Source organism: Nocardioides palaemonis (assembly GCF_018275325.1).
GTDB classification, from domain to species: domain Bacteria; phylum Actinomycetota; class Actinomycetes; order Propionibacteriales; family Nocardioidaceae; genus Nocardioides; species Nocardioides palaemonis.
This window is the reverse complement of the sequence record NZ_JAGVQR010000004.1, coordinates 1192867-1248221: the sequence shown is the minus strand read 5'-3', so window position 1 is coordinate 1248221 and position 55355 is coordinate 1192867. Positions and strand designations below refer to the sequence as shown.

Sequence of the window (55355 nt, the reverse complement as noted above, 5' to 3'; positions counted from 1 at the left end):
TGCACGACCGTGACGGCGACCTCCAGTTCCCCTGGCCGGAGGCGGCCGGCACCCAGCCGTGGGCCGTCGCCGCCGAGATGTCGAGCGAGGGCGGCAGCGGGGTGCCCGGCCAGGACTACGAGGTGCAGACCGTGTCGCCCTCCGACCGCGGCGAGACCTACGACCGGATCGCCGCCTCGGTCGAGGGCGGCAGCACCGTCCCGCTCTACGTCGGTGACACCACCCGGCCCGGGCACGTCGTGCTGGTCACCGGGAGCGACGGCGACTCGCTCACGATCTTCGACCCCGCCTCCGGACGTGAGCAGACGATCCCGCGCGACGACTTCACGAGCGGCGACCTGGGGGTCTCGGGATGGGACGAACCGTGGTTCGCGGTCACGCCCTCGTCGTGACGCTCCTGGCCGCCCCGGCGCTGGCGGGCTGCAGCAGCGGCCCGCAGGTCGTCTCCGACCGCAGCGACCTCGACGCGGCGGTGGCGGTGTGGACCGACCCGTGGGTCGCGCCGACGTCCGCGACGGTCGCCGGACCCGCGCTGGGCAGCGACGGGCAGGTGACACGGGTCGTGGGGCGCCGCTCGACGACGTACGCCTCCGGGGTGGAGGACGCCGCACGCGCCGAGCTCGACCTCGCGGCCGGGGCCGGGTGGCGACCGACGTCGAGCACGTGCGGCACCACCGTCCAGGTCGCGCTGGTCGGCCCGGACGACGCGCTCGCGCAGCTCGTCGTCGCCCCCGACGCCGGCAGCGCGACCGCCGCGCTGCAGGTCGTCGTGCCCCACCACCTCGACACCGGGTGGCGGGCGCCCGCCCCCGTCGCGGACACGTGCCTCGACGCACGCGGCACCGGCTTCGTCCCGCCGCCCCTCCAGTCGTCGCCGATCGGCGAGGACGAGGCCGACGACGTCGAGGACGCCGCGGCCGGGTGGCCCGACGGCGACACCGACGGGGGCGCCGTCGAGGCGGCCGCCGCCGACCCCGCGCTGGTCGGGCTCGGCCTGCGGGTGACCGCCCCGCGCCTCGAGGCGGGCGTCAACCGCCGCCGCGCCCCGGCGGCGCAGTCGAGCGTCACCGCGCGCTCCCTGCCCCGGCTCGCGCGACGGCTCCCCGGGTGGGACCTGACCTACGCCGCGTGCGGGGCCGGCGGGCCGGTGCGCGCGACGTTCGTCGGGGACGTCGACGGATCGCCCGCCGTGGTCTCGGCGTCGCTCGCGGACGGCGACGCGCTGGTGCGGGTGGTGCTGCCGGCGACCGGCGCCCCCGAGCCCGGCTGGCTCGACGACCTGGAGACGCTCGACCCCGCCACGACGTGCGCCGGACCCGACGACGGGCGCCTCGAGGAGCACGGCACGCCCGCGGTCCTGCCCGACGCCCTGACCCGGGTGGTCGACTAGACCTCCGCGCCGCGCTCGCGCACGTGGGCGGTCCAGGACGCGCCGTTCCACCAGCGCTCGCGGCGGCCGTCGGCGGTGACGTACCAGCCCTCGGCGAGCGAGCCGGGCGGCAGGCCCTCCGCGCCGGTCAGCACGTCGGGGGCGGTCGCACCCGACCGGACGTCCTGGTCGGGCCGGCCCGCGGGGGCGCCGACGGGCGCCGACGGCGTGATCGGGGCCAGGGTGATCGGTGCGAGGGTGATCGGAGCGGGGGTGATCGCGGCCGGCGTGATCGTGACGGGGGCGACCGGCGGGGCTGCCGGGACTGCCTCGGGCGGGACCGGCGGCGCGGCCGGCGCGGCCAGCGCGGCCGGAGCGGCCGGCGCCGTCGGCACCGGTGGAGCGGTCGGCGTGCTCGCAGCAGCCGGCGCCGACGGAGGGGCCGACGGGGTGGGAGCCGCGGGGTCCTGCGCCGCGCGGGCCTTGATGCCCATCGCCCGCGACAGGACGTTGCCGAGGGGCCCGCTCACCTCGACGTGGATCCCGGGCTCGACGTCCGGTGCGGCGCGGGCGATCTCCTCGCGCAGGTGCGGCGGCAGCTGGGCGTAGACCTCGGCGGCCTCGCGCATCACCTCGTCCATGCTGCGGCCGCCGGGGACGACCATCTCGGCGGCCAGCCGCTGGAACCGCTCGGCGACCTCGGGCGGCAGGTCGGGTGCCTCGCGCCGGCCGACGAACCCGGTGCCGGGCGCGGGCTGGCCGGCCGTGCGTCCCGCGGCCGTCGAGACGTTGCGCAGCCACGTGAACACCACGACGATCCCGATGACGACCGCCACGCTGCGGAACGCGCCGCCGGAGCCGACCGCGAGGATCGCGAGCACGACCAGGATGAACCACGGGAAGGTGGTGCTGTTCTTCCTGGTCGACATCCGTCCTCCTGCTGCTGTCGCTACCGGTGCCGGTCAAGGGTGCGGCACGACCGGCCGCGCTGTCCTGCGTACGGCACAATCCTCGCCGTGACCCGGATCTCGATCGCCGGCCTCGGCTACGTCGGCCTCTCCATGGCCGTCCTGCTCGCCCGCCACCACTCCGTCGTCGGCCTCGACCTCGACGCCGACCGCGTGGAGCGGCTGCGCCGCGGGGAGAGCCCGATCCACGACGACGACATCTCGCGGTTCCTCGCCGAGGAGGACCTCGACCTCGTCCTCACCACCGACCCCGAGGAGGCGCACGCCGGGGCGGACTTCGTGGTGATCGCGACGCCGACCAACTACGACCCGGTCACCAACTACTTCGACACCTCGTCGATCGAGGCCGTCGTGCGCGACGTCGCCCGGATCAACCCGTCCGCGACGATGGTCATCAAGTCGACGGTCCCCGTCGGCTACGTCGAGGAGGTCCGGGGCCGGCTCGGCACCGACCGGGTGATCTTCTCGCCGGAGTTCCTGCGCGAGGGCAAGGCGCTGCACGACAACCTCTTCCCCGCCCGCATCGTCGTCGGCGAGGACTCCGAGCGGGCCCGGGCGTTCGCCGCGCTGCTCGTCGAGGGCGCCGAGGCCGACGACGTGCCGGTGCTGTTCACCGAGCCGACCGAGGCCGAGGCGATCAAGCTCTTCGCCAACACCTACCTCGCGATGCGGGTGGCGTTCTTCAACGAGCTCGACTCCTTCGCGCTCTCACGCGGCCTCGACTCGCGCCAGATCATCGACGGCGTCGGGCTCGACCCGCGCATCGGCACCCACTACAACAACCCGTCCTTCGGCTACGGCGGCTACTGCCTGCCCAAGGACACCAAGCAGCTGCTGGCCAACTACACCGACGTCCCGCAGACGCTGATCTCCGCGATCGTCGACGCCAACACCACCCGCAAGGACTTCATCGCCTTCGACATCCTCGACCGCGCGCCGCGGGTCGTCGGCATCCACCGGCTGATCATGAAGTCGGGGTCGGACAACTTCCGCGAGTCGTCCGTGCAGGGGATCATGAAGCGGATCAAGGCCAAGGGCATCGAGGTCGTGGTCTACGAGCCGGAGCTCGGCGAGGACCACTGGTTCGGCTCCGAGGTGCTCGACGACCTGGCCGCGTTCAAGGAGCGCGCCGACCTGATCGTCGCCAACCGGATGGTCGACGAGCTCCGCGACGTCGCCGACAAGGTCTACACCCGCGACCTCTTCGGCGCCGACTGAGCCGGACGGCTCGCTCCGCTCGCGGTGGCCCCGGCCCCGTTGGTCGAGGAGGTCGCGCAGCGACCGTCACGAGACCCCGCACCACCACCCGCCCGTCCGACCGACCAGGTCTCGCGACAGGACTTCGTCCTTCCTCGACCAACGAAGGCAGTGGGCCTACCGTCGGCGGCCGAAGAGCCCGCGCTTCTCCGTGCCCGCCGACGCATCGGACGCGGACCCGGATGCCTGCTGGTCCGGCTCGGGGAGCGGGTGGACGGCGGCGCCCTCCTCGGCCTTCCGCAGGGCCTTGTGCAGCCGGTTCTCCGACTTGTCGGGGTCCATCGGCGGGCGGGCGCCGAGGGTGAATCGCTCGACCACGCGGTCGGCAACGGGCACCCAGCCGACGGACGTGGCGTCGTAGGTCTTCACCCCGAACGACTCGTCGAGCAGGGCCTCGCGGTCGTCACCGTCACCGGCGAGCCGGGCGACCCGCGCGAGGGCGGCGGTGCGCTCGAGGCGCGCGACGGCACCCGAGCCGTACGTCAGCAGGCGGGCGCCGTGGTGGGTGCGCTCGAGGTCGTCGAGCAGCGCCGCGAGCGTGGCCGGCAGCGGCGCCATCGAGACATCGGGGAGCGTCAGCAGGAACTCTGCGTCGGAGGTGGCAGGCGCCTGCTCGACCAGCCGCACCCGCGGCTCGTAGAGGTAGGACCGGTGCACCAGCCGGGTCTCCAGCACCGGGTCCTCGACCGGCTGGACGCGGTCCTCGTGCACGCTCGACCACGGCCCGACGACGGTGACCCGGAGGTCGGGCACGTCGCCGTCGAGCAACGAGTCGACGAGGTGGATCGTCTCGTCGGCGGGACCGGCCTCGAGCACGACCTCGAGGTAGGGCACCTGGTAGGCACGGCCGCGCTTGCTGCGCTTGGGCCGCATGGTCGGCACGAGGTCGGCGAGGTAGGGGTCGTTGTAGCGGTTGACCTGCTCGGCGCGACGCAGCACCTGCGAGCGCCCGAGGTGCCAGCTGCGCGCCTCGCGGTCGACGACGAAGACGCCGCCGGCCTGCGCGAGCGAGTGGCCGAGGTGCATGTCCTCGCCGAGGCGCAGCGTGCGGTCGAAGCCGTCGGAGTCGAGGTAGAGCGCCTTCGTCACCGAGCCGGTCATGCCGATGTGGTAGCGCTGGGCGCGCGGCCCGGCGGTGCGCAGGTCGTCGGTCTTGGCCCAGTAGTCCTCGACCCACTGGTGCGGCTCGTGCTCCTGGCCGGGGAACAGGTCGACGGCCTCGCCGGCGGCCACCCGGTCGCGCACGACGGCGGGGTCGACCTCGAGCAGCGTGGTCGGGTCGACGAAGCGCTTGTGGCCGCCCGGCACCGCGTAGTCGACGAGGTGGTGCCAGCGGGCGTGCGCCTCGACCTCCTCGCGGTAGGCCAGCATGTCGGCGTCGTACCAGTGCAGCACGTCGCCGTCGGCGGCCAGCGCCCCGAGGTGGCAGGCGTTGGCACGCCCCCAGCCCTCCTCGACGCGCAGGATCCGGGTGTTGTCGGGGCGCACCTCGGGCAGCTCCTGCGCGGGGCTGCTCTGGTCGTCGACGACGAGCACCTCGAGCAGGTGGGAGGGGTACGACTGCGCGGCGAGGCCGGCGAGGACGTAGGGCAGCGTGTGCTGGTAGTTGAAGGTCGGCACCACGACGGTGACGGCGAGCGTGGGCTCCCACGCGCCGAGCGTCGCGGGCGTCAGCGTGCCCCAGTCGTTGTGGCGCACCACCGGTTGCCGGGCCATCTCCGCTACTCCCCCTCGATCGTGGCGACCCCGTCCGGGCGGTCGACCGGGTCGACCTCCAGCGCACGGCTCGGTCGGAAACCCTTCCACTCCTCGGCCACGATGTCAGGTCGACGGAACTCCTCGTCGTCGCGCTGCCAGGTGTGTCCGGCCCCGGTGCGGCGCAGGACGTAGCCGAGCCCGTGGGTGCGGTAGATCCGGCCGCCGGCGGCCTCGACCCCGGCGAGGAGCTGGGCGTCGACGAACTTCCGGACCCGGCGGAAGTCGCCGAGCGAGCCGAGCGTGCCGCGGTCGAGCAGCAGCGTGCCCCCGGCGACGAAGCGGGCGAACAGCTCGGAGGGGTGGTTGCGCCGGACGGTGAGGTCCTCGCGCTCGGCGTTGGCGTGGAGGTAGACGTACTCCGACGGCATCCCGACCACGTCGGCGCCGGAGAACCGGCGGGCCATCGCGAGGTCGTGGACGGCGTCGGGCGAGTACCAGTCGTCGTCGTCGACCTTGAGCAGCACCTCGCTCGACGCGGCGTGGGCGGCCGCGGTCAGCACGTCGCCGAAGAACGTCGCGTCGTCGAAGGTCAGCACCTGGTGGGGCCGGTCGCCGAGGGCACGGCGCACGGCGTCGCGGTCGGGCTCGAAGCCGTGGGCGGCGAGCACCAGCTCGACCTCGGCGCCGCGCTGGCGCGCGACCTGGCGCAGCGCGAAGTCGAGCATCTGCGGGCGCTTGGTGGCGAGCAGCGCGCTGACCGGCGGCAGCCCGGTGTGGCGCACGCCGGCGCGGGCCGCCAGCGCCGAGCGCCAGGCCAGCGTCGAGTGGTGATCGAAGGCCGCGCGGCGCACGGCGAGGCTGTGCTCCTCGCGGGCCAGCGCGTCGTCGAGGTCGACCTCGGCGGTCAGCGCGTCGACGAGCGGGGCCGCGAGACCCAGCTCGACCGCCTGCGCGCGGTCGACGCCGACGAGCGGCACGCCGGCCGCGGCGAGGGCGAGCAGGTCGGGCGCGCGGGTGTCGGCCGAGGGGCGTACGCCCTGATGGGCGCGGGCGGCGTCGACCACCGCCTCGGTCACCGCACCGCGGCCGAGGGCGGACAGGTCGGCGACGGGCGCGTCCCAGTCCTTGCGGAAGCCGATCGGGTTGAAGACCCGCTCGTCGACCGGGTCGGGACCCGGGTCGGTGACGACGGTCGGGGCGCGGTCGATCACGTGGTGGGCGGCCACCGGGCCGCCCCGGCGGGCGACGACCACGTCCGGCGGCACGTCGCGCTCGGCGTCGCCGGCGCCGGCCACGTCGGGCAGCAGCACGCTGCGGGCGTCGAGGCCGGGCGCGGCGGGACGGCCGGCGTAGGCCACCACGAGGCCGCCGTGGGTGGTGTCGCCGGGGCCGGCGGCCTGCCGGGCCATCTCCATCACGACGAGCTGGGCGCGCGCGCCCGAGGCGAAGCGCAGGACGGTGAGCACGCCGCGCTCACCGGCCTCGCGGGCGGCGAGGTGGGTCAGCCGCGGCCACTCCGGTCGCGGCACGACGACCCAGGGGGTCGGGGTGTCGGTGAGCCAGCAGGCGACGACGCGGCACTGGCCGAGCAGCGGCACGGCGCTCGCCATCCGACGCAGCCGCGCGCGGTCGGCGGCCACCACGAGCACCGAGCCCCAGCCCTTGAGCGGGCCGTCGAGCTCGGCCAGGGTCACCACGCGCGCCTCGATCCCGGGGACGTCCTCGATGCCGTGCAGCGCGTCGAGCGCCAGGCCGTCGGCGTCGTCGACCAGCACGAGCGTCGGACCGGGCATCCGGACGTCGTGGAGCGGGTGCGGGGCGGTGGGTGCGGGGGTCACGGGCGTACGCGCTCCTTGAGCGAGGAGGGCAGCGAGTGCTGCACGAGCGGTCGGGGCTGGCGCCAGAGCCAGTCGCGGCTGACGTGGTCGATGACGTGGACGCCGGGCGGCGCGACGACCTTGACGAGGCCGCCGAGCTCCTCGGCCCGGCCGGTGCGGATCGCCTCGTCGACCTCGAACTCGCGCAGCTTGCGGTAGAGCCGGGTGTTGGTGAAGTCGACGCCCTCGGTGCGCCAGTGGGCGTACTCGTCGGCGTCGAGCCACTTCACCTCGAGCACGAGCCCCTGCTGGAGGACGATCCGCTCGACGCCGGGCGGGAACTCGCGCAGCTCCCAGTCGAAGGCCTTCACGAACGTGAAATCCGGGCCCATCGGGTAGACCCACGGCTCGAGGAAGCGCAGCGACAGGTCGAGCCAGCCGGTGGACTCGTCGACGACCGTGAGCGGGTGGCGCGGCATCGCGACGATCGCGCGGGTCGACTGGAGCTGCCAGGCGAGGTCGCGCAGGATCCCGGCGCCCTCGGGGGTCAGCACCATGTCGCCGTCCCACTTCATCGAGTACGTGGTGCGGACGTGGGAGAAGCACCAGTTGTAGAAGTGGGTGAGCGAGTGGACGCTCGTCGCCGGCGTGGCGAGGTGCTCGCCGCCGGCGCGCGACACGCGGTGCGGGTAGTCGAAGACGGTGATCCGGTCGGCGGCGCCGCACTCGGCAGCCACGCGGCGCGCGACGTCGGCGGTGCCGTCGTCGGAGCCGTTGTCGACGAGCAGGACGTGCTGGACCGCGGACAGGATCGGCGGCAGCACCCACGGCAGGTTGCGCGCCTCGTTGCGCACCCGGAACACGCAGGTCAGGCCGGGCTCGAGCGGCTCGCCGGCCGTCCAGGGCCAGGTGACGTCGTAGTCGGGCAGTCCTTCGAGCGAGGCGATGTCGGGCATCAGGAGGGTCGCTCCCGACCCATCGCCCGGCGCAGCTTCTGGCGTGCCGCCGGCGGCACCATCGCCCGGACGGCGTGCGGCACCCGGTCGGCGCCGGAGCGCGCCGGAGCAGCCTCGGCCGCGGCCTGGCGCCGGGCCTCGGCGGCGGCGGTGCGGCGCTGGGCGACGACGGTGGAGTGGGCGAACGCCTCGGCCTCGGCGTACTGCGCGGCATAGGCCGTGCGCAGCTCGTCGCAGCGGCGGCGGGCCTCGTCGGTGTCGTCGGCGGCGACGTCCTCGAGCGCCTGCCACGTGGCGTCGGCGAGCTCGCGCAGCCGGTCGGGGACGCCGATGTCGTCCCAGGTCGCGGTGACCCGGCGCAGGCTGGGATCGATGAAGCGGTGGACATCGGCGATGTCGACGGCCATCGCGGTCTTCACACCGGCGAGGTCGAACGCCTCCCCCAGCGCGAACACCGGCTGGGTCCAGTCGTCGAGCAGCGCGCCGTAGTGGACGAACGCGCGCTGCTGGTCGCGGGTGGCCCGCTCGGTGTGGAGCATCATGTTGACCCACGCGGCGGTGCGGGTGATGGCGCCCTGGTCGGACCCGGCACCCATCTGCCCGTAGTAGGCCTGCTTGGAGCCGACCACCTCGGTGACCGGGCGCAGCATCGTGACGTAGGACGACGTGGCACCGCAGCGGTCGGCCGCCGCGCGCCACAGGCCGAGGAACCACGCGGCGCGCGGGTCCTTGACGACCAGCTCGTCGCTGATCGCGAACTGCTCCTCCAGCCAGGCGGTCACCCGCTCGCGGGTGGCGTGGTCGCCGCTCGTGGTGCCGGTGTCGAGCCAGGCGCGCGGGCGGGCGTCGGAGACCTGCACGTTGCTGCGCTGGAGCAGCTCGGCGTGCAGGTCGACCACCCAGCGCGGCTCCCCGAACCCCTTGGGGTTGGTGGCGTCGGCGACGACCTCGGGCTGCGGGACGTGCAGGCCGAGCGTGCGCAGCGTGCCGGCCATGGTGCTCGTGCCACTGCGGCCCGAGCCGACGACGAACACGATGCGGCGGCTGCTCATGCCGGGGAGCCTATCGGCGCGGGGTCAGGTCGCCGGCAAGCCCCGCCTCGCGCGCGCCCGCCGGGCAGGTCGATGGTGGAGCGTCGGGCCCGACCTACCGGCCAGAGGCTCCACCTTCGCCACGCGTACGGCGTGAGCTCACAGGTGCTGGGGCTGCGCCTTGATCAGGTCGGCGTACCACTGGAACGACTTCTTCGGGGTCCGCACCAGGGTCTCGTAGTCGACGTGGACGAGGCCGAAGCGCTGGGTGTAGCCCTCGGCCCACTCGAAGTTGTCCATCAACGACCAGCAGTAGTAGCCGCGGACGTCGACGCCGCGGACGATCGCCTCGGAGACGGCGTTGACGTGGGCGCGGAGGTAGTCGATGCGGGCCTGGTCGTCGACGACGCCGTGCTCGTCGGGTCCGACGGCATAGCTGGCGCCCGACTCGGTGATGATGATCGGCGGCAGCGCGGCGCGGAAGCGGGCGCGGAACATGACCAGCCACTCGCGCAGCGCGTCGGGCACGATCGGCCAGCCGAAGTCGGTCGTCGGGTAGCCCACGACCTCCCGGAAGTCGAAGGGGATCTCGGAGTCCTCGTCAGCGGCGGCGATCCGCATCGGGTTGTAGTAGTTGACGCCATAGAAGTCGAGCGGCTGGCGGATCGTGGCGAGGTCGCCGTCCTGCATGAACTCCTCGAAGAGGGGCATCAGGTCGACGGGGTAGCGACCGAGCAGCATCGGCTCGAGGAAGGTGCCGTTCCACAGCGCGTCGAAGATCTTGCTCATCCCGACGTCGGCCGGGTCGTCGCTCGCCGGCCAGATCGGCGCGTGGTTGTTCGCGCAGCCGATCGACTGCGCGCCCGCCCGGCGCAGCTCGATGGCCGCGCGGCCGTGCGCCATCAGCAGGTGGTGGGCGGCCGGGAGGCAGTCGAAGAGCAGCGCCTTGCCGGGGGCGTGGGTGCCCATGCCGTAGCCGAGGATCGAGGCGACGTTGGGCTCGTTGACCGGCACCCAGTGCTCGACGCGGTCGGCGAGCTTGTCGCCCACGATCGCGGCGTAGTCGGCGAAGCGGTCGACGGTCGCGCGGTTCAGCCAGCCGCCGTCGTCCTCGAGGGCCTGCGGCAGGTCCCAGTGGTAGAGCGTGGCCATCGGCTGCTGGCCGTGGGCGAGCAGGGTGTCGACGAGGCGGTCGTAGAACGCGAGGCCCTCGGCGTTGACCTTCCCGCTCCCGGTCGGCTGGACGCGGGGCCACGCGATCGAGAAGCGGTAGCCGCCGGTGCCGAGCTGCTGCATGAGCGCCACGTCCTCGTCGACGCGGTGGTAGTGGTCGCAGGCCACGTCGCCGGTGCTGCCGTCGGCGACCCGGCCGGGCTCGGCGGTGAAGGTGTCCCAGATGCTCGGCCCCCGGCCGCCCTCGCGCGCGGCGCCCTCGATCTGGTAGCTGGCCGTGCTGGTCCCGAAGCGGAAGCCGGGCGGCAGCAGGGGGAAGTCTGCGGGGGAGGACACAACGGCGAAGATATCGGCCCGACGCGGGCCCTGTACGCGGGATCCGGGAGGTCGTGCGGGCTCACGGGAGGGCCGGGACGAGCACGCCGGTGCCGACCAGCCTCCCCGCGCCGGTCTCGGCCTGCAGGTCGACCCGCGCCGCTCCGAGCCGGACGGCCGGGAAGACGTGCAGGCCGTCGAAGCCACCCGCGGCGGTGCCGTCCGCGTCGTACGACCTCACCGGGGCGGCGTCGCCGAGGGTCACGGTCGGGGCCAGGGCGCCGGTCTCGCCCGGCACCGAGCCGTCGACCCGGACGACCGGCCACACCTGGCCGACGGGCGCCCAGCCTCCCGCGTCGGTCCACGGCAGCCAGGCCGCTCCGGCGAGGCAGTCAGCGTCGAGGCGCGCGGGTCGGCAGTCGAGCGACGACCTCGCGAACGCGAACCCCTCGTAGAGGCCGGCGGCCTCGGCCGGCACCTCGCGCCGCTCACCACCCGGGCTCACCGTCTGCACGACGCCGTCGAACGTCACCTCCAGCCCCAGCTCGGCGGCATCGGGGACCGCGACCAGCGCCGACCCCTCCAGGGGCAGGGGGTCCGTGGCGAGGACGGCGTCGACGTCACCGCCGGTGAGCACCACCTCGGCGTCGGCGTCCGTGCCGAGCGCGGCGCGGGCAGCGACCTCGGGCACGGCGAGAGCGGTCGGGTCGAGCTCCCACGCCACGACGACGACCTCGGTCCCGTCGGGCGCGTCCAGGCTCGCCGCCTGCTGGCGCGCGCCCTCGACCTCGTCGGCGGCACGCACGGCCACCCGCACCTCACCCGACGGCACCCGCGCCGTCAGCGCGGGCTCCGGGTCGACGTCCTCGACCGGCACCGGGGCCTCGAGCGCGACCAGCTCGCCCGCCTCGACGCGTGTCCCGCCAGGCTCCTCCTCGGTCGGCTCCCGGGCGCCCGAGCACGCCCCGGCCGCCAGCACCAGCGCGACCGTGGCCGCGATCCGTCCCCCGTGCACCCCCGTGCCCATGTCCCGACCCTTCCACACGACACCCACAATGGGGCGCATGACCGCCGACGTCCGCGCCTCCGCGACGCGGCCGGCGACGCGCGAGGACGGTCGAGTCACGCGGCACTCGTTCTCCTTCGGACCGCACTACGACCCCGGCAACCTCGGCTTCGGTCCCCTCGTCTGCCACAACGACGACCTGCTCGACCCCGGCGCCGGCTACCCCGACCACCCCCACACCGGGCTCGAGATCGTCACGTGGGTGCTCGAGGGCGCGCTCGTCCACACCGACTCCACGGGCGCGCCCCACGTCCTCGAGACCGGTCGGGCGCAGGTGCTGTCGGCCGGGTCGGGCATCCGGCACAGCGAGGTCGCCGACCCGGCGTCGGGACGCTGCCGCTTCGTGCAGGCCTGGCTCACGCCCACCACGCCCGGCGGCGACCCGTCGTACGTCCTGGGCGAGGCTCCGCCGCCCGGCGAGGGGCTGGTCGAGGTGGCCGGCGGCGACGGCCTGCCGATCGGCACCGCCGGCGCGCGGCTGCTCGTCGCCCGCCTCGCGGCCGGCTCCTCCGCCGTGCTGCCCGACGACCCCGCCCAGCACGTCTTCGCCGCCGCCGGCGGGGTCCGCCTCGACGACCTGTCGCTCGGCGCCGGTGACGCCGTACGGATCACCGACGAGCCCGGCCGTCGGGTGACCGCGACCGAGCCGACCGAGCTGCTGGTCTGGTCGTTCGCCTGACCCCCCTCCCCCGCGCCCCTGCCCCGGTATCTGGGGACGAAATGGTGGGCGTTCGGCCACGTTCACCCACCATTTCGTCCCCAGGTACCGCAGTGGGGGCGGGCGGGCGGGCCGGAGGCGTCAACCAGCGCGAGGCCGGTGCTCAGCCCACCAGCACCCCCGGGTTGAGGATCCCGGCCGGGTCGAGCTCGGCCTTGACCGCGCGCAGGACGCGGATGCCGACCTCGCCGACCTCCCGGGCGAACCACGGGAGGTGGTCGGTGCCGACCGCGTGGTGGTGGGTGATCGTGGCGCCGGCGGCGATGATCGCGTCGCTGGCGGCGGCCTTCGCGGCCGCCCACCTGCCCAGCGGGTCGTCGCCCTGGCGCGCCGCGACGGTGAAGTAGAGCGAGCACCCGGTCTCGTAGACGTGCGAGACGTGGCACAGCACCAGCGACCCCTCGCCGAGCGCACCGCGCAGCGCGGCCCGGACCTCGGCGTGCAGCCGCTCGCGGTTCGACCAGAAGGTGGCGGTCTCCATCGTCTCGACGAGGACGCCGTGGTCGAGCAGCGCGTCGCGGAGGTACGGCGCGTGGAACCGGCCGTGCGCCCACCGCTCCCCCGCCTCGGTGCCGAGCGGGGTGCCCCCGAGCGCGGTGAGCCGCTCGGTGACCGCGGCGCGGCGCGAGGCGACCTGGTCGGCAGTGCCCTCGTAGCCGGTGACCATCAGGCAGCCCGGGTCCTCCGCGCCTCCGATCGAGCCGGGGTCGGCGAGGTTGATCGCGGTCTCGTCCTCGTCGGAGAGCCGCAGCACGGTCGGCAGCAACCCCTCCTGGGCGAGGACGCGCATCGCGTCGGAGCCGGCGCCGAACGACGGCCAGCGCCACGCCTCGTACGCCGTCACCGCCGGCGCACGCCGCACCCGGACGGTCACCGAGGTGATCACGCCGAAGGCTCCCTCCGAGCCCAGCAGCAGCTGGCGCAGGTCGGGTCCGGCGGCGCTGGCCGGGGCCGAGCCGAGGTCGAGCGACCCGGTCGGAGTGGCGGCCGTGAGGCCGACGACCATGGCGTCGAAGCGGCCGTAGCCGGCGCTGGACTGGCCGCTGGAGCGGGTGGCGGCGAAGCCGCCGATCGAGGCGTGCTCCCACGACTGCGGGTAGTGCCCGAGGGTCAGGCCGTGGGCGGCGAGCAGCGCCTCGGCCTCGGGGCCCCGGAGGCCGGGCTGGAGGGTGGCGGTCATCGACACCTCGTCGACCGCGAGGAGCCCCTTCATCCGGAGCAGGTCGAGGCTCACCAGGCCGGCGAAGCCGTCGCGCCGGGCAGCGAGCCCGCCGGTCACGCACGTGCCGCCACCGAAGGGCACCACCGCGACGTGGTGCGCGGTGGCCCACGCCAGCACGGCGACCACGTCGTCGTGGCCGCCCGGCCGGACCACGGCGTCGGGGGCGTCGGACAGGTCGCCGGCCCGTGCGCGCAGCAGGTCGGGGGTCGACTTGCCGCGGGTGCGCAGGGTCCGGGTGGCGTCGTCGGTGAGCACGTGCTCCGCGCCCACCACCCGACGGAGGTCGTCGAGCAGGGCGTCGTCCAGGGCGACCGGCGGCGGCGTCGCGCCGTCGACCGCGGGGGTGTCCTGCCGACCGAAGGCGAGCTCCACCAGCCCGCGGGCGGAGTCGGGCAGGTCCGCGGCGGCGGCGGGGTCACCCCAGCGCTGCGGGTGCATCTCGACGGTCATCGTCTCGGGCGTCATGCGTTACAGTGTGACACATGTCGTCACTTCGTCACACCGCGACCGGCGCCCGCGACCCCCGCATCGACGGCTACCTCGACGCGGCACGCGACTGCATCCTCGACGTCGGCTGGCGTCGCACCACCCTCACCGAGGTGGCCCGGCGCGCGGGCGTCTCGCGGATGACGATGTACCGCGCCTGGCCCGACATGGGCTCGCTGCTGGGCGACCTGATGACCCGCGAGTGGGTCGGCATCGCCGCCGCGACCCGGGTGGCGGCGAAGGACACCACGACTCCCGGCGGGATCGCCGCGGCTGCCCTGAGCACGGTCCGCGCGCTGCGCGACAACGAGCTGTTCGTGCGGATCGTCGAGCTCGACCCCGACCTGATGCTCCCCTACCTGCTGGCCCGGCGCGGTCGCTCGCAGGAGGCGCTGATCGAGATCCTCGCCGCCGAGATCGCCAGCGGGCAGGCCACCGGCGCGATCCACGGGGGTGACCCGGTCCTCATGGCCCGGGCGCTGATGCTCGCCGGCCAGGGCTTCGTCTTCTCGGCGCTGACCATGACCGACGCCGACATCGACGTCGAGCAGCTCGACGGCCAGTTCCTGCACCTCGTCGCCTCGTCGCTGGCACCGCGGTCATGACGGCCGGGCGCCGGATCACGCCCGGCCTCGCCGGCGTGCCGGCCGCCGTCGACGTCGTGGTCGTCGGCCTCGGCATCACCGGTGCCGGTGTCGCGCTCGACGCCGTCACCCGCGGGCTCACGGTGCTGGCCGTGGACGCCCACGACCTCGCCTTCGGCACGTCGCGGTGGTCCTCCAAGCTGGTCCACGGCGGCCTGCGCTACCTCGCCCAGGGCCAGCTCGCCATCGCCCACGAGAGCGCCGTCGAGCGCGGCATCCTGATGGGCGTCACCGCCCCGCACCTCGTCCACGCGCTGCCGATGCTCACCCCCCTCACCGACGCCGTCCCGCCGGCGAAGGCGGCCCTGACCTGGGGCGGCCTGCACGCCGGCGACCTGCTGCGCCGCACCGCCCACACCACGGCTCGTACGCTGCCGCGCCCGCGACGGCTCAATGCCACCGAGACCCTCAACCTCGCGCCCGCCCTGCGCCCCGACGGCCTGCGCGGCGGGCTGCTGGCCTGGGACGGCCAGCTCGAGGACGACGCGCGGCTGGTCACCACCGTGGCCCGGACCGCGTCAGCCCACGGCGCGCACGTCCGCACCCGGGCGCGGGTCACGTCGGCCACCGGCACGGGCGTACGCCTCCGCGACGGGCTCACCGGCCTGTCCCACGACGTCCGCTCCCGGGCCGTCGTCAACGCCACTGGGGTCTGGGCCGGCGACCTCGACGACCAGGTCCGGCTGCGGCCGAGCCGCGGGACCCACCTGGTGCTGCGCGCCTCCGCGCTGCCGCACACGCGGGTGGCCGTCATGGTGCCGATCCCCGGCACCGCCGCGCGTTTCGCGATGGTGCTGCCGCAGCCGGACGGCACGGTCTACGTCGGCCTGACCGACGAGCCGGTGACCGGCCCCGTGCCCGACGTCCCGGTGCCGAGCGAGGCCGAGGTCGCGTTCCTCCTCGACGTGGTGGGCGCCGCGTTCGCCGTCCCGCCGACCCGCGACGACGTGGTCGGGGCCTTCGCCGGCCTGCGCCCCCTGCTCGAGGTCGCCGGGACGGACGCGACCGCCGACCTGTCGCGGCGCCACGCGATCCTCGAGTCCCCGACCGGCGTCACGACCGTCGTCGGCGGCAAGCTCACGACCTACCGCCGGATGGCCGAGGACGTGCTCGACGCGCTCGTGGCACGCGGGGTGGTCGACGCCGGGCCGTGCGTGACCGCGACCCTGCCGCTCGCCGGCGCGGCACCGGCCGCCGACCTGCGCGCGCTCGGCGCACCGCCGCGGCTGGTGCGCCGGTTCGGCACGGACGCCGGGCTCGCCCTGTCGACAGCACGGTCCGTCACCGGGCTGACCGACGACGAGCTGCTCGCCCCGGTGTCCGACGACGTCCCGGTGACCCTCGCCGAGCTGGTCTTCGCGGTCACCCACGAGGGCGCCCACGACGTCGACGACCTGCTCGACCGGCGTACGCGCGTGGGCCTCGTGGCGGCCGACCGCGCCGCCGCGGAGCCACTGGCCCGACGCGCGCTGGCCCTCGCCGGCGACGCTTTCCGCACCCTGTGAGCGGCACGACAGCAAATTCGCTCGGTCTTTCGGCCGAACCCCGGACAGGACGCGGGACAGGATGGGAAGGTTCTCGCGGCGCGTCCCTTGCCGACCCCATGCGGCAAGGGGCGCCCAGTCCATTTCGGGGACCGGCTCACTCCACGGTGACGGACTTGGCCAGGTTGCGCGGCTTGTCGATGTCGTGACCGAGGTGCCGCGCGGCGTGGTAGGCCAGCAGCTGCATCGGGATGGTCAGCAGGATCGGGTCGAGCTCCGGCTCGTTGCGCGGGACGACGATCCGTCGGGCGCCGACCTCGCCGAGGTCGACCTCCTCGTGCGTGACCACGACGAGCGGGCCCTGGCGCGCCGCGATCTCGTGGAGCGCCCCGACGTTGCGCTCGGTGAGCTCGTCGTGCGGCACCACGGCGACGGTCGGGACGTCCGGCTCGATGAGCGCGAGCGGACCGTGCTTGAGCTCGGAGGTCTGGTAGGCCTCGGCGTGGCAGTAGCTGATCTCCTTGAACTTCTGCGCGCCCTCGCGCGCGACCGGGAAGCCGCGCACCCGGCCGATGAAGAACAGGCTGCGCGCCTCGGCCAGCGACCGGGCGACCTCGACGAGGTCGTCCTCCCCCGCGAGCACCTCCTCGATCTGGGCCGGCAGCCGCTCCAGGCCGGCGACCAGCCGCTTGCCGTCGGCGATGGAGAGGTCGCGCACCCGTCCCAGCTGGAGGGCGAGCAGGGCGAAGCCGAGGAACATGTTGGTCAGCGCCTTGGTGCTCGCGACCGCCACCTCGGGGCCGGCGTGGAGGTAGATCCCGCCGTCGCACTCGCGGGCGATCGCCGAGCCCACGACGTTGACCAGGCCGACGCAGCGACCGCCCTTGCGGCGCACCTCCTGCACCGCGAGCAGGGTGTCGATGGTCTCGCCCGACTGGCTGACCGCGACGTAGAGGGTGTCCGGCTCGATCACCGGGTCGCGGTAGCGGAACTCGCTGGCGGCCTCGGCGTCGGCCGGGATACGGGCGAGCTCCTCGATCAGCGCCGCGCCCATCTGGCCGACGTAGTAGGCCGAGCCGCAGCCCAGCACCTTGACCCGCCGCACCGCGCGCAGGTCGCGGGCGTCCATGTCGAGCCCGCCGAGGTGGGCGGTGCCGAAGCGCTCGTCGAGCCGCCCGCGGAGGACCGCCTGGGCGGTGGTGGGCTGCTCGAGGATCTCCTTGCGCATGTAGGACTCGTGCTCGCCGGCGTCGTACGCCGCGGCGTCGACGTCGACCTCGCTGGCCGTCTTGCCGGTCGCGCTGAGGTCGCTGTGGCGCATCGTGGTGAAGCCGCCGGCGGTCACGGTCGCCAGCTCGCCGTCGTCGAGCACCGCCACCGTGGTGGTGTGCCGCACGATCGCGGCGAGGTCGGAGGCGACGTACATCTCGTGGTCCCCGACCCCGACGACCAGCGGGCTGCCGTTGCGGGCGACGACGATGCGGTCGGGGAAGTCGGCGTGCACGACCGCGAGGCCGTAGGTCCCGACGACGGCACCGAGCGCGTCACGGACCTTGCCCTCGAGGGTGTCGGCGGTGCTGCGGGCCACCAGGTGGGCGAGCACCTCGGTGTCGGTGTCGCTGGAGAGCGTCACGCCGGTGTCGGTGAGCTCGGCGCGCAGCGCCGCCGAGTTGTCGATGATCCCGTTGTGGACCACCGCCACCCGGCCGAGCTCGTCGGTGTGCGGGTGGGCGTTGGCATCGGTGGCGGGGCCATGGGTCGCCCAGCGGGTGTGCCCGATGCCGGTGGTGCCGGCGAACCGCTTGGGCAGCGACGCCTCCAGGTCGCGCACCCGGCCGGCGCGCTTGGCCACGCGTACGCCTCGGGTGCCGAGGACGGCCACGCCCGCCGAGTCGTAGCCGCGGTGCTCGAGCCGGGTCAGGCCCTCCAGCACGACCGGGGCCGCGTCCTGGCGACCGATGTATCCGACGATTCCGCACATGGGGTGATGGGTTCCTATCCGTAGACGATGCGGCGCAGCTGCCGCTCGGAGAGCTCGGGTGCCGCGACCACGCGCTCGCGCAGCTCCTCGGCGATGCGGGCGAAGATCTCGGGGTTGTTCGCGCCGTACGTCTTGAGGTGCGCGTGCCGCGCCCGGACGTAGGCCTCCACGGTCTGGGCGTGGAAGGCGATGACGTCGTCGACCACGCGCGCCGCCTCACCGGGCGTGAGCGACGTGGTGGCCACGACGTGGGCGACGAGGGCGGGGTCCGGCACCCGAGGAGCATGGGGTCGGCGGTGCCACCTCGGCAACTTCCTGCCCGAAATCGGGCAGAAATCCGCATTCCGGGATTCGGTCGGCCGCGACCGAGGAGGCGTGTGCGCTCCAGGTGGAGGAGCCGACGGTCCTGCGCGGCGAGTCGACGCCCGAGGTGGGGCACCTACGTCGATTCGCAGCGAAAAGGTGGTGCGCGGGTGGGGAGGTGCTACTCTGGGTGAACAGAAGGTGAACGGGAGGTGTCACATGAGCAAGCGCGAGATGACCGGGGCTCCGGTCTGCACCTGGGTCGCGGTGACCGATGCGTCGGGCCGCACCCACATGGAGGCGCGCTGGACGGTCGGACCGGCCGCGCACGTCGCAGCCGCCTGACCCGTCCCGCCGCGCACCGAGCCGCACCCCCTCGTGGGGCGCGGCTCGTGCCCATTTCGCGCCGGGCAGAAAATTCCGTGTCGGCGGGAATGGTTTCGGAGCACCGTCCGTTAGGGTCGTTGAAAGTTCTACCAACCACCGCCTTCCACTCGCAGGAGCACCGCATGTCCAGCTCGTTCGACGCCCCGACCACCGCCATCGACGACACCACCGGCGACTACACCCTCGACGTCAGCCACAGCCGCCTCGGCTTCGTCGCCCGCCACGCCATGGTCACCAAGGTCCGCGGCCAGTTCGGTGCCTTCGAGGGCACCGCCCGCATCGACGAGGCCAACCCCGCCGCGTCCAAGGTCGACCTCACCATCCAGGTCGCCTCGGTCGAGACCGGCAGCGCCGACCGCGACGGCCACCTCAAGTCCGGCGACTTCTTCGACGTCGAGACCTACCCGACCATCACCTTCACCTCGACCGACGTCTCGCGCGACGGCTCGGACTGGACCATCACCGGCGACCTCACCATCAAGGACGTCACCAAGCCGGTCACCATCGAGTTCGAGCAGACCGGCTCGGCCAAGGACCCGTTCGGCAACCTGCGCGTCGGCTTCGAGGGCGAGACCACCATCAACCGCAAGGACTGGGGCCTCACCTGGAACGCCGCGCTCGAGACCGGCGGCGTCCTCGTCTCGGAGAAGATCAAGCTCGAGTTCGACGTCTCCGCGATCCAGAACGCCTGACCCACCGAGTCGGCGTGAACGTCACGCCAGACCGCGCCGAGTCGGCGTGAACGTCACGCCAGACCGCGCCGAGTCGGCGTGAACGTCACGCCAGACCGCACCGAGTCGGCGTGAGTGTCCCTCCCCCGTGGACATTCGCGCCGACTCGGTGGCATTTCAGGCGGCGTTCGCGCCGACTCGCTCTCAGAAAGCTCTCACGTGGCGCACCTACGGTGGTTGCTTCGTCAACCATCTCTCGGAGGTACGACCATGACCACCCCCACTGCCGCCGCCGCACCGCGCCGGGCGCTCGTCGACGTCGCCCTGCTCGTCGGCCGGGTCGCCCTCGGCTCGGTGATGCTCGCCCACGGCCTGCAGAAGCTCGACCAGGGCGGGCTCGCCGGCACCGCTGACGGCTTCGCCGCGATGGGCATCCCGGCACCGACCGCGTCCGCGGCGTTCGCACTCGCCGTCGAGCTCGGCGGGGGCGTGCTCCTGCTGCTCGGCGCGCTCACCCCGGTCGTCGGTGTGCTGTGGGCGCTCAACATGGCCGGCGCCTGGTGGTTCGTCCACCGCGACGCCTTCTTCGCCACCGACGGCGGCTACGAGCTGGTGCTGGCGCTGGCCGTGCTCGGCCTCGTGCTCGCCGCGACCGGCCCCGGCCGGCTGTCGGTCGACGCGCTCGTCACGCGACGGCGTACGACCCGGCGCGAGGCGCTCGCCGCCTGACCTCGCACCCGACTCTCCTGCTTCGCACCCGAGATCTCGGGTGCGAAGCAGGAAAGTCCCCGGATATCCGGGGACTTTCGTGGGAGAGGCCGGGCGAGGCCGGGCTCAGTCGCGGGGGCGCTTGCCCTTGTAGCCGCCGGAGCCGCCCTTGCGGTGCCCGCCGCCGGGCCGGCCGCGGTAGGGCCCGTTGTCGGGCTTGATCTCGATCAGCTTGCCGGAGATCCGCGTGCCGGAGAGCCGGTCGAGGGTCCCGGCCGGCAGGTCCGCGGGCAGCTCGACGACCGAGAAGTCCGGCTTGATCATGATGTGGCCGAAGTCGCCGCGCGACAGGCCGCCCTCGTTGGCGAGCGCACCGACGATCTGGCGCGGCTCGACCTTGTGCCGCTTGCCGACCTCGATCCGGTAGGCCGCCATCGGCTGGCCGCTGCGCGACTCGCGCGGGCCCCGGCCGGCCTTGCCGCCGTGGGTCGAGCGCTCCTCGAACGAGCGCTGGGCAGGCTCCGGCTCGGGCTCGAGCAGCAGCGGCTGCTCGCCGTGCATCACCGCGGCCAGCGCGGCAGCCACGTCGACCTCGGCCACGTCGTGCTCGGCGACGTAGTGCGACACCACGTCGCGGAAGAAGTCGATCCGTTCGGGCTGGGTCAGCGCCTCGGTGATCTGGTCGTCGAAGCGCGAGAGGCGGGTGGCGTTGACGTCGTCGACGGTGGGCAGCTGCATCTGGGTCAGCGGCTGGCGGGTGGCCTTCTCGATGGCGCGGAGCAGGTGGCGCTCGCGCGGGGTGACGAACGCGATCGAGTCACCGGAGCGCCCCGCGCGGCCGGTGCGGCCGATGCGGTGGACGTAGGACTCGGTGTCGGTCGGGATGTCGTAGTTGACGACGTGGCTGATCCGCTCGACGTCGAGGCCGCGCGCGGCGACGTCGGTGGCGACGAGGATGTCGAGCTTGCCGGCCTTGAGCTGGTTGACGGTGCGCTCGCGCTGGACCTGGGCGACGTCGCCGTTGATCGCCATCGCGGAGTAGCCGCGGGCGCGCAGCTTCTCGGCGAGCGTCTCGGTCTCGTTCTTGGTCCGGACGAAGACGATCATCCCCTCGAAGTTCTCCACCTCGAGGATGCGGGTGAGCGCGTCGACCTTCTGCGGGTACGACACGATCAGGTAGCGCTGGGTGATGTTCGCCGAGGTGGTGGTCTTGTTCTTGACCGTGATCTCGACCGGGTCCTCGAGGTACTTCTTGGAGATCCGGCGGATCTGCGCCGGCATGGTGGCCGAGAACAGCGCCACGTGCTTGTCGTCGGGGGTGTCGGCGAGGATCGTCTCGACGTCCTCGGCGAAGCCCATCTTGAGCATCTCGTCGGCCTCGTCGAGGACCAGGAAGCGCAGCTCGGAGAGGTCGAGCGTGCCCTTCTCGAGGTGGTCCATGATCCGGCCCGGCGTGCCCACCACGACCTCGACACCGCGGCGCAGCGCGGAGAGCTGGACGCCGTAGCCCTGGCCGCCGTAGATCGGCAGCACGCGCACGCCCTTCATGTGCGCGGCGTACTTCTCGAACGCCTCCGACACCTGAAGCGCGAGCTCGCGGGTGGGGGCGAGGACGAGGGCCTGCGGAGCCCGGCCCGACCGGCCCTGCTGCGAGTGCTCGAGCTGGGACAGGATCGGCAGCGCGAAGGCCGCGGTCTTGCCGGTGCCGGTCTGCGCCAGGCCGACCACGTGGCGACCCTCGAGCAGCGGAGGGATGGTCAGGGCCTGGATCTGCGAGGGCGTCTCGTAGCCGACGTCCGCCAGCGCCTTGAGGACCTCCGGCGCGAGGCCGAGGTCGGAGAAGTTCTGCTGGGGTGCTGCGGGCTGGTCGTCACTCACCCGTCAACGGTAGGGCCTCGGGGGCGTTGAGGACATTCCGCGAGGAGGCCGGTGGGCGCGGATAAGCGCGCGACAGCGCGCGACGTGAGGCAGCACACTCCTCGCATGCCCGTGAACGCCCCCGCCCTGCCCGACGGCCTCACCACCCGCCCGCTGCGCCTCGACGACGCCCGAGCGGTCTTCGAGGTGATGGCGGCCCAGGAGCTCGCCGACACCGGCGAGGTCGCGATCGAGGAGGCCGACATCGTCGGCGACTGGTCGCGCCCGAGCCACGACCTGGCCGCACGCTCGGTTGCCGTCCTCGACGGGGACGCGATCGTCGCCTACGCCGAGCTGATGGGCCGGGACCGCGCGGACACGGCCGTCGCGCCGTCCCACCGCGGCCGCGGCATCGGCACGTGGCTCGCCCACTGGCTCCAGGACCGCGCCCGCGACCTCGGCTCGAGCGTGGTGGGGATGTCGGTGCCGCAGGGGTCGCCGGGCGACCGGCTGCTCGAGGCGCTCGGCTTCCACGTCCGGTGGACCAGCTGGGTGCTCCGGCTGCCCCAGGGGGCGACCATCGCCGAGCGACCGCTGCCTCCCGGGTACGCCGTCCGTGCCGCCGAGCCCGACGAGCGGCGCGCGGCGCACGACGTGCTGGAGGACGCGTTCCTGGAGTGGTCCGAGCGCGACCGGGAGAGCTTCGAGGACTTCGAGGCGGTCACGTCCGGCCGGCCCGGGTTCGAGCCGTGGAACCTGCGCGTGGTGCTCGACCCCGACGGGGTCGTGGTCGGCGTCGCGGTGGTGCTGGTCTCCGACGACGGCCGCACCGGCTACGTCGACCGGCTGGCCGTACGCCGCGACCTGCGCGGCCGCGGGCTGGCCCAGGCCCTGCTCGTCGACGCGTTCGCCCGTGCTCGTGAGCACGGGACGACGACCTCCGAGCTGAGCACGGACTCACGCACCGGAGCCCTCGGCCTCTACCGGCGTGTCGGCATGGAAGAGGTCTCCACGTGGGTCAATCGGGCAGTCAACCTGACCCTGACGACGGAAAAAACGGATTCTTTACCATAACGCCGTTGATTCCGCCACACTGGGTGGTCTAGACCTTGATCCCACCTCAGGCATTGATCTCCCGTGACGGGGAACGGTGCCCTTACCATTCGAACGACGCTTGTTCGGGAGGCGCGGCGGGACGTGGGGTCACCGCCCGGTAAAGGTGTGGGGGTTCGACATGCAGGATCTACATGCTCTGGTCGTCGAGGACGATCCAGACATCTCTTCAGCTCTGGTGGAGACGCTCGAGGGCGCCGGTTTCCGGGTCAGCTCGGCGCCTGACGGACGTGCCGCCGTGGACATCGCGGCGGCCGACCCGCCCGACCTGGTGACGCTCGACCTGACGCTGCCGCACATGGACGGCATCGAGGTCTGCCGGCGCATCCGGGAGGCGAGCGACTGCTACATCGTCATCGTCTCCGCGCGCTCGGAGGAGGTCGACAAGCTGATCGGGCTCGAGGTGGGCGCCGACGACTTCGTCCTCAAGCCGTTCTCGCCGCGCGAGCTCCGGGCCCGGGTCGCGGCGCTGTTCCGCCGCCCGCGCACGGCCGCCGCCGTCGAGGAGGCGCAGGCCCAGGCCCCGCGCGTCCCCGCACCGGCGCAGCCGGCCGACGAGGCGACGACGATCTCCTGCGGCGCCGGCCTGGTCATCAACTCGGCCCGCCGCGAGGTGCAGGTCGACGGCGCGATCGTCGAGCTGACCCGCATCGAGTACGACGTGCTCGAGTACCTCGCCACCCACCTGTCGCGGGTCTGCACCCGCGAGGAGATGGTGCTGGCGATCTGGAGCAGCGCGCTGACCCACGACCACCACCTGGTGGACGTGCACGTGGCCAACCTGCGCGGCAAGCTGCGCCGGCACTCCGACGCCACCTGGATCCACACGATCCGCGGCATCGGCTACCGGATGGACCGCGAGGGCGAGGGACGCCGCGCAGGCGGCGGCCCCTACCTCGTGGCGCGGTTCGACTCCGAGGACTGGGCCCGCGGGCTCGACTTCTGACCCGGACCACACGTCTCGGAGCACCACCTCGTCGACCGCCGTGGGGGCGGACGACGAGCCGGCGGCACTGTCTCCACAGGAGGCGCGTCGCCACTGGCCGCGGGGGGGCCTGCGACCTACACTCGATCACAGGGGCAATTGAATGGTGAACAACAGAACGGCCGTCGTCGTCGAGGACGACGGCGACGTCGGTGACCTGATCTCGGGCCTGCTGGTGCAGGTCGGCTTCGAGGTGCACGTGGCACGCACCGGGGTCGAGGCGCTCGCGGTCGTCCGCGACGTCCGGCCTGACCTCGTCACGCTCGACATGTCGCTGCCCGACATCGACGGCGTCGAGGTGTGCCGCCAGATCCGGCTGCTCACCGACTGCTACGTGATCGTGGTCAGCGCCCGCAACGCCGAGGTCGACCGGCTGGTCGGTCTCGAGGTCGGCGCCGACGACTACCTCGTCAAGCCGTTCTCGATGCGCGAGCTGCAGGCCCGCGTGGCAGTGCTCTTCCGGCGTCCGCGCGCCACGGCCGAACCGGTCCAGGCGTACGCCGAGTCCGCGCCCGCGGCCCGTCGCCTCACACTCGCCCCGCGTCCCACCGCCACCGCCACCGCCGACCCGGAGCTCGGCTGCGACGACCTCGAGCTCAACCCCGACGCCCGCGAGGTGCGGGTGCGGGGCCGCGAGGTCGACCTGACCCGCACCGAGTTCGACCTGCTCGCCCACCTCGCCAGCAAGCCGGGCGTGGTGGTCGGCCGGGAGGACCTGCTCAAGGCCGTCTGGGCGACGGAGTTCGTCCCCGACAGCACCCACGTGGTCGACGTGCACCTGGCCAACCTGCGCCGCAAGCTGCGCCGGGGCGCCGTCGACCACGAGTGGATCCGCACGATCCGCGGGGTGGGCTTCCGCTTCGACCCCTGCTGCGGCTGACCTCGCCGCCTGCGGTCGGCTGCACCGGGGGTTCACGCGCACGTCGGGGTAGTCCAGTGGCCAGACGCTGTCCGAAGGGTCTCTGGACGACGTCTCGCCACTGGACTACGCCACGCGGGCGACGTCTCGCCACTGGACTACACGCCGCGGGCGGGGCGGACCGCCGGCCCCGACTCAGCGGGCCGTCTCGCGCAGCGTCGCGCCGCGTGCACCGCGGACGGTCATCGACGCGCTGATCAGCGCGACGGTGCCGAAGACCGCGGCTGCGAGCAGCGCCAGCACGACCAGGCGCAGCGGTGAGATCGCGGCGACGAGCGCGGGCGTGGTGGAGGCGTCGGCGTAGCCGAGCGTGATCGTGCGCAGCACGACCCACTGCGCCAGCGAGCCGGCCAGGATGCCGGCGAGCGCCGCGCTGCCCAGGACCACGCCGAGCTCGCGCACCACCGCGACCATCACCGACCTGCGCGGCACGCCGACGACCCGCAGCGCGGCGGCGTCGCGGCGGCGGGCCGGCAGCTGGACGGCCGCGCTGACGAAGAGCCCGGCGAGCGCCATCAGCACGACCAGCGCGGCGACGACGGCGTAGAGCCGCAGCGCGAGGGCGTACGCGCTCTGGTCGAGCACGCGCCGCTCCTGCGCGAGCGTCGTGCCGATCGTCAGGCCCGATTCGGACAGCTGCTGCGTGATCGACGACGGGGTGCCGCCGCGGGCGAGGACGTGGGTCGTGATCAGCGAGTCGGAGACCTTGCGGTCGGTGATGAACGACGAGTAGTCGATCAGCAGGCCGGACGGACCCGTGAACGGCATCCCCTCGACCGCGCCGATGCCGCCGATGGTGTCGACAGGGAGGAACCCGAAGTCCTGGTTGAGCTTCTGCACCGCGCGCGCCTCGACGCCGGGTCCGGCCAGGGTCGGGCGCTGCCGGTCGATGCCGCCCGCGGTGAGGCGCGCCATGCCGACCGAGTCGCCGGTGTCGACGTCCATCTCGAGCTCCCCGTCGACCTCGCGGAGGTCGGTGATCGACGACCGGACGGCGTCGTCGGGGGTCGGGCGCCACGCCGCACCGTCGATCGCACCGGCCAGCGGCGTGCCGTCGACGGCGATCTCGACCACGCGCAGCGTGCCGCTCATGGCGGTGTTGGTGCCGGCGCCACCGCCGAGGGTCATGCCCTCGAGCGGGCAGCCCTTGCGGCAGAACGGGACCTTCGCGGTGCGGGTGGTCTCGCCCGCCCGGAACGGCCCGAGGTAGACCTTCTGCGGCACGCCCGCCCGGGAGCCGAAGCGCACCTCGGCGGTCAGCCCGCCGTCGACCTCCGCCTCGTTGTCGACGGTGAGGCTGAGCCGGGTGCCGGAGAAGGTGGGGACGGTGCCGTCCGGCTCGATGTCGCGGACGACCTGGGCGACGTCGCGACCCGGGGTCCACGTGGGCGGCCAGGTCGCGACCCGCTCGAGGCGGCTGCTGTCGACGACCGAGAAGTTCGCGCCGGGGTAGGCGACGCTCGCCGCCGCCATGATCCACTCGCCCTCGGGGTCGAGGCGCCGGGTCAGCTCGACCGCGTCGGGCAGCGACAGGGTGGTCGACCAGGTCGTCGTGGCGGGCGAGGCCGTGGCGGCGACGCTGGTGCGCCACGTCGCGGCGGAGTCGTAGACGCCCGCCCCGAACACCGCGACCGCGATGGCAGCCGTGATCGGCAGGATGACGAGCGTGCCCTCCTGGCGGCGCGAGATCGCCCGCGAGGAGACGAAGCCGCTCAGCGAGCGTCCGCGCGAGCGGCGGGTCCACCAGGTGGCGAGGGCCGCCGCGGTCCGCGTCGCCGCGAGCCCGGCGACGACGGCGAGGAGCACGGGGAGGACGAGGTCGGTGGCGTCGGGCTCGCCCGGCGACCCGCCGGAGAGCTTGCTGACGAGGGTGGCGGCGGCCAGCGCCACGAGGCTCAGCTGGGCGACGACCGACCAGCGCCGGGCGGCGACCGGACGGCGTACACCCGCGAGCTGCGAGGCCAGCGACTCGCGCACCACCAGGCCGACTGCCACGCACGCCACCACGAACGCCGCGACCAGCACGAGCGCGGCCGCGACCCAGCTGGCGAGCGGCAGGGGCAGCGGCAGCCCGGGCACGAGCCAGCTGCGCACCAGCACCACCGACATCCCCAGGCCGAGGCCGACGCCGAGCGGCGCCGAGACGAGCAGCAGGACGAGCGGCTCGGCGAGCCCGAGACCCCACAGGCGCCGGGCGGTGACGCCGCGCAGCGAGGCGAGCGCGAGCTCGGGGACGCGCAGCTCGCTGGCGGCGTTGAGCAGCCGCATCAGCAGCGCGAGGGCGACCAGGACGAGCGACAGCACCGCCGGGGCGATCGAGCTGCGTGCCGTGGACTGCTGGAAGCGCACCTCGTCGAGCACGCCGGCGAGGTCGTTGGTGTCATCGGCCTGGAGCGTCCCGCCGTCGACCGGGATCGCCGCGTCGCTCGGCACGTCGTCGGCCGAACCGGCCGCCACGTCGAGGTCGGCGGGCAGCAGGTCGGGCTCGACGTCGAGCCGGGTGTCGACCCGTACCGTCCAGTCCCCCATCGCCTCGACCGTGTCGGGCGTGGTGATGAGCGGGCCGGGGGCGTAGGGGCGGTAGCCGCCCTGGATGCTGGTCTGCTCGTTGGTGCTCGACAGCCGGCCGGGGATCAGCCAGCCGTCGTCGTCGGCGGGCGTGTCGTAGGTGCCGACGACGACCACCTCGTCGAGGCCCGGCCGCGGCAGGCCGAGCTCCTGGACGCCGGGCGTCTCGTAGATCGCCAGCGTGAGCGGCTCCCCGATCTTCGCCCCGGTCTTGGCCAGGTCGCCGGTGAGCATCAGCACCTCGCCCTGCTCCTCCGGGCAGCGGCCCTCGATCTCGAGCGCGTCGCACGCGTCGGCGCGCGCCCAGAAGGTCGTCACGCCGCGCAGCGCGCTGAACCGCTCGGACTGCACGATCGTGACCGGGTCCTGCCACGGGCCCTCGGTGAGCTCCTCCGACGCGGCCGCGGCGTCGGCCTCGGCGGTCGGGATGTCCGAGTCGTCGTCCGGCGTGAAGACGCGGCTCAGCCCGGTGAGGCCGGCGGGCGTCTCCTCGAGGCGGGTGACGACGTAGGAGTTGGTGACGGCCTCGGAGAACACCGGGCCGAGCACGGCCGACCCGATCGCGAGCGCGGTGAGCAGCACCGAGCCCGCGGAGAGGAGCGCGCGTGCCCGGAGGCCGCGGACGATGGCACCGAAGAGCTGGACCATCAGTCCTCCTCACGCAGCAGGCTGGGGCGGGTGGTCGAGGCGCGCACGCCGCGGGCGCGGCCGCCGACCACGACGACGGCGAGGGCCGCGACCACCGCGGGAACGACGAGCGGCCACGGGCGCGGTGCCGTGTCGAGCGGGATCCCCGCGACGGGGACGTTCAGCAGCGGCAGGCCGCCGAGCAGCAGGTCGACGGCGAGCCAGCCGCCGGCGACCACCGCGACCAGGACGATCGCCGTGAGGGAGGTGACCTCGGCGCGACCGGCACGACGGGCCGTTCCCGAGGAGATGCCGACGACGCGGAGTGCCGCGACGTCGCGGCGGTAGTCGCGCAGGTGCCGGGCCACCCCCGCACCCAGGGCGAGCAGTGCGACCAGCGCGCAGGCGAGGGCGGTGAGGGCGTACGCCACAGCCTGGGCGCCGCCGTTGGCGTCGCTGAGGGCGGTGCGGACCGAGTCGCGGGTGCGCCAGGTCGTCCCGGTGGCCTCGGCGACGGCGTCGAGCACCGACGCGGGCGTGCCCTCCGCCGCGACGACCTGGACCTCGGCGGCCGGGACGGTCGGGCCGGAGCCGATCGCGGAGGTCCGGATGTCGGAGAGCGTGCCGACGCTGCCGACGAGCGGCAGGTTGTCGGCCTCCGCGAGCACGTCGGTGGTGCGGTCGTCGCCACCGAGGTCCAGCGCCTGCGGCTCCGCCTCACCGGCCGCGAGGACGGGGACGGCCGCGTCGCCGAGGTCGAGGCGCAGCTCGAGGGCGGCGTCGGGCAGCAGCGCGACCTGCAGCCCGTCGGTGCGGTTGACCACGAGCGGGTCCGGCGGGCGGTAGCCCGGGAAGAACCGGTTGGCCAGGGAGGCGTCCAGCGAGGTCTCGTCGGGGACCCACGGCTGGCCGACGAGGTCGACGTCGCCCACCGTCACGCTGCGCAGCAGCACGATGAAGTCGCGCCGGTCGAAGAACGACTGGTCGTCGCGCCCGACGCTCAGCCCGGTGACCGTGCAGCCGTCGGCGCAGTCCGCGACCCGCACCGAGCGCGTCACCGGGCGGCCGTCGGCGCCGACCCGGAAGCCCACCGTGGCGCTGCCCGAGGAGTTCGTGGAGGTCACGTAGCTGAAGACCAGCTCGGCGGGTCCGCCGCCGGAGGTGGTCTGCTGGCCACCCTGCCCGATGAAGGTGCGCGGCGGCGGCACCTCGAGCCCGGCCGCGGTGACGGTCAGCCGTCCGCCCGAGACCTGGAGCGGCTGCGCGTCGCCGGCGAGCCGCGGGACGGCGTCGGAGGCAGCCTCGGCGGGGGTGCCGTCGTAGAAGTCGCCGACGACGGCGTCCCAGCGGTCGGCGTCGACGTAGGCCCGGCGCTCGGCGAGCCGGGTCTCGTTGGGCACGGTCGCGGTGGCGATCAGCTGCTGGCCCTCGGGGTCGACCCGGTCGGTGAGGTCGACGGCACCCATCGCACCGAGCGCGGAGGCGTCGATCGTCCGGGTGCCGGGGACGTCGACGGCGGACTGCTCGGCGGTCCAGTCGTCGACCGCGACGGCGCCGGTCAGCGCGAGCGTCCCGACCACCGCGGCGGCGACCACGAGGCGTACGGGCGTCACCAGGTCGTCCGCACGCGCCAGGCGGCGGGCGGCGAGGAAGGCGCCGATCCCGCGCTTCTCGGTGGCGGGGGTGAGCCCGCGCGCGGCGATCCGGACGACCCAGATCGCGAGCTGGCCGAGGGCCAGGCCGACGAGCGCCGGCCCGACGAGCACCACGAGGTCGGGCTCGCCGTCGGTGACGCGGCTGCGGTAGGCGGCGACGCCGGCGCCGACGAAGACGAGCACGCTGAGGAACACCACGAGCGTGGTGGCGCGGCGCGGCCGGCGCCGGGTGGCGACCTGGACGGCGAGCGGCTCACGCAGCGCCGCCGCGGCGGCGAGCGACACGATGACCAGGCCGACGCCGGCGATGGCGAGCGTGGTCAGCAGCGCCCGGCGACCGAGCGGGTCGGCGGCCGCGTCCAGCCAGGTCGAGGTGGCGAGGACCGTGCCGGCCGCGCCGACGGCGAGGCCGAGCAGGGCGCCGAGGACGATCGCGAGCAGCGGCTCGACGAGCACGAAGCGCCACAGCCGCAGGCCGTGGATGCCGCGCAGCCGGGCGAGGCCGACCTCCTCGCGGCGAGCCGCCGCGAGCTCGGCGCCGAGGCTCGGGACCGACACCGCCCCGATCAGCAGGAGCGGCGCCGTCAGCCACGGCGACGTGCCGGCGGCGACGGCGAACTGCAGCACCGTCACGGCGCCGCCGACCACGACGAGGGTCATCAGCACCAGGGTCGCCAGGGCACCCCGGCGGCTCCAGGCGCCGCGCAGGACACGGCTCACGCGGGTGACCTCACTGCACGACCCGGCCCTCGTCGAGGGCGATGTGCAGGTCGCAGGCGTCGACGACCGCCGGGTCGTGGGTCGCGACCACGACAACGGCGCCGCGGGCCGCCTCCTCGCGCAGCTCCTGAAGCACGACGGCGCGGTTGCCCTCGTCGAGCTCGGAGGTGGGCTCGTCGGCGAGCAGCACGGCGGCGCCGACGACGAACCCGCGGGCGCAGGCCACGCGCTGCATCTGGCCACCCGACAGCTCCTCGACCTGTCGCTCGCCGAGGTCGGCGATGCCGAACCGGGCGAGCGCGGCCTCGGCCGCCTCGTCGGCGTCGGCGGGCGCGACGCCGCGGGCGCGCAGCGCGATCGAGACGTTCTCGCGCGCGGAGAGGATCGGGACCAGGCCGTAGACCTGGAGCACGAAGGCCACCTCGGGCAGCGGGTCGCCGCCGCCGGTCCAGGTCTCGCGGCCGTCGAGCTCGGCGGTGCCGGACGTCGCCTGCAGGAGCCCGCCGGCGATGGAGAGCAGGGTGGTCTTGCCCGAGCCGCTCGGGCCCGACAGCGCGGTGACCTTGCCGGCCGGGAAGACGACGCTGACGTCGTCGAGCAGCGTGCGCCCGGCGACGTACGTCACGGACTCGAGGTGGAGCCCCGGGGCGGCGGCGTGGCGACCGCCGAACCCGCTGAGCGTGGTGTCGGCGGGACCGGGGAAGGGCGTGCTCACGTGGGGTTCCCCTCGGTGCTGGCGCGGGTGACGACGATGCGTCCCTGCTCGTCGTCCTCGAAGCGCACGAGCGTGCCGGGCGGCCACTCGGCGGCGATGTGACCGGGCAGGTGCAGCACGCCGTCCTCGCCGACGACGGCGTACTCCGAGCCGCCGTGGCCCTCGGCGCCGACCCGGCCGCCCTTCATCGTGACGGTCCGCGGGAACGTCGCCGCCACCTCGGGCTGGTGGGTCACCACGACGATCGTGGTGCCGAAGTCGTCGCCGAGGGAGTGGACCAGGTGGAGGACGTGGTCGCGGTCGGCGTGGCTGAGCTGGCTGGTGGGCTCGTCGGCGAGCAGCAGGCGCGGCGAGGTCGACACCGCGCACGCGAGGGCGAGCCGCTGGCGCTGGCCGCCGGACATGGTGGAGACGACCTGGTCGGCCTGCTCGAGCAGCCCGACCCGGTCGAGCAGCTCGGTGTCGACGAGGGCCTGCTCGCGCTCGCGGCCGCTCAGGGAGAGGCGGGCGAAGGCGATGTTCTGCCGCGCGGTGGCGTAGGGCAGCAGGTTGCGGGTCGAGCCCTGGAGCATGGTCGACACCTGCCGCGAGCGGATCCGGGCGAGGAACCGCTCGCCCATCCGCGAGATCTCCTCCTCGCCGAGGAAGATCCGCCCGGCGCTGGGGCGCTGGATGCCGCCGAGCAGCGCGAGCAGCGTCGACTTGCCCGAGCCGCTGGGGCCGAGGAACGCGACGCGCTCGCCGGGACGGATGGTGAGGTCGACGCCACGCAGGGCGACCACGTCGTGGCCGCCGAAGGTCTTGTAGAGGTGGACGACGCCCTCGCAGCGGATGCCGAGCCCGCCCGTCCGGGTCTCCTCGACCACCGCCGTGCTGTCCTGCACGTCTCCCCCTTCGACTGAACAGAGGCAACAACATACATAAAGGGCAGTACCTTGAGCGCATGGTGATCCGAGTCGCGCTCGTCAACGACGACGAGGTCGTCGTGCGCGGGCTCGACGCGATGCTCCGCAGCTACAGCAACCGCGTCGAGGTCGTCGAGCTCGTCGCGGGCAAGCCGGTGTCGCAGCCGGTCGACGTCGCGCTCTACGACACCTTCGGCATGGGCCAGGGCAACGGCGACTCGGTGCGTCGGCTGGTGGACGACCCGCAGGTCCGCCGGGTGGCGGTCTACACGTGGAACTTCCAGCCCTGGCTGACCCGCGAGACCCTCGACAGCGGCGTGCGCGGCTACCTCTCCAAGAGCCTGCCCGCCTCGCGCCTCGTCGACGCGCTCGCCGCGATCTCCGCCGGGCAGGTCGTGGTCTCGCCGTCGCGCGGGCGCTCCGCGCTGGTCGGCGGCGACTGGCCCGGGCGCGAGGAGGGGCTGACCGCGCGCGAGGCGGAGGTGATCTCGCTGATCACGATGGGCCTCACCAACCAGGAGATCGCCGACCGCACCCTCCTCTCGCTCAACTCGATCAAGTCCTACATCCGCTCGGCCTACCGCAAGATCGAGGTCGACTCGCGCTCCAAGGCGGTGCTCTGGGGGCTCGCCCACGGCATGCGCGCCGACCGGGTCCGGATCACCGGCTCCCCGGCGCGGGAGGGCTGACGGGGGCCTTTCCAGCGATCGCCCCTACGCTTCTCCGGTGAACGATCAGCAGGACCGCCCCGCCGAGGGCATCGACCCCGACCGGCTGGCGGTGGCCCTCGAGGTGCTGCGCGAGGTGGCGGACCTGCCGCCCGAGCACGACGACGTACGCACGATGAAGCGCGCCGCGTCGCACATGTACAAGCTCATCAAGAAGCAGCGTCGCGCCGAGATCCGCCAGGAGCGGCTCCAGCACGACCTCGACATCATCGCCAGGACGGCCACCGGGTCGCCGATGCGCATCGACGACGAGACCGCGGGGATCCCGCTGGTCTCCACCGCTCCCGGGGCGTTCGCCGGCGAGCTGATCACCGCCCGCGGGTGCTACATCTGCAAGCAGGACTTCACCCTCGTCGACGCCTTCTACCACTGGCTGTGCCCGACCTGCGCGGCGATGAGCCACGCCAAGCGCGACCAGCGCACCGACCTCACCGGCAAGCGGGCGCTGCTCACCGGCGGCCGGGCCAAGATCGGGATGTACATCGCGCTGCGGCTGCTGCGCGACGGCGCGCACACGACGATCACGACCCGCTTCCCGCACGACGCGGTGCGCCGGTTCGCCGCGATGGAGGACTCCGCCGACTGGCTGCACCGGCTCAAGGTCGTCGGGATCGACCTGCGCGATCCCACCCAGGTCATCTCGCTGACCGACGACGTCGCGGCCGACGGACCGCTCGACATCATCATCAACAACGCCTGCCAGACCGTACGCCGGCTGCCGGGGGCGTACTCCCACCTGATCGACGGCGAGAACGTCCCGCTGCCGACCGCCGAGTCGCTCGGGGTGCCGGCGCTGCCGGAGATGGTCACCTTCGACCGGATCTCGGAGGCGCACCCGGCGGCCATCGCCGGCGCGCTGTCGGCCACGGCGGTCGCCCACCACGAGGGCGAGTCGGCCGAGCACGCGCTCGCCGCCCACAACGCGGCGTCGCTGACCGCGCTCGCGCTCAAGGCCGGCGGCGCCTCCCTCGACGCGCACCTGGCCGGGACCGCGATCGACGCGGGCGGGCTGATCCCCGACATCCAGGACAACAACTCGTGGACCCAGGTGCTCGACGAGGTCGACCCGCTGGAGCTCCTCGAGGTGCAGTTCTGCAACTCGATCGCGCCGTTCCTCATCAACTCGCGGCTGCGTCCGTCGATGCGCGCGGCCGTGCAGGGCGGGGCTCGCCGGGCCTACATCGTCAACGTCTCGGCGATGGAGGGGCAGTTCGGCGGTCGCCGCTACAAGGGCGCCGGGCACCCGCACACCAACATGGCCAAGGCCGCGCTCAACATGATGACCCGGACCTCCTCGGGCGAGCTGTTCGAGACCGACCGGATCCTGATGACGGCCGTCGACACCGGCTGGATCACCGACGAGCGTCCGCACCACGAGAAGCTCCGGATCGCCGCCGAGGGGTGGCACGCACCGCTCGACCTCGTCGACGGCGCCGCCCGCGTCTACGACCCGATCGTGCGCGGCGAGGCCGGCGAGGACCTCCACGGCGTCTTCCTGAAGGACTACCAGCCCGCGGCCTGGTGAGTCGGCTGGTTGACTGCTCGCCATGAGCGAGCCGGAGAGCATCGAGGACTTCTACGCCCGCGTCGCCGCGGCGACGGACGAGGAGGGCCGGCTGCCGGTCGCGATCGAGGCGATGCCCGGGTGGGACATCTTCCCGTTCGAGCTCGACGGGCTGCGGGTCAAGCCGCTCGAGCCGCTGGCCGACGTCGAGCCCGACCGGCGCGGCGAGGACCTGGCCGACTGCCCGTGCGCGTCGCCCGCGAGCGCCGACCAGGAGGCGCGCACCGTGTGGAGCAACGAGCGCTGGGTGGTCTCCGACGCCGGCATGAAGCTGCCGGTCACCCTGATCCTCAAGCCGCGCGCGCACCACGACCTCGCCGACCTGCCCGACGACCTCGCCTCCGAGATGGGTCGGCTGATGGTGGCGATCGCCGCGGCCGTCGAGAGCCTGCCGAGCGTGGGCCGCTGCCACGTCGGCCGCTACGGCGACGGCGGCGCCCACCTCCACCCGTTCTTCTTCGGCCGCCCGACCCGGATGCCGCAGCTGCGCGGCTCGTGCGTGCTGGACTGGGAGGAGAACCTGCCCGACCTGCCCGACGACGTACGCCTCGCCAACTCCGGGTTCGTCGGCCGGGCGCTCGTCGAGCGCCTCGGCGGCAACGGCCCCGCCTGGGAGGCGTGAGCGTGCACCCCGGAGGTCATCGCGGCTCGACGAGCCCGTCCAGCGCATCGTCGGCCAGGTCTTCAACCCGCTGATGGTCTACCAGCGGCGCTGAGTCCGCGGCCCGCGGCCCTCAGCCGCCGTGCGACCCGCCGTCATGGTGCCCGCCCGGACCGCCGCCGTCGCCGATGCCGACCCACGAGGCGGTGGACATGCCCATGTCGGGCCGGCGTCGGCGCACGTCCGGGTTGCCGGGCACCAGGATCGCATCGAGGACCGCGGCCAGCACGCCGAAGGCGACCAGGCCGCCGAAGAGCGTCAACACGACACCGAACCGCCCACCGCCGGTCGCGAGGACGGTCGCCACCGCGGCGGACACGACGACCGCGACGCTCGCGAGCAGGACAAGCCACGCCGTGCGGGCGTGGGGCGCGAGTCGCTTCGTCAGGGTGCGCATGACTGAAGTGTGGACCTGACACGGCCCGGACCGCTACCCGTCCCGACGGGCTGCCCGTCGTGTCACGGCCCGTGTCAGCATCCGCTGCGAGCCGTTGCGGGTGGCGACACGTGGTGTGTCAGGTCGGGGACCAGCGGGAAGGGCCTCGTCAGTCCGAGCCCGAGTGCCCCCGCAGCAGGTCGCCGAAGGGCGTCACCTCGGTCTCGACCCGGGTCCCGGAGCTGCGCCGCGGCCGGGCCGCGAGGTCGGGCGCGAACCCGCCGACGGCGTACGTCCCCTGGCTCAGCACCGCCGCGGCGAGCTCGGCGGCGGCGCGGGTGATCCGGTCGGCGAGGCCGTGGCTGCCGAAGTCCTCGGTGGCGGCGAAGACGCCGGTCGGGACGACGACGGCGCGCAGGTAGGCGAAGAGCGGGCGCATCGCGTGGTCGAGGACGAGCTGGTGGCGCGCGCTGCCGGCCGCCGCGGCGACCAGCACGGGCGTACCGGTGAGCGAGTCGGGATCGAGGGCGTCGAAGAACATCTTGAACAGCCCGCTGAAGCTGGCGCTGAAGACCGGCGTGACCGCGATCAGCCCGTCGGCCGACGCGACCTGCTCGCGGAGGCCGGTCAGCCGCGGGGTGGGCACGCCGCCCGTGACCATGAAGGTGGCCAGCTCACCGGCCACCTCGCGCAGCTCGACGAACTCGAGCTCGACCGCCTCGCCGCGGGCGGTGACCTGGGCGGACGTGGCCTCGGCGAGCTGGTCGGCCAGCAGCCGGGTGGACGACGGGACGGTCAGCCCCGCCGTCACCACGACGATCCGACGACTCATGCGCTCGCCCCGGCGGCCTGCTGGGCGCGCTCCTCGACCAGCGCGCGGGCGGGCTCGACGAGGTGGTGCGGGGCGTCGGGCCCGGCCGCTACCAGCGAGGCGTGGGTGGGCGGGTCGCTCGGCACGTGGGCCGGGCGGCGGCGCTCGAACTCCGTGCGGAGCACCGGCACGACCTCGGTGCCGAGCATCTCGACCTGCTCGAGGACCAGCGAGGTCGGCAGGCCGGCGTGGTCGACGAGGAACAGCTGGCGCTGGTAGTCACCGACGTAGTCGGCGAAGCCCAGCGTGCGCTCGATGACCTGCTCCGGGGTGCCGACGGTCAGCGGCGTCATCTCCGTGAAGTCCTCCAGCGACGGGCCGTGGCCGTAGACCGGGGCGTTGTCGAAGTAGGGGCGGAAGACCCGCTTGGCCTCGGCCTCGCTGCCGGCCATGAAGACCTGACCGCCGAGCCCGACGTACGCCTGGTCGGCCGCGCCGTGGCCGTAGTGCTCGAAGCGCTGGCGGTAGAGCTTCACCATCGCCTCGGTGTGCTCCTTGTTCCAGAAGATGTGGTTGTGGAAGAAGCCGTCGCCGTAGTAGGCCGCCTGCTCGGCGATCTCGGTGCTGCGGATCGAGCCGTGCCACACGAACGGCGGCGTGCCGTCGAGCGGCGCGGGGGTCGAGGTGTAGCCCTGGAGCGGGGTGCGGAACTGGCCCTGCCAGTTGACGACCGGCTCACGCCACAGCTTGCGCAGCAGGTGGTAGTTCTCCACCGCGAGCTTGATGCCGTCGCGGATGTCCTTGCCGAACCACGGGTAGACCGGGCCGGTGTTGCCGCGACCCATCATCAGGTCGACGCGACCGCCGGAGAGGTGCTGGAGGAAGGCGTAGTCCTCCGCGATCTTCACCGGGTCGTTGGTGGTGATGAGCGTGGTGCTCGTCGAGAGCAGCAGCTTCTCCGTCTTCGCGGCGATGTAGCCGAGGTGGGTGGTCGGCGAGGAGACGACGAACGGCGGGTTGTGGTGCTCGCCGGTCGCGAAGACGTCGAGACCGACCTCCTCGGCCTTGAGCGCGAGCTGCGTCATCGAGGCGATGCGCTCGGCCTCGGACGGCGTACGCCCGGTGGTCGGGTCCGTGGTGACGTCACCGACGCTGAAGATGCCGAACTGCATGGTGTCCTCTTCCCTTAGATCGTGTTGGTTGAAGTTTCTACGACCTCCAACGGGGCGGGTGCCTCCAGTATTCCGTGCGTTCGGGCCGCCCGGGCCCTCGTCCCGGCGGTCGCGGGTGCCGCCGCACCCGCCGACGCGGTGACCCGGGCCTGCCGCGGCGCCGACTCCGCGGACCTCGCGTCCGGCACCCCCACCCGGACGACCCTGCTCCGCGACCGGTCCGAGCTGCTCGGCTCGCTCGAGGTCACCGGCGTCCGGCTCACCTACCCCAACGGCGCGCGCTGCGACGTGCTCTCCGTGGACGGTCGGCTGCCGTTCGGGCACGACATAAAGGGCTTCGACACGGAGGTCTCGGAGCTCGGCACGCTCGTCGTCGCCGGGGCCGACCAGGGCGAGACCGAGCACCAGGGGATCGGGAGGAACCTGCGGAGCAGCAGCCCGTTCCGCGAGCTCCGCGACGAGGTCCTCGGCGCCGTCGTCTATGCCCCGACCGAGTCCGGCACCATGCCTGCGCTCCCCGGGATCCCGCCCGCGTGGCAGGGCCAGCCCTACACGTTCACCCACACCCGCACCACGGCCTCGCTCGACCTGAAGGCGCGCAAGGGCGTGGAGAAGTCGTTCAAGGTCACGCCCGCCACCCGCGCCGCCGCCGCCCGCCGGCTCGAGCGGGACCTGGCCGTGGCGCGCTCCGCGGCCGACCGGCGCGACGCCCGCCGGACCTACCGCCTCGCCCTCGACGGCGTCCGGCTCGTGATGAAGCCGTTCCGCGTGAGCTGGAGCGGCGAGCTCCCCGGCTGAGCCGGAGCGGCGGGGCGCGACGCGCCCGGCGGAATGCCTGCCGCGATCGGCGTGTTGGGAGGAGCACCATCGAAGGCACCGGGCCGACGTCAGTCGCGAGAGGAGCGACGATGACCGACTTCACTCCGTTCGACCAGCTGCTCCGCGGACACGCGGGCCTGCTCGAGGACTCCACCCACGACCGCTGGGTGCGCGCCCAGGCGCTGTTCGAGGAGCGCGCCTACCGCGAGGCCGCCGTGCTGCTGACCGAGCTGCTCGACGACCCCGGCGACGTGGTGCACGAGCTCACCGACGTACGCCTGCTGCTTGCGCGCTCGCTCTTCCACTCCGCCCAGCTCGACGGCACGATCCGGGTCGCGACCGAGCTGCTCGACCACGACCCCAACGAGCCCTACGCCCACCTCCTGCTCGGCCGCGCCCTGCAGCGCAAGGGCCGCCGGGACGAGGCGCAGCCGCACCTGCGGCTCGCCGAGCTGCTGGGGGGCTACCGGAGCTGAGGGTCCCGTCCACGGCTGGGGTCGAGCGGACCAATCTCCGCTCGACGCCCGCCATGGCGTGCGACCAGCGACCACGAAGGTGTCCTAGTCCAACGGTTCGGTGAACACTCGCGAGCACCCGCGACAGCGGTGCCCGCGGGCGCCGATGCTGGATCCGTGACCAGCTACGGCGACCCTCGCTACGGAAATCAGGGAGGCCCGCTCGCGATCGCTCACCGCGGGGGCGCGGCGCTCGCCCCCGAGAACACCCTGGCCGCCTTCGGCCGATCGGTCGCCCTCGGGCTGACCCACCTCGAGACCGACGTCCACGTCACCCGCGACGGGCACGTCGTGTGCTTCCACGACAGCACCCTCCAGCGGGTCACCGGTCACCCCGGCCGCGTCGCCGACCTCGACCTCGCCGACCTCCGGAGGCTGCGGGTCCACGGGACCGAGCCGGTGCCGACGCTGGCCGAGGCGATGGAGGCGTTCCCGCAGGCGCGGTTCGCGGTCGACCTCAAGGACGAGCGGGCGATCGCTCCGATGGCCCGCCTCCTCCGCACCCGGGCCGGCTGGGCCGACCGCGTGCTCGTCGCCGGCGCGTGGGGCCGGTGGCTGCGCCGGCTCCAGGACGAGGCGCCGGGCGTGACGACGGCGCTGGGGTGGCGCTCGCTGACGTCGCTGGTCGCGTGCGCGCGCGGCGGCGTACGCCCGCTCGGGGTGCGGTCGGGCGGAGCGTTCGCGCACGTCCCGCTCCGGCTCGGCCGGCTGCCGGTCCACTCCGAGCGGGTGATCGCGCGCGCCCACGACCTCGGCATCCGGGTCGTGGTGTGGACCGTCGACGAGCCCGCCACGATGCGGTCCCTGCTCGACGCCGGGGTCGACGGCATCATCACCGACCGCCCCGACCTGCTGCGCGAGGTGCTGGTGGCGCGGGGCCAGTGGGTCCGCCCGGCGCGCCTTGAATCACATACCCCCTAGGGGTATCGTCGACGCCATGAGCGCGCAGCACGGCCACCTCGAGGGCAACGACGCGGCCAAGGCCGCCCACCTCAAGCGGCTGCGCCGCATCGAGGGGCAGGTCCGTGGGATCCAGCGGATGGTCGAGGACGAGAAGTACTGCATCGACATCCTCACCCAGGTCTCCGCAGCCACGAAGGCGCTCCAGGCGCTCGCGCTGTCGCTGCTCGACGACCACATGGCCCACTGCGTCGTCGACGCCGCCCGCCAGGGCGGGGCCGAGCAGGAGCAAAAGCTCAAGGAGGCCTCCGAGGCGATCGCCCGCCTCGTGAGGTCATGAGGAGGAGAGACACATGAACGAGACCACCTACACCGTCACCGGCATGACCTGCGGCCACTGCGCCGCCTCCGTCACCGAGGAGATCTCGGAGATCGCCGGCGTCGAGAAGGTCGACGTCGTCGTCGAGACCGGCGCCGTCACCGTCACCAGCCAGCAGCCCCTCGACGAGTCGGCCGTCCGCGCCGCCGTCGAGGAGGCCGGGTACGCCCTGGCGTGAGCCCGATGAGCACCCCGGTCCGCGCCGCGGCCTTCGCCGCCGCCCTCGTCGCCGCCTTCGCGGTGGCGTGGGGGGCCGGGCGCGTGGTGGGGCCGGTCGAAGCCGATCCGGCGCCCGCGGCCCACGACGGCATGGCCTCCCACGAGGACGAGACCGACGCCCACGCCGGCCACGGCTCGGCCGTCGCGGAGGCCACCGGCCTGACCGCGCAGGCCGACGGCTTCACCCTCGACCTCGCCGACCGGCAGCTCCCGGCCGGACGGACGCGCCTGGACTTCCGGGTGCTCACCTCCAGCGGTCGCCCGCTGCTCGACTACACCCGCGAGCACGAGAAGGACCTCCACCTCATCGTGGTGCGCCGCGACCTGACCGGCTTCCAGCACGTCCACCCGCGCCTCGACCGCGCGACCGGCACGTGGTCGGTCGACGTACGCCTCACGCCCGGCACCTGGCGCGTCATCGCCGACTCCACTCCCGAGGGCTGGGACGGGGTCACGCTGGCCGACGACGTGTCGGTCGCGGGCGACTTCCGCCCGGTGCCGCTGCCCGCGGACGACCGGACCGCCGAGGTCGGGGCGTACACCGTGACCCTCGCCGGCGACACCGCTCCCGGCGCGAGCACCGTCCTGACCGCGACCGTCGAGCACGACGGCACGGCCGTGACCGACCTCGAGCCCTACCTCGGCGCGTACGGCCACCTCGTCGCGATCCGCGCCGGCGACCTGGGCTACCTCCACGTCCACCCCGAGGAGGGCGCGCCCGGACCGATCGACTTCGCGACCGCGTTCCCGACGCCGGGGACGTACCGGCTGTTCCTGGACTTCAGGCACGGCGGCACGGTCCGGACCGCGGCGTTCACCGTGGTGTCCGGCGGCGCACCGTCCGGCGAGCACGGAGAGGGCGGTCATGAGCACTGAGGCACAGTCGCTCGCCGACGTCGAGCTGGCCATCACCGGCATGACCTGCGCGTCGTGCGCCAACCGGATCGAGCGCAAGCTCAACAAGCTCGACGGCGTCACTGCGACGGTCAACTACGCCACCGAGAAGGCGAAGGTGTCCTACCCCGGCACCGTGTCCACCGACGACCTGCTGCGCACGGTCGAGGCCGCGGGCTACGCCGCCGCGCTGCCGAGCCCGCCCGCGTCCGAGGAATCCGTCGACGAGGCGCCCGAGCGCGACCCGCTGCTCCAGCGGCTCGTCGTCAGCGCGGCGCTGAGCGTCCCGGTCGTGCTGCTCGCGATGGTCCCGGCCTGGCAGTTCACCTACTGGCAGTGGGCCTCGCTCGCGCTCGCCGCGCCGGTCGTGGTGTGGGGCGCGCTGCCCTTCCACCGCGCCGCGTGGACCAACCTGCGCCACGGCGCGACGACGATGGACACGCTCGTGTCGGTCGGTGTGCTGGCCGCGTTCGGCTGGTCGCTGTGGGCGCTGTTCCTCGGCACCGCCGGCGAGCCGGGGATGACCCACCCGTTCCGGATCACGATCGAGCGCAGCGACGGCGCCGGCAACATCTACCTCGAGGCCGCCGCCGGCGTCACCACCTTCCTGCTGGCCGGGCGCTGGCTCGAGCACCGCTCCAAGCGGCAGGCCGGCGCCGCCTTGCGGGCGCTGCTGGAGCTCGGCGCGCGCGACGTCGCGGTGCTCCATGATGGTGTCGAGACGCGCATCCCGGTCGACCAGCTCGCGGTCGGCGACGAGTTCGTCGTACGCCCCGGGGAGAAGGTCGCCACCGACGGCACCGTCGTCGAGGGCACCAGCGCCGTCGACGCCTCGATGCTCACCGGCGAGTCCGTGCCGGTCGAGGTCGGGCCGGGCGCCGACGTGGTCGGTGCGACGGTCAACGCCGGCGGCCGGCTCCTGGTCCGCGCGACTCGCGTCGGCGCCGACACCCAGCTCGCGCAGATGGCCCGGCTGGTGGAGGACGCCCAGAACGGCAAGGCCGAGGTGCAACGCCTCGCCGACCGCGTCTCCGGGGTGTTCGTGCCGGTCGTGATCGGCCTGGCCGTCGCGACCCTCGGCTTCTGGCTGGGTGCGGGCGGCGGTGCGACGGCCGCCTTCACCGCGGCCGTCTCCGTCCTGATCATCGCCTGCCCCTGCGCGCTGGGGCTGGCCACGCCGACCGCGCTGATGGTGGGCACCGGCCGTGGCGCCCAGCTCGGCATCCTCATCAAGGGTCCCGAGGTGCTGGAGCAGACCCGCCGGGTCGACACGGTCGTGCTCGACAAGACCGGCACCGTGACGACCGGTGACATGACCGTCCAGTCGGTCGTCGCCGCCGAGGGCGAGTCGGAGGACGACGTACGCCGCCTCGCCGCCGCGCTCGAGCAGGCGTCGGAGCACCCGATCGGCCGGGCCATCGCCGCGGCGTACGCCCCGACCCCGGCATCTGAGGACGCCCTGCACCCCGCGACCGCCACCTCGACTGCAGCACGTCCTCAGATGCCAGCCGTGGAGGGGTTCACCAACCGCGAGGGCCTCGGGGTCGAGGGCGTCGTCGACGGGTACGCGGTCGTCGTCGGCCGCCCGAGCCTGCTGGCCGACTGGTCGCAGCACCTGCCCGACTCGCTGGCGTCGGCCGTCGACGCCGCGCAGGCCGATGGCCTGACGCCGGTCGCGGTCGGCTGGGACGGCCGCGCCCGCGGCGTGATCGTCGTCGGCGACACCGTGAAGCCGACCTCCGCCGAGGCCGTACGCCGCCTGCGGGAGCTCGGCCTCACGCCGGTCCTGCTGACCGGTGACAACGAGCGCGCCGCCCGCCACGTCGCCGCACAGGTCGGGATCGACGAGGTCGTCGCCGACGTGCTGCCCGCCGACAAGGTCGCCGAGGTCCAGCGGCTCCAGGCCGCCGGCAAGGTCGTCGCGATGGTCGGCGACGGCGTCAACGACGCCGCCGCGCTGGCGCAGGCCGACCTCGGGCTGGCGATGGGCACCGGCACCGACGTCGCGATCGAGGCGAGCGACCTCACCCTGGTACGCGGCGACCTGCTCGTCGCGGTCGACGCCATCCGGCTCTCGCGGCGCACCCTCGCGGTGATCAAGGGCAACCTGTTCTGGGCGTTCGCCTACAACGTCGCCGCGCTCCCGCTCGCCGCCGCCGGCCTGCTCAACCCGATGCTCGCCGGCGCCGCGATGGCCTTCTCCAGCGTCTTCGTCGTGACCAACTCGCTGCGGCTCCGGAGCTTCCGCTCGTCACTCGCTGGTTGAGGTGCGAGGAGCGCCAGCGACGAGCCTCGAAACCTGCGAGCTCATTTAGCAGTGTGGTTTCGAGGCTCGCTCCGCTCGCACCTCAACCACCGAGCGGCTCCGCTCGCACCTCAACCACCGAGCGGCTCCGCTCGCACCTCAACCACCGAGCGGCTCCGCTCGCACCTCAACCACCGAGCGGGATCCCGATCCCCGGCACGTGCGACCACGCCCGCTCCTGCGCGGCGGACATCGTCGGCCAGCGGCGCCCGCCCGGGCGCGCGGCGACGCGGGAGTCGTACGGCGCCGGGGTGAAGGTCGGGTCGATGAAGCAGCCCGAGCCGTAGGTCGCGTCGAACCCCGGGCAGGCGGCGGCGACCGAGGCGGGCGTGGGCTTCGCGCCGGTCGTCACCCAGGTCGCGAGGGCGTCCATCGCCGCGGCGTAGCCGCTGTCGCTCAGCGCGCTGTGCTCGGACTCGGCGGTGAAGACCTGGACGAGGTCGTCCGCGGTCCCCGCCCCGACCCGCGTGGCGCGGTAGGCGGACTCGTGCTCGACGAACGCCGTCGGGTCGTCGATCGCGTGCAGGTCGACGGTCGGGATCGCGACGGCACCGGTGAGGTCGCTGTCCCACATCAGGTCGCGCCGCGCGGACGGGTCGGCGGAGAACCGCTCGACGCCGCGGTTGAGCGCCCGGTCGTCGTGGCTGCCGGAGTAGCGCACCCCGCGGTTGCTGAACGGGTTCCGCCCGCCGAGCCTCTCGCTCACGATGTCGCGGAAGGTGAACGTCGCGAAGCTCAGGTGGGAGGCGAGGGTGCGCTCCGGCACCCCGGTCACGCCGAGGATGTCGTCGAGGTTCTGCTGCTGCAGCGCGGTGCGCTCGGCCGGGTCGGAGGCGTAGCCGGTGCACTCCTCGAGCCGGGCGCGCAGCCCGGTCGAGGTCATCGTGGAACCCGGCCGCAGCCCCATCCACAGCGGGTACTGCGGCTCGCTCGGGCGCGGGTGGTTGCCGCAGTAGTACTGGTAGACCACCCGCAGGTCGACGCGGTAGTCGTACCCGCGGGAAGCACCCGCGAGCACGCCGTTGGTCAGCAGCACCCCGTCGTACGTCGTCGGGTGCACCTCGACCAGCTTGGCCGCGACGTCGCCGCCCCACGACTGGCCGTGGGCGTAGGTGTGGCCGGGCTCGCCGAAGGCCGCGACGAACGCCTGCCGGGCGCCCTCGGTGTCGGCGACCGCCATCCGGGTGCCGAAGCCGCCGCGACGGTAGGTCGAGCCGACCCAGGCGTAGCCCTCGCGCGGCATCACCGCCCAGCGGTCGAGGTCGTCGAGGCTGCGCGAGGCGTCGGTCGGGTCGTCGAGGTCGGGTCCGCCGTGGGAGTGGACGACGAGGTCGCCGTTCCAGTCGTGCGGGACCGCGATGGCGTAGAACGCACCGGAGGCGTCCTGCCCGGTCCAGCAGTCGGCGACGTCGACCAGCGCGTCCGGGCACGCCGTGGGCGTCGGGCCGTCGTCGGCGGTCGCGGCGACCGGAGCCAGCAGGCTCGTGGTGAGGGCGGTCGTCGCGACGACGGCGGCCCGGAGGAGGGAGCGGTGGGGCACGGGATGCCTCCGAGAGGTGGGAGTCGGGCTTCCGAGTACGCCCGGTCGCCTCGACGCTAGGCCCGTGTGACGCCCGTCTCACTCTTTCGTGCGTTGAGTTCACCGGCGCGCGGTTCACCGCTGCGGGCGGGACGTTTGCTGGGGCCAGACTCCTACTGTGTGCCCATGGGACTGAAGGACCTCATCACGCCGGGCTCCAAGGAGACCGAGGAGACCCGCGCCGCGCTCGACGCCGCCCAGGACGAGAACCCCGACCCCGGAGCGATCGACAAGCTAGTCTCGATGCTCGTCGAGGCCGGCCTCAAGGGCCGCGGCCCGCTCCGCCCGGCCGAGGAGGTCGCCCGCGAGGCGCTCGAGAAGGCCGGCGGCAACCGGGAGAAGGCCATCGCCTCGCTGGCCCGGCGCGCCACGGGCGCCGGCGCGGCCGGCGGCTTCCTCACCGGCGTCGGCGGCTTCGTGACCATGCCGGTCTCGTTGCCGGTCAACGTCGCGGAGTTCTACCTCCTCGCCACCCGCATGGTCGGCGCCATCGCCACGCTGCGCGGCTACGACCTCGACGAGCCGCGGGTGCGCACCGCCGTCCTGCTCACCCTCGTCGGCTCCGACTCCGACGAGGTGCTCAAGAAGGCCGGGATGGCCTCGGCCGGCTCCCGCGCGACGACGTACGCCCTCCGCGGCCTGCCGCCCGCCGCGCTGATGGTGGTCAACAAGGCGGTCGGCTTCCGGCTGATGCGCGGGGTGAGCGAGAAGCTGCTCGCCCGCTTCGGCCGCGGCATCCCCTTCGCCGGCGGCGTCGTCGGCGGCGGGATCGACGGCTTCATGATGAAGAAGATCGCCGACCAGGCGATGAAGGAGTTCCCGGCCGTCGGTGGTTGAGGTGCGAGGAGCGCCAGCCCTCGCTCGGTGGTTGAGGTGCGAGGAGCGCCAGCCCTCGCTCGGTGGTTGAGGTGCGAGGAGCGCCAGCGACGAGCCTCGAAACCATCGAGCAAGGCATGTGGTTTCGAGGCTCGCTCCGCTCGCACCTCAACCACCGAGGGCGTGCGCTCGCACCTCAACCACCGAGGGCGTGCGCTCGCACCTCAACCACCGAGGGACTCCCGGATCGCATCGGCCTCCTCCTGCACCGTCGCTGCGTCGACGAGGTCGCCGGCCTGCTCGGTCAGCACGGCGACGCGCGCGGCGAGGGCCTCCTCGGCGTACCCGCTGTCCACCAGCTCGGCGGTCAGGTCGGCCTTGGCCTGCTCGACCAGGTCGGCCCACTTCTCGACGGCGGTGAACCGCTCGACGAGCACGTTGGACCCGCCGCCCGGACCGCCACCACCGCCGGGGCCGCCGCCCATCCCATCCTCGGGACGCTGACCGTCCGCGGGAGGCGAGGGCATGTCGGTCGGCATGTCGGTCGGCATCCCCTCGGGTCGCTCGCCGTCGCCACCCGGGAACCCGCCCGGACCACCGGCGCCGTCGCCACCGCCGCCGCCCGGCGAGCCGCCGAAGGCGAGGTTGTGGTCCCACGCCACGACCGTGAACCCGCCGGACGTCGCGTCGTAGCGCAGGTAGGAGTTGTTGCCGGGGCCGTCGATGTCGTCGAAGTTGTCGACGAGCTCCTCGAAGGCGAGGTAGCGCGCGAAGGCCTCGACGTCGAGGTGCGAGGCCAGCTCGGCCTCGAAGTCGGCGTCGCTGCTGTTGTTGAGGAAGTCGAGCAGGTCGATGAGCGGCGTGAGGTCGTCGTCGCCGGTCTCCTGGTCGAAGACGTCGGTGTAGGAGTCCGGGTCGTCGCCGCGCCACGACCAGTCGCCGCTCGCCTCGGACTTGTAGAGCAGCCCGGCAGTCGAGAAGTTCTCCGCCTCCCACTCCTCGTCGAGGTCCTGCACGACCAGCCGCAGCCGCGCGTCGGAGCCGTTGACGCTGAACGCCGTGGAGATCGCGTGCTCGCTGGCCAGCCCGGCCTCGGCGAGCAGGTCGAGCGCGACCGCCTCGTTGAGCGCGGTCTCCGAGTTGTTGGACCGCACCACGAAGGACGTCCAGCCGTCGAGCGACTGCCCGTCGACGAACTTGTCGAGCCGGATCATCCACGGCAGGTCGGCCGGGTCGGAGTCGTCGGAGACGCCGCGCAGCGAGGAGTTGCCCTTGAGCCGGATGCCGACGCGCTCGTAGGTCTCGCCGTCGATGGTGACCGTGGCCTCGATCCAGTCCTTCTCGCCCGACGACTGGTAGGTGTCGATCATCGTCGCGACCGCGTCGGGGTCGACCTCGACGCCGATCTCGTGGAGCTGGGACTCGTCCCAGATGCCGGTGCCGTCCGCGACGTCCTTCGCGGCGGTGGCGACCGCGGCGGTGGACGCAGTCTGGTCCGACGACGAGCACCCGGCGAGGCCGAGCGCGGCGACGACCGCCCACGTGGCCACGAACGTACGCCGCCTCACGCGAGCACCCCCGCGTCCAGCGTGAGGTGGTCGGCGAGGTGCCGCGAGGTGACCCGGTGCCAGCGGTTGCCGGGCAGGCCGGGCGTCAGCAGCGCCAGCCCGGTGCCGTACTTCGAGATCCGCACCGGCCGGTGGCCGAGCTCGCGGAGCCGGCGGTCGAGCGGGCCGGGGGCCATCGACGCCGACTTGGTCTCGACGACGAGGACGTCGGCGACCTCGGCGGTGCCGTGGCCGGAGACCCAGCGCAGGTCGCGGTCGACTGTGGCGCGGCCGGCGCCGTCGGGGAGCAGCAGGGTGCTGCGGACGTACGCCGTGTGCAGCGTCGGGACGAGCCCGCGCGGTTCCACGTGGAACACGTGGGCGGCGGCGAGCCGCTCGGAGACCCAGTCGGAGGCCGCTCCGGCGACGTCGGTCCCGTCGTGGGGCAGCCGCTCCTTGACGGTCGCGCCGCGCCGCCCGCGGGTCTTCACCTCCAGCCAGCACTCGCCGGTGTCGGCGTAGGTCCGGGTCCGCACCTTCCAGCGGCGGCGGCGGGCGTGGGCGGCGCCGGTCCAGGAGTCGAGCGCGACGGTGTCGAGGTAGGTCGACTCGTAGCGCGACCAGCGCCGGTCCTCGACCTCGAGCGCCCGCAGGCCCGGGATGCCGGCGAGGAGGGCGTCGAGGTCGGCGGCGGGGACGACGTACTTGCGGTCGACGCGGGTGAGAAGCGCGGCCGCGGCGTTGAGCTCGTCGAGGCCGACGGCGGGGAGGTCGTGGAGGGCGCTCATCGGGGTCCCCGCGGCGCTCGTCGGGGGAGCGAAGCGGCGGAGAGGACGTCGTGGGGTGTTGTTCATCGGGTCAGCACCGCCGCGTCGTGGCGCTCGGCGCTGGGCATCGCGGGCGCCGGCGTCGGGGCGTAGTGCACCTCGACGGTCGTGGTGTCGTTGACGAGGTCGACCTTGATCGGGGTGACGCGGGTGACGCGGGCGTCGAGGAGCAGCTCGAGGCGCTCGACGAGGGTCGGCTCGTCGGTGATCGCGGAGTCCAGCACGACGACCTGCCGCAGGCCGGTGCGGTGCAGCAGCCGGCTGTCGGCGGCGGCGAGCACGCCGACCAGCGCGGCCATGAGCGTGATCGACAGCGTCGCGTCGCCGGTGCCGAGGCCGCCGATCAGGCCGATCGCGAGCGCCGCGAAGTAGTACGCGATCTCGTGCTGGCCGAGCTCGTCGGAGCGCAGCCGGATGATCGACAGCACCCCGAAGAGGCCGAGCCCCAGGCCGACCGTGGCCGCGCTGCTGGACAGCACGATCGTCACCGACAGGACGCCGACGTTGACCGCGACGAAGGCGGTGACGAGGTCGGCCCGGCGGTGGCGCGGGTAGTAGACGGCGAGGGCGAGCACCAGCACGGCGACCAGGTCGACGGCGGCGAGCAGGTAGGTGGGGTTCATGCCCCGAGGTTCGCGGGCCGACCTGTCGCGAACCTGCACCGAACCTGTGAACCAGCCATACGTTGCTCGCTGGTCGAGGACGGGTACGCCTCGCTGGTCGAGGAGGGCGCTCTGCGCCCGTCACGAGACCGATGACCGCTGGTCGAGGAGGGCGCTCTGCGCCCGTCACGAGACCCGGCCACCGACGACGGCGTTGACGACCCTCTGAAACAATCAGACCTCGTGGACGGACCCCTCCCCCTCGTCGTGCTCGTCGCCTCGCTGCTGTTCGCGGCGGTGGTGCTGGTCTACGTCGCCCTCGACCGCACGCCCGACTGGGGCCTGCTCGGCTTCGCGGGCCTGATCGAGGCCGCGACGCTGGTCCTGCTGGTCGTCGCGGCGGTCCAGGTCGGCGGCGTCGACCTCTCCGGCGGCCGGCTGGTCACCCTCTTCGGCTACCTCCTCGCCGGGCTCGTCCTGCTCCCGATCGGCTTCGTCTGGTCGCTCGCCGAGCGCAGTCGCGGCGCGACCGCCGTGCTGATGGTCGCCGGGCTCGCGCAGGCGTTCGTCATCCTCCGCGTCGAGCAGGTGTGGCCCTCGTGAGCGCCTCGACCAAGTCCGGCGCGGGCCGCGCGCTCGTGGCGGTCTACGGCGTCTTCGCGCTCGCCGCGACCGCCCGCTCGCTGGTCCAGCTCGGCACCAAGGCCTCCGAGGCGCCGCTGGCCTACACGCTCTCCGCGGTCGCCGCGCTGGTCTACATCGCCGCCACCCTCGGTCTCGCCGAGGTCGGCCCCTCCCCCCGCCGCCTCGCGCTCGCCGCCGTGGGCTTCGAGCTCGTCGGCGTGCTCACCGTCGGCACACTCACCCTCCTCGACCCCGAGCTCTTCCCCGACCAGACGGTGTGGTCGGACTACGGAGCCGGCTACGGCTGGCTGCCGCTGGTGCTGCCGTTCGTCGGGCTCGCGTGGCTGTGGCGTACGCGCTCGACAGCGACGGACGCCTCCCGGCCCTAAACTGCCTCCGTCGCCCGCCGTCCGGGCGCGATGAACGGGGGAACGAGCATGGCCGTCATGGGCAAGATCTGGAACCTGGCGCCAGAGCCGAGGCAGCACCTCGAGAACTCCGGCATGACGTACGCATGGGTGTCCGGCTCGGGCCGTCGCGCCCTGGGTCTCGGGCCGGCCGGCCTGGGCGTGTTCACCCACGACGGCCCCCAGATCGCGCCGTGGGACGAGCTCGCCGCGATCACCACGCCAACGAGCCAGCGCGTCGCGCTCGTCCGGCACGAGAGTGACGAGCCGCTCGAGTTCACCTTCGCGAGCGCGAAGGAGCAGTCCCTCTTCCTCGCCGAGATCCCCAGCGCGGAGCGCGCCCGCCTGCTCGACAGCGACGGGCACGCCATGGCGGCGACGTCGATCCCCGCCCGCCCCAAGGCGTACGACTCGCTCATGAACCTGCTCCAGCTCGGGCTGGTCGCCCAGGTCGTCGGCGGCGTGCTGCTCGGACTCACCGAGGATCTCGGCCTCGCCGCCGGCGTCGTCCTCGTGGCGGGAGGGTCGATGGCGACCCTGACCGCGATCATCGGCGTCGGCGTCCGGCTGGGCATCAAGGCCGCGGCCGAGGGCTGACGCGGTCGGTCACGCGCCGCTGACGGCCTCGCTGAGCAGTGGCACGCCGAGCTCGCACCGGTCCACGTGCCGGTCGATGGCGGTGAGGATCAGCGTCCGCATCGAGGCCACCTTGTCGTCGCCCTCGAGCAGCAGGTCGGCCGGGTAGCTGACGCCGAACCCGCCGTAGCCTCGTCGCCCCGACACGCGGGTGACGTCGGTGATGGTCACACCGAGCGAGCAGTCGGCCGACGCGGCGCGGTAGTCCTTCACCCAGGTCGAGTACTCGGGCAGGTCGTCGACGATCCCACGCCAGGCTTCGTCCATTGCCTCCTGCCAGCCGTCGACCTCGACGAGTTTCCCCCGGTCCCCGTGGTCGGCGACGACGCGGTAGAGCAGGTCGCTGATCCACGCGGTGCCGAACGGCACGAACCGGTCCTCGGGCGACATGGCCGCAGGTTAGTGCGCATGTCTGACACCCGCCGGGGAACGGGGACGCCGACATTCACGACGAGGGGACGCGCCATGACCGACCCGGACGAGACCACCGACAAGCCCGCGACCGAGGAGCGGCGCGGCACGCCGAACTCCGACGGCCCCGACGGCGCGGCCGGCGGGATGGGGTCGAGCAGCGAGTGGGTCGGACCGACCGGTCCCGGGCAGGTCGGGACCGACGGCGTGCGCGACACGAGCGTCGTGGACACCCCGGACGGGCCGCCGCAGCAGGACGAGGGCGGCGACGAGCCGCAGCCCGAGGGGCGCGCGCCGAAGGCGGGCTACCCCAGCCTCGACCCGCGCAGCGAGGGCAAGCCCTACCAGCCCTGACCGAACGCTTCGGTCAGTCGAAGTCGAAGACCGAGTGCCCCTGGGAGAAGTGCAGGACGTAGCGGCACTGCAGGCAGATCATCAGCGTCATCTTGTGGGAGGTGAAGCCCCACTTCGAGTCCTGGCGCGACTCCTGCCGCTCGAACTCCGTCCCCTGGCACAACGGGCATGCCAGCTGCTGCTCCATCACGATCCCCCTGTCGTCGGTGCGTACGTCGTCGGCCGAGGGTAGCGGCCCGGTGCGCCGCCGCAGTGGACCTTCATCCGGCCATGAAGTCCGCGACGACCCGCCCGAGCTCGGCGCCGGCGTCCTCCTGCAGGAAATGGCCGGCCCCGCGGATGGTCGGGTGGTCGAGACCCCGGGTGCCGGGGACCAGCTTGCGCAGGATCGGCGCCATCGCACCCGTGACCGGGTCGCCGTCGCTGAACGCGACGAGGAACGGCAGGTCGCTGGCCGACAGCACCTCCCACGCGGCACGGTTGGCGTCGGTGGCGGGGTCGTCCGGGCGGGTCGGGACGAGCGTCGGGAGGGCGCGCACGCCCGCCTTGGCCCGCTCCTCGGGGAAGGGCGCGTCGTACGCCGCTCGCACCTCGTCGGCCATCGGCCGTACGCAGCCGGCCGCGACCAGCCGCCCTACGTCGAGGGTTGGGGCGGTCTCCACCGCGCGGCGGAACTGCCACCAGACCTCCGGCATGTCGAAGTCGCCGGTCGGCAGTCCGGTGTTGGCCGCCACCACCCGGGCGAACCGGTCCTGGTACTCGGCGACCAGGCGCAGCCCGACCAGCCCGCCCCAGTCCTGCCCGACCAGCGTCACGTCACGCAGGTCGAGGTGGTCGAAGACGAGCTCGCGCGTCCACTCCACGAGCCGGGCGAACGAGTAGTCCTCCGTCCGCACCGGCTTGTCGGAGCGCCCGAAGCCGACCATGTCCGGCGCCACGCACCGGATGCCGCGGCCCGTCAGCACCTCGATCACGTGCCGGTAGAGGTAGGACCACGACGGCTCGCCGTGCAGCAGCAGCGCGACCGGCCCGTCCGCCGGCCCCGTGTCGACGTACGCCATCCGCAGCGTCCCGCCGTCGGGGTCGGCCACCTCGGCGTACGCCGGCTCCCACGGGAAGTCGGGGATGTGGTCGAACGAGTGGTCGGGGGTGCGGTAGACCTCCATCGCGTCAGTGTTGCAGCAGGGTCGGAGTCAACCGGAGAACTTGGCGCGCCCATTAGCGGCGCAAGGACGCACTCATCGCGACAGGCGCGTGACAAGGCTGCTGGGATCTCCAGCAGGTTCGACGTTGAACACCTATGGCGTCGATGCGACATGAGCCGGAGCGACCGAGGACTGCCGCGCGCCGTGCACCGCTGAACACCGGCCTGGTGTCGATACTGAGTGTCTCACACGATGGGGGACACCGATGGCATTCAGCGCCCAGGCAAGCACGGTCGATGACCTGCTTCGCGAGACGTACGTTGAGATAGGTCATCAGGGCAATTGGGTGACCGCAAACCGAGGCCGATTTCGCGAGATCGTCGGTGCCACACTCGAGTTGACGAACGTCCGTGCACGATTGAGTCGCAGCGAATCTCGTCGCCGCGTGGTGAGCGGGGTGGCCGAGCTCTGCTGGTACTTGTCCGGCTCGAACTCGGGCGAGCCCGTTGTTTTCTATTTGCCGAACTACGCCGCCGAGCTTGAGGAGGACGGGACGATTCACGGCGGCTACGGGCCCCGTCTGTTCGGGCAGGACGAGGATGCGCAGATCCGGAACGTCATCGCGCTTTTGAAAGAGAACCCGACTTCGCGGCGGGCAGTGGTGCAGATTTTCGACCGGTCCGACCATCGTTCACCACGGTTCAAGGACATCCCATGCACCTGCACCATGCAGTTCCTGCTGCGCGACGGACGCTTGCACATGGTGGTCTCGATGCGTTCGAACGACGCTTACGTAGGACTGCCTCACGACGTCTTCGCCTTCACGATGTTGCAGGAGATGGTCGCTCGCTCACTGAACGCAGAGCCTGGCAGGTACGTGCACAACGCTGGCAGCCTCCATCTCTACGACCAGCACGAGGAGTCGGTCGGGGTCTACCTCAGTGAGGGGTACCAGAGCACCACTGACGGGATGCCCCCCATGCCGCCGGGAGACCCGTGGCGGCAAGCCGAAGAGTTGGTAGCGGCCGAAGCGCAAGTCCGGGCAGGCGTCCCGTACGAGCGGGTACGCCTACCGACAGACCCGTACTGGGCTGACCTTGTTCGCATCCTTGCTCACCATGTTGCAAGAAAGTCGAAGGACGCCGAGGCGATGGGCCAGATCGCCGACGACATGCGCGACGCGATACTGAGGGAGTTCATGTGACAACACTCCGGGAGGATCGTGTACAGCCAGATCTCGCGACTAGTCGACCAGCTTGACTCACAGGTGGCGCCGAACGACGTACTCGGCTGGGCGTGCCCCGTTCCCTTCTTCGGCGAAATCGCTCTCGCCAAGGTCGCTACGGTTGGGATCAACCCAAGCAATCGCGAGTTCGTTGACAAGGCTGGCACTGAGTTGGCCGAGCCGGCTCGGCGCCTACCGACTCTGTCATCTCTGGGTCGTGCGTCCTGGGACGACGCAACGGGCGACGACATCCGCTCAATCGCTCTCGGCTGTCGCAGGTACTTCCAAGGGAACCCCTACCGTCAATGGTTCGACGTCCTTGATCGAATGCTGTGCGCAGGTGGTGCCTCGTACTACGACTCGACTGCTTGCCATGTGGACCTCGTCGCCTATGCGACGTCGACGAAGTGGGGCATCCTTCCCGGCGCGGTCCGCGACGATCTCATGCGGCGTGGAAGATCCACGATTGCCGAGCTCATCCGCGACTCCGCGGTCGATGTCCTCGTTCTCAACGGCCGAGCGGTGGTGTCCGAGTTCGTGCAGTTCGCCGACGCATCCCTGGTCGCTCGAGAGGTCGATAGCTGGACACTGCCACGCTCAAGCGGGACAGGGGTCGGCGGCATTGCCTACGAAGGCGTGATCGACGCCATCGGCGAGGTGGCGATGGATCGATCCATCCGTGTGATCGGCTACAACCACAATCTGCAAAGCAGTTTCGGCGTAACTACAGAAGTGATGCAGCGAATCGGTGAGTGGGTAGGAGCAACCGTTGCCAGCGCGACCGCTAGTTAGGCCCGGCGATAGAGCCGAGGCGGACCGACTCCATGCCGTCCTAGATGAGTTCGAGCGCGATGTCGAGCCACTCATCGGTGTCGCTGCGCTGCGGACGCGGGAGGTGCTCGTAGCACAAATCATCGAGAGTCAGCGTCGCAGTCGGTACATCGAGAGGCTGATGACCGGCGTCACGTTGACCGAGCCGTCGCGCGACCCAGCGTCAGGCTCCTTTGACCCGCTCAAAGCAGCGATTCTCCACTCACGAGACGGCGACTACGACGAGGCCTGTTGGCTCGTACTCCTCTCCGTTCATTTCGGTCGCGACCGGAGGAACGATTGGCAGTTGTCGTCGGACTTCTACGGTCGTCTTGGACAGGCAGGTCAGTGGAACTGGGCGAACGCGAGCGCAGACGTCATGCAGTTGCGTGCCTGGCTAGATGCCAATCAGGCAACGATGAGGGCTCGAGGCGGGAGATTCGGCAACCATCGCAAGCGCGAGAGCTTGTCCGGGTCTTCTGCCAACGGGACCGGTGCTGTCCTTGAGAGCTATATCGAGTGGGTCGGCGCCTCGCACAAAGCGTTGTTCAGCAGCGTGGCCGTGGGCGCTACACCGATGAAGCGTTTCGCCTCCATCTACGAGTCCGCTGTCCAGGTGAGGCGGTTCGGACGGATCGCCCGTTTCGACTACCTTTCGATGATGGGGAAGCTTGACCTGCTGGACGTCGAGCCAGACGGTCTTCACCTCGT

Annotated in this window: 55 protein-coding genes (2 of these 55 only partly in view); 30 read left to right on the top strand and 25 right to left on the bottom strand. The window is 73.1% G+C overall.

The genetic code is table 11. From position 1 onward, the window contains the following. Both KDN32_RS21780 and KDN32_RS21775 read left to right on the top strand, forming a co-directional pair. Positions 1-392, top strand: partial view of a WXG100-like domain-containing protein gene (locus KDN32_RS21780; protein ID WP_211734804.1) — the final stretch only. Its footprint begins 1099 nt before the window's first position; 392 of the gene's 1491 nt are visible here — the last part of the coding sequence; its start codon lies beyond the left edge, outside the window; it ends in the stop codon at positions 390-392. Further along, positions 389-1390, top strand: coding sequence for a hypothetical protein (locus KDN32_RS21775; RefSeq protein ID WP_211734802.1), 1002 nt, complete (start codon positions 389-391; stop codon positions 1388-1390). Before KDN32_RS21780 ends, KDN32_RS21775 begins: the two co-directional genes overlap by 4 nt. On the opposite strand, the gene KDN32_RS21770 is transcribed toward KDN32_RS21775, so the two are convergent. Then, positions 1387-2298, bottom strand: a complete 912-nt coding sequence (locus tag KDN32_RS21770; protein ID WP_211734800.1) for a DUF2510 domain-containing protein — start codon at positions 2296-2298, stop codon at positions 1387-1389. The genes KDN32_RS21775 and KDN32_RS21770 overlap by 4 nt on opposite strands. Positions 2299-2385: 87 nt before the next feature. On the opposite strand from KDN32_RS21770, the gene KDN32_RS21765 reads away from it, so the two are divergent. Then, positions 2386-3555 (top strand): nucleotide sugar dehydrogenase, encoded by a 1170-nt coding sequence (locus KDN32_RS21765; protein ID WP_307854283.1) that lies wholly within the window; start codon positions 2386-2388, stop codon positions 3553-3555. A 156-nt stretch (positions 3556-3711) separates the two neighbouring features. Here the strand turns inward: KDN32_RS21765 and KDN32_RS21760 are convergent, their stop codons facing one another. The 6 genes from KDN32_RS21760 to KDN32_RS21735 form a co-directional block, all read right to left on the bottom strand. Then, positions 3712-5310, bottom strand: coding sequence for a glycosyltransferase family 2 protein (locus KDN32_RS21760; RefSeq protein ID WP_211734798.1), 1599 nt, complete (start codon positions 5308-5310; stop codon positions 3712-3714). 5 nt (positions 5311-5315) lie between these two features. Continuing rightward, positions 5316-7130, bottom strand: a complete 1815-nt coding sequence (locus KDN32_RS21755; RefSeq protein WP_211734796.1) for a glycosyltransferase family 2 protein — start codon at positions 7128-7130, stop codon at positions 5316-5318. Continuing rightward, positions 7127-8065, bottom strand: a complete 939-nt coding sequence (locus tag KDN32_RS21750; protein ID WP_211734794.1) for a glycosyltransferase family protein — start codon at positions 8063-8065, stop codon at positions 7127-7129. Before KDN32_RS21750 ends, KDN32_RS21755 begins: the two co-directional genes overlap by 4 nt. After that, positions 8065-9117, bottom strand: coding sequence for a sulfotransferase family protein (locus KDN32_RS21745; protein WP_211734793.1), 1053 nt, complete (start codon positions 9115-9117; stop codon positions 8065-8067). The genes KDN32_RS21750 and KDN32_RS21745 overlap by 1 nt, the downstream gene beginning before the upstream one ends. Before the next feature lie 138 nt (positions 9118-9255). Next, a complete protein-coding gene (locus tag KDN32_RS21740) occupies positions 9256-10605 on the bottom strand; it encodes a GH1 family beta-glucosidase (protein ID WP_211734791.1) in 1350 nt (449 codons plus the stop codon). Between the two features lie 61 nt (positions 10606-10666). Further along, positions 10667-11611, bottom strand: a complete 945-nt coding sequence (locus KDN32_RS21735; protein WP_211734789.1) for a hypothetical protein — start codon at positions 11609-11611, stop codon at positions 10667-10669. Between the two features lie 37 nt (positions 11612-11648). Between KDN32_RS21735 and KDN32_RS21730 the strand changes: the two genes are divergently transcribed. Then, positions 11649-12329, top strand: coding sequence for a pirin family protein (locus tag KDN32_RS21730; protein WP_211734788.1), 681 nt, complete (start codon positions 11649-11651; stop codon positions 12327-12329). A gap of 142 nt (positions 12330-12471) precedes the next feature. Here KDN32_RS21730 and KDN32_RS21725 read toward each other — a convergent pair whose 3' ends face one another. Further along, the gene (locus tag KDN32_RS21725; RefSeq protein ID WP_249217289.1) at positions 12472-14055 is read right to left on the bottom strand and encodes an FAD-binding oxidoreductase; all 1584 of its coding nucleotides are present in this window, start codon (positions 14053-14055) and stop codon (positions 12472-12474) included. 17 nt (positions 14056-14072) lie between these two features. On the opposite strand from KDN32_RS21725, the gene KDN32_RS21720 reads away from it, so the two are divergent. After that, the gene (locus KDN32_RS21720; protein WP_211734786.1) at positions 14073-14681 is read left to right on the top strand and encodes a TetR/AcrR family transcriptional regulator; all 609 of its coding nucleotides are present in this window, start codon (positions 14073-14075) and stop codon (positions 14679-14681) included. Beyond that, the gene (locus tag KDN32_RS21715; RefSeq protein WP_211734784.1) at positions 14678-16225 is read left to right on the top strand and encodes a glycerol-3-phosphate dehydrogenase/oxidase; all 1548 of its coding nucleotides are present in this window, start codon (positions 14678-14680) and stop codon (positions 16223-16225) included. Before KDN32_RS21720 ends, KDN32_RS21715 begins: the two co-directional genes overlap by 4 nt. A 136-nt stretch (positions 16226-16361) precedes the next feature. Here KDN32_RS21715 and glmS read toward each other — a convergent pair whose 3' ends face one another. Beyond that, positions 16362-18185: a glutamine--fructose-6-phosphate transaminase (isomerizing) gene (glmS, locus tag KDN32_RS21710; RefSeq protein WP_211734782.1), complete on the bottom strand. Its 1824-nt coding sequence runs from the start codon at positions 18183-18185 to the stop codon at positions 16362-16364. Between the two features lie 14 nt (positions 18186-18199). Then, positions 18200-18460: a hypothetical protein gene (locus tag KDN32_RS21705; RefSeq protein ID WP_211734780.1), complete on the bottom strand. Its 261-nt coding sequence runs from the start codon at positions 18458-18460 to the stop codon at positions 18200-18202. Positions 18461-18707: 247 nt separating this feature from the next. Between KDN32_RS21705 and KDN32_RS23080 the strand changes: the two genes are divergently transcribed. The 3 genes from KDN32_RS23080 to KDN32_RS21695 all read left to right on the top strand — a co-directional run bounded on the left by KDN32_RS23080 (position 18708) and on the right by KDN32_RS21695 (position 20275). After that, a complete protein-coding gene (locus KDN32_RS23080) occupies positions 18708-18833 on the top strand; it encodes a hypothetical protein (protein ID WP_283093591.1) in 126 nt (41 codons plus the stop codon). 164 nt (positions 18834-18997) lie between these two features. Beyond that, complete coding sequence (locus tag KDN32_RS21700) at positions 18998-19567, top strand: YceI family protein (RefSeq protein ID WP_211734778.1); 570 nt, start codon at positions 18998-19000, stop codon at positions 19565-19567. Positions 19568-19816: 249 nt separating this feature from the next. Beyond that, positions 19817-20275 (top strand): DoxX family protein, encoded by a 459-nt coding sequence (locus tag KDN32_RS21695; protein ID WP_211734776.1) that lies wholly within the window; start codon positions 19817-19819, stop codon positions 20273-20275. A 105-nt stretch (positions 20276-20380) separates the two neighbouring features. Here the strand turns inward: KDN32_RS21695 and KDN32_RS21690 are convergent, their stop codons facing one another. Beyond that, the gene (locus tag KDN32_RS21690; protein ID WP_211734774.1) at positions 20381-22132 is read right to left on the bottom strand and encodes a DEAD/DEAH box helicase; all 1752 of its coding nucleotides are present in this window, start codon (positions 22130-22132) and stop codon (positions 20381-20383) included. Positions 22133-22237: 105 nt separating this feature from the next. Here KDN32_RS21690 and KDN32_RS21685 point away from each other — a divergent pair, with 105 nt between their 5' ends. The 3 genes from KDN32_RS21685 to KDN32_RS21675 all read left to right on the top strand — a co-directional run bounded on the left by KDN32_RS21685 (position 22238) and on the right by KDN32_RS21675 (position 25089). Continuing rightward, positions 22238-23185, top strand: coding sequence for a GNAT family N-acetyltransferase (locus KDN32_RS21685; protein ID WP_211734772.1), 948 nt, complete (start codon positions 22238-22240; stop codon positions 23183-23185). Positions 23186-23345: 160 nt separating this feature from the next. Then, positions 23346-24170: a response regulator transcription factor gene (locus KDN32_RS21680; protein WP_249217287.1), complete on the top strand. Its 825-nt coding sequence runs from the start codon at positions 23346-23348 to the stop codon at positions 24168-24170. Positions 24171-24312: 142 nt separating this feature from the next. Beyond that, on the top strand, positions 24313-25089 hold the full coding sequence (locus tag KDN32_RS21675; protein WP_211734769.1) for a response regulator transcription factor: 777 nt from the start codon (positions 24313-24315) through the stop codon (positions 25087-25089). Between the two features lie 174 nt (positions 25090-25263). Here KDN32_RS21675 and KDN32_RS21670 read toward each other — a convergent pair whose 3' ends face one another. Genes KDN32_RS21670 through KDN32_RS21655 form a run of 4 tightly spaced genes read right to left on the bottom strand, consistent with a single transcriptional unit; the run spans position 25264 to position 32297 of the window. Beyond that, positions 25264-28344 (bottom strand): FtsX-like permease family protein, encoded by a 3081-nt coding sequence (locus KDN32_RS21670; protein WP_211734767.1) that lies wholly within the window; start codon positions 28342-28344, stop codon positions 25264-25266. Then, positions 28344-30698: an ABC transporter permease gene (locus KDN32_RS21665; protein ID WP_211734765.1), complete on the bottom strand. Its 2355-nt coding sequence runs from the start codon at positions 30696-30698 to the stop codon at positions 28344-28346. Before KDN32_RS21665 ends, KDN32_RS21670 begins: the two co-directional genes overlap by 1 nt. A 10-nt stretch (positions 30699-30708) precedes the next feature. Continuing rightward, the gene (locus KDN32_RS21660; protein ID WP_211734763.1) at positions 30709-31413 is read right to left on the bottom strand and encodes an ATP-binding cassette domain-containing protein; all 705 of its coding nucleotides are present in this window, start codon (positions 31411-31413) and stop codon (positions 30709-30711) included. After that, positions 31410-32297 (bottom strand): ABC transporter ATP-binding protein, encoded by an 888-nt coding sequence (locus KDN32_RS21655; RefSeq protein WP_307854281.1) that lies wholly within the window; start codon positions 32295-32297, stop codon positions 31410-31412. The genes KDN32_RS21660 and KDN32_RS21655 overlap by 4 nt, the downstream gene beginning before the upstream one ends. Before the next feature lie 59 nt (positions 32298-32356). Here KDN32_RS21655 and KDN32_RS21650 point away from each other — a divergent pair, with 59 nt between their 5' ends. Genes KDN32_RS21650 through KDN32_RS21640 form a run of 3 tightly spaced genes read left to right on the top strand, consistent with a single transcriptional unit; the run spans position 32357 to position 35232 of the window. Then, entirely contained in the window at positions 32357-33007 is a 651-nt protein-coding gene (locus KDN32_RS21650) for a response regulator transcription factor (protein ID WP_211734761.1), read from the top strand. Between the two features lie 37 nt (positions 33008-33044). Next, positions 33045-34571, top strand: a complete 1527-nt coding sequence (locus tag KDN32_RS21645; protein ID WP_211734760.1) for an SDR family NAD(P)-dependent oxidoreductase — start codon at positions 33045-33047, stop codon at positions 34569-34571. 22 nt (positions 34572-34593) lie between these two features. Then, positions 34594-35232 (top strand): HIT family protein, encoded by a 639-nt coding sequence (locus KDN32_RS21640; RefSeq protein ID WP_211734758.1) that lies wholly within the window; start codon positions 34594-34596, stop codon positions 35230-35232. 112 nt (positions 35233-35344) lie between these two features. Here the strand turns inward: KDN32_RS21640 and KDN32_RS21635 are convergent, their stop codons facing one another. The 3 genes from KDN32_RS21635 to KDN32_RS21625 all read right to left on the bottom strand — a co-directional run bounded on the left by KDN32_RS21635 (position 35345) and on the right by KDN32_RS21625 (position 37630). After that, complete coding sequence (locus tag KDN32_RS21635; RefSeq protein WP_211734756.1) at positions 35345-35668, bottom strand: hypothetical protein; 324 nt, start codon at positions 35666-35668, stop codon at positions 35345-35347. 148 nt (positions 35669-35816) lie between these two features. Continuing rightward, positions 35817-36479 (bottom strand): CE1759 family FMN reductase, encoded by a 663-nt coding sequence (locus KDN32_RS21630; RefSeq protein ID WP_211734754.1) that lies wholly within the window; start codon positions 36477-36479, stop codon positions 35817-35819. Beyond that, complete coding sequence (locus tag KDN32_RS21625; protein WP_211734752.1) at positions 36476-37630, bottom strand: LLM class flavin-dependent oxidoreductase; 1155 nt, start codon at positions 37628-37630, stop codon at positions 36476-36478. Before KDN32_RS21625 ends, KDN32_RS21630 begins: the two co-directional genes overlap by 4 nt. Before the next feature lie 138 nt (positions 37631-37768). Between KDN32_RS21625 and KDN32_RS21620 the strand changes: the two genes are divergently transcribed. The 7 genes from KDN32_RS21620 (at position 37769) to KDN32_RS21590 (ending at position 43622) form a co-directional block, all read left to right on the top strand. Further along, on the top strand, positions 37769-38428 hold the full coding sequence (locus KDN32_RS21620; protein ID WP_211734750.1) for a hypothetical protein: 660 nt from the start codon (positions 37769-37771) through the stop codon (positions 38426-38428). Between the two features lie 110 nt (positions 38429-38538). Then, positions 38539-38925 (top strand): tetratricopeptide repeat protein, encoded by a 387-nt coding sequence (locus tag KDN32_RS21615; RefSeq protein WP_211734748.1) that lies wholly within the window; start codon positions 38539-38541, stop codon positions 38923-38925. 156 nt (positions 38926-39081) lie between these two features. Beyond that, positions 39082-39885 carry a glycerophosphodiester phosphodiesterase family protein gene (locus tag KDN32_RS21610; protein WP_307854280.1) on the top strand — a complete coding sequence of 268 codons (804 nt, stop codon included), beginning with the start codon at positions 39082-39084 and terminating at the stop codon, positions 39883-39885. A 16-nt stretch (positions 39886-39901) separates the two neighbouring features. Then, positions 39902-40204, top strand: coding sequence for a metal-sensitive transcriptional regulator (locus KDN32_RS21605; RefSeq protein ID WP_211734746.1), 303 nt, complete (start codon positions 39902-39904; stop codon positions 40202-40204). A gap of 13 nt (positions 40205-40217) precedes the next feature. Further along, entirely contained in the window at positions 40218-40421 is a 204-nt protein-coding gene (locus KDN32_RS21600; RefSeq protein WP_211734744.1) for a heavy-metal-associated domain-containing protein, read from the top strand. A 5-nt stretch (positions 40422-40426) separates the two neighbouring features. Then, positions 40427-41338: a DUF8832 domain-containing protein gene (locus KDN32_RS21595; protein ID WP_211734743.1), complete on the top strand. Its 912-nt coding sequence runs from the start codon at positions 40427-40429 to the stop codon at positions 41336-41338. Next, positions 41328-43622 (top strand): heavy metal translocating P-type ATPase, encoded by a 2295-nt coding sequence (locus KDN32_RS21590; RefSeq protein WP_211734741.1) that lies wholly within the window; start codon positions 41328-41330, stop codon positions 43620-43622. The genes KDN32_RS21595 and KDN32_RS21590 overlap by 11 nt, the downstream gene beginning before the upstream one ends. A 166-nt stretch (positions 43623-43788) precedes the next feature. Here KDN32_RS21590 and KDN32_RS21585 read toward each other — a convergent pair whose 3' ends face one another. After that, the gene (locus KDN32_RS21585) at positions 43789-45201 is read right to left on the bottom strand and encodes a hypothetical protein (protein ID WP_211734740.1); all 1413 of its coding nucleotides are present in this window, start codon (positions 45199-45201) and stop codon (positions 43789-43791) included. 165 nt (positions 45202-45366) lie between these two features. On the opposite strand from KDN32_RS21585, the gene KDN32_RS21580 reads away from it, so the two are divergent. Then, a complete protein-coding gene (locus KDN32_RS21580) occupies positions 45367-46077 on the top strand; it encodes an EcsC family protein (RefSeq protein WP_211734738.1) in 711 nt (236 codons plus the stop codon). A 203-nt stretch (positions 46078-46280) separates the two neighbouring features. Here KDN32_RS21580 and KDN32_RS21575 read toward each other — a convergent pair whose 3' ends face one another. The 3 genes from KDN32_RS21575 to KDN32_RS21565 all read right to left on the bottom strand — a co-directional run bounded on the left by KDN32_RS21575 (position 46281) and on the right by KDN32_RS21565 (position 49053). Next, positions 46281-47624, bottom strand: coding sequence for a CotH kinase family protein (locus tag KDN32_RS21575; protein ID WP_211734736.1), 1344 nt, complete (start codon positions 47622-47624; stop codon positions 46281-46283). Continuing rightward, positions 47621-48391, bottom strand: a complete 771-nt coding sequence (locus KDN32_RS21570; protein ID WP_211734734.1) for a polyphosphate polymerase domain-containing protein — start codon at positions 48389-48391, stop codon at positions 47621-47623. The genes KDN32_RS21575 and KDN32_RS21570 overlap by 4 nt, the downstream gene beginning before the upstream one ends. A gap of 62 nt (positions 48392-48453) precedes the next feature. After that, complete coding sequence (locus KDN32_RS21565; protein WP_211734732.1) at positions 48454-49053, bottom strand: DUF4956 domain-containing protein; 600 nt, start codon at positions 49051-49053, stop codon at positions 48454-48456. A 222-nt stretch (positions 49054-49275) separates the two neighbouring features. Here KDN32_RS21565 and KDN32_RS21560 point away from each other — a divergent pair, with 222 nt between their 5' ends. Genes KDN32_RS21560 through KDN32_RS21550 form a run of 3 tightly spaced genes read left to right on the top strand, consistent with a single transcriptional unit; the run spans position 49276 to position 50660 of the window. Further along, a complete protein-coding gene (locus tag KDN32_RS21560) occupies positions 49276-49635 on the top strand; it encodes a hypothetical protein (protein WP_211734730.1) in 360 nt (119 codons plus the stop codon). Then, on the top strand, positions 49632-50045 hold the full coding sequence (locus tag KDN32_RS21555; protein ID WP_211734723.1) for a hypothetical protein: 414 nt from the start codon (positions 49632-49634) through the stop codon (positions 50043-50045). The genes KDN32_RS21560 and KDN32_RS21555 overlap by 4 nt, the downstream gene beginning before the upstream one ends. A 57-nt stretch (positions 50046-50102) precedes the next feature. Then, entirely contained in the window at positions 50103-50660 is a 558-nt protein-coding gene (locus tag KDN32_RS21550) for a hypothetical protein (protein WP_211734721.1), read from the top strand. Between the two features lie 9 nt (positions 50661-50669). Here KDN32_RS21550 and KDN32_RS21545 read toward each other — a convergent pair whose 3' ends face one another. Continuing rightward, on the bottom strand, positions 50670-51089 hold the full coding sequence (locus tag KDN32_RS21545) for a hypothetical protein (protein WP_211734719.1): 420 nt from the start codon (positions 51087-51089) through the stop codon (positions 50670-50672). Between the two features lie 75 nt (positions 51090-51164). Between KDN32_RS21545 and KDN32_RS21540 the strand changes: the two genes are divergently transcribed. Next, on the top strand, positions 51165-51464 hold the full coding sequence (locus tag KDN32_RS21540; protein ID WP_211734717.1) for a hypothetical protein: 300 nt from the start codon (positions 51165-51167) through the stop codon (positions 51462-51464). A gap of 13 nt (positions 51465-51477) precedes the next feature. On the opposite strand, the gene KDN32_RS21535 is transcribed toward KDN32_RS21540, so the two are convergent. After that, positions 51478-51651 carry a hypothetical protein gene (locus KDN32_RS21535; protein ID WP_211734715.1) on the bottom strand — a complete coding sequence of 58 codons (174 nt, stop codon included), beginning with the start codon at positions 51649-51651 and terminating at the stop codon, positions 51478-51480. 73 nt (positions 51652-51724) lie between these two features. Then, positions 51725-52630 (bottom strand): haloalkane dehalogenase, encoded by a 906-nt coding sequence (locus tag KDN32_RS21530; protein ID WP_211734713.1) that lies wholly within the window; start codon positions 52628-52630, stop codon positions 51725-51727. Positions 52631-52874: 244 nt separating this feature from the next. Between KDN32_RS21530 and KDN32_RS21525 the strand changes: the two genes are divergently transcribed. The 3 genes from KDN32_RS21525 to KDN32_RS21515 all read left to right on the top strand — a co-directional run. Next, on the top strand, positions 52875-53813 hold the full coding sequence (locus tag KDN32_RS21525) for a thymidylate synthase (protein WP_211734711.1): 939 nt from the start codon (positions 52875-52877) through the stop codon (positions 53811-53813). 18 nt (positions 53814-53831) lie between these two features. Beyond that, positions 53832-54626: a hypothetical protein gene (locus KDN32_RS21520; protein WP_211734710.1), complete on the top strand. Its 795-nt coding sequence runs from the start codon at positions 53832-53834 to the stop codon at positions 54624-54626. Between the two features lie 103 nt (positions 54627-54729). Next, on the top strand, positions 54730-55355 hold the 5' portion of the coding sequence (locus KDN32_RS21515) for an alpha-glutamyl/putrescinyl thymine pyrophosphorylase clade 3 protein (protein ID WP_307854294.1). The gene runs 193 nt beyond the window's last position; the window shows 626 of its 819 coding nt (coding positions 1-626); the start codon lies at positions 54730-54732; its stop codon lies beyond the right edge, outside the window.

What these genes read in the sequence shown, in the direction of transcription:
- KDN32_RS21540 (WP_211734717.1), top strand. Translation starts at nt 51,165, where the DNA reads ATGACCGACCCGGACGAGACCACCGACAAGCCCGCGACCGAGGAGCGG.
- KDN32_RS21700 (WP_211734778.1), top strand. Translation starts at nt 18,998, where the DNA reads ATGTCCAGCTCGTTCGACGCCCCGACCACCGCCATCGACGACACCACC.
- KDN32_RS21735 (WP_211734789.1), bottom strand. Translation starts at nt 11,611, where the DNA reads ATGGGCACGGGGGTGCACGGGGGACGGATCGCGGCCACGGTCGCGCTG.
- KDN32_RS21680 (WP_249217287.1), top strand. Translation starts at nt 23,346, where the DNA reads ATGCAGGATCTACATGCTCTGGTCGTCGAGGACGATCCAGACATCTCT.
- KDN32_RS21535 (WP_211734715.1), bottom strand. Translation starts at nt 51,651, where the DNA reads ATGGAGCAGCAGCTGGCATGCCCGTTGTGCCAGGGGACGGAGTTCGAG.
- KDN32_RS21630 (WP_211734754.1), bottom strand. Translation starts at nt 36,479, where the DNA reads ATGAGTCGTCGGATCGTCGTGGTGACGGCGGGGCTGACCGTCCCGTCG.
- KDN32_RS21570 (WP_211734734.1), bottom strand. Translation starts at nt 48,391, where the DNA reads ATGAGCGCCCTCCACGACCTCCCCGCCGTCGGCCTCGACGAGCTCAAC.
- KDN32_RS21640 (WP_211734758.1), top strand. Translation starts at nt 34,594, where the DNA reads ATGAGCGAGCCGGAGAGCATCGAGGACTTCTACGCCCGCGTCGCCGCG.
- KDN32_RS21670 (WP_211734767.1), bottom strand. Translation starts at nt 28,344, where the DNA reads ATGGTCCAGCTCTTCGGTGCCATCGTCCGCGGCCTCCGGGCACGCGCG.
- KDN32_RS21695 (WP_211734776.1), top strand. Translation starts at nt 19,817, where the DNA reads ATGACCACCCCCACTGCCGCCGCCGCACCGCGCCGGGCGCTCGTCGAC.
- KDN32_RS21550 (WP_211734721.1), top strand. Translation starts at nt 50,103, where the DNA reads ATGGGCAAGATCTGGAACCTGGCGCCAGAGCCGAGGCAGCACCTCGAG.
- KDN32_RS21675 (WP_211734769.1), top strand. Translation starts at nt 24,313, where the DNA reads ATGGTGAACAACAGAACGGCCGTCGTCGTCGAGGACGACGGCGACGTC.
- KDN32_RS21625 (WP_211734752.1), bottom strand. Translation starts at nt 37,630, where the DNA reads ATGCAGTTCGGCATCTTCAGCGTCGGTGACGTCACCACGGACCCGACC.
- KDN32_RS21615 (WP_211734748.1), top strand. Translation starts at nt 38,539, where the DNA reads ATGACCGACTTCACTCCGTTCGACCAGCTGCTCCGCGGACACGCGGGC.
- KDN32_RS21590 (WP_211734741.1), top strand. Translation starts at nt 41,328, where the DNA reads ATGAGCACTGAGGCACAGTCGCTCGCCGACGTCGAGCTGGCCATCACC.
- KDN32_RS21525 (WP_211734711.1), top strand. Translation starts at nt 52,875, where the DNA reads ATGGCATTCAGCGCCCAGGCAAGCACGGTCGATGACCTGCTTCGCGAG.
- KDN32_RS21685 (WP_211734772.1), top strand. Translation starts at nt 22,238, where the DNA reads ATGCCCGTGAACGCCCCCGCCCTGCCCGACGGCCTCACCACCCGCCCG.
- KDN32_RS21750 (WP_211734794.1), bottom strand. Translation starts at nt 8,065, where the DNA reads ATGCCCGACATCGCCTCGCTCGAAGGACTGCCCGACTACGACGTCACC.
- KDN32_RS21725 (WP_249217289.1), bottom strand. Translation starts at nt 14,055, where the DNA reads ATGACGCCCGAGACGATGACCGTCGAGATGCACCCGCAGCGCTGGGGT.
- KDN32_RS21770 (WP_211734800.1), bottom strand. Translation starts at nt 2,298, where the DNA reads ATGTCGACCAGGAAGAACAGCACCACCTTCCCGTGGTTCATCCTGGTC.
- KDN32_RS23080 (WP_283093591.1), top strand. Translation starts at nt 18,708, where the DNA reads ATGAGCAAGCGCGAGATGACCGGGGCTCCGGTCTGCACCTGGGTCGCG.
- KDN32_RS21595 (WP_211734743.1), top strand. Translation starts at nt 40,427, where the DNA reads ATGAGCACCCCGGTCCGCGCCGCGGCCTTCGCCGCCGCCCTCGTCGCC.
- KDN32_RS21565 (WP_211734732.1), bottom strand. Translation starts at nt 49,053, where the DNA reads ATGAACCCCACCTACCTGCTCGCCGCCGTCGACCTGGTCGCCGTGCTG.
- KDN32_RS21720 (WP_211734786.1), top strand. Translation starts at nt 14,073, where the DNA reads ATGTCGTCACTTCGTCACACCGCGACCGGCGCCCGCGACCCCCGCATC.
- glmS (WP_211734782.1), bottom strand. Translation starts at nt 18,185, where the DNA reads ATGTGCGGAATCGTCGGATACATCGGTCGCCAGGACGCGGCCCCGGTC.
- KDN32_RS21715 (WP_211734784.1), top strand. Translation starts at nt 14,678, where the DNA reads ATGACGGCCGGGCGCCGGATCACGCCCGGCCTCGCCGGCGTGCCGGCC.
- KDN32_RS21730 (WP_211734788.1), top strand. Translation starts at nt 11,649, where the DNA reads ATGACCGCCGACGTCCGCGCCTCCGCGACGCGGCCGGCGACGCGCGAG.
- KDN32_RS21580 (WP_211734738.1), top strand. Translation starts at nt 45,367, where the DNA reads ATGGGACTGAAGGACCTCATCACGCCGGGCTCCAAGGAGACCGAGGAG.
- KDN32_RS21745 (WP_211734793.1), bottom strand. Translation starts at nt 9,117, where the DNA reads ATGAGCAGCCGCCGCATCGTGTTCGTCGTCGGCTCGGGCCGCAGTGGC.
- KDN32_RS21650 (WP_211734761.1), top strand. Translation starts at nt 32,357, where the DNA reads ATGGTGATCCGAGTCGCGCTCGTCAACGACGACGAGGTCGTCGTGCGC.
- KDN32_RS21600 (WP_211734744.1), top strand. Translation starts at nt 40,218, where the DNA reads ATGAACGAGACCACCTACACCGTCACCGGCATGACCTGCGGCCACTGC.
- KDN32_RS21760 (WP_211734798.1), bottom strand. Translation starts at nt 5,310, where the DNA reads ATGGCCCGGCAACCGGTGGTGCGCCACAACGACTGGGGCACGCTGACG.
- KDN32_RS21530 (WP_211734713.1), bottom strand. Translation starts at nt 52,630, where the DNA reads ATGGAGGTCTACCGCACCCCCGACCACTCGTTCGACCACATCCCCGAC.
- KDN32_RS21545 (WP_211734719.1), bottom strand. Translation starts at nt 51,089, where the DNA reads ATGTCGCCCGAGGACCGGTTCGTGCCGTTCGGCACCGCGTGGATCAGC.
- KDN32_RS21635 (WP_211734756.1), bottom strand. Translation starts at nt 35,668, where the DNA reads ATGCGCACCCTGACGAAGCGACTCGCGCCCCACGCCCGCACGGCGTGG.
- KDN32_RS21605 (WP_211734746.1), top strand. Translation starts at nt 39,902, where the DNA reads ATGAGCGCGCAGCACGGCCACCTCGAGGGCAACGACGCGGCCAAGGCC.